56 protein-coding genes, 1 tRNA gene and 1 pseudogene (1 of these 58 only partly in view) are annotated in these 55799 nt (G+C 40.5%); 37 read left to right on the plus strand and 21 right to left on the minus strand.

What is annotated here, in order from left to right:
* The 5 genes from bamA to OQ279_RS03615 all read right to left on the minus strand — a co-directional run.
* A protein-coding gene (gene bamA / locus OQ279_RS03595) for an outer membrane protein assembly factor BamA (protein WP_266068492.1) crosses the window boundary here: on the minus strand, positions 1 to 240 show its 5' end (the start). It extends 2463 nt beyond the left edge of the window; only the first 240 of its 2703 coding nucleotides appear in the window; the start codon lies at positions 238 to 240; its stop codon lies beyond the left edge, outside the window.
* A complete protein-coding gene (gene uppS / locus OQ279_RS03600; protein ID WP_266068436.1) occupies positions 164 to 904 on the minus strand; it encodes an undecaprenyl pyrophosphate synthase in 741 nt (246 codons plus the stop codon). The genes bamA and uppS overlap by 77 nt, the downstream gene beginning before the upstream one ends.
* Position 905: 1 nt before the next feature.
* Positions 906 to 1622, minus strand: a complete 717-nt coding sequence (gene porG, locus OQ279_RS03605) for a type IX secretion system protein PorG (RefSeq protein ID WP_266068437.1) — start codon at positions 1620 to 1622, stop codon at positions 906 to 908.
* Between the two features lie 103 nt (positions 1623 to 1725).
* Entirely contained in the window at positions 1726 to 2610 is an 885-nt protein-coding gene (locus OQ279_RS03610; RefSeq protein ID WP_266068438.1) for an NAD kinase, read from the minus strand.
* A gap of 2 nt (positions 2611 to 2612) precedes the next feature.
* On the minus strand, positions 2613 to 3269 hold the full coding sequence (locus OQ279_RS03615) for a CBS domain-containing protein (protein WP_266068439.1): 657 nt from the start codon (positions 3267 to 3269) through the stop codon (positions 2613 to 2615).
* Between the two features lie 88 nt (positions 3270 to 3357).
* Here OQ279_RS03615 and OQ279_RS03620 point away from each other — a divergent pair, with 88 nt between their 5' ends.
* The 11 genes from OQ279_RS03620 (at position 3358) to OQ279_RS03670 (ending at position 13342) form a co-directional block, all read left to right on the plus strand.
* Complete coding sequence (locus OQ279_RS03620) at positions 3358 to 4074, plus strand: pyridoxine 5'-phosphate synthase (protein ID WP_266068440.1); 717 nt, start codon at positions 3358 to 3360, stop codon at positions 4072 to 4074.
* Positions 4074 to 4841, plus strand: coding sequence for an alpha/beta fold hydrolase (locus OQ279_RS03625; protein WP_266068441.1), 768 nt, complete (start codon positions 4074 to 4076; stop codon positions 4839 to 4841). The genes OQ279_RS03620 and OQ279_RS03625 overlap by 1 nt, the downstream gene beginning before the upstream one ends.
* 105 nt (positions 4842 to 4946) lie before the next feature.
* The gene (locus OQ279_RS03630; protein WP_266068442.1) at positions 4947 to 6206 is read left to right on the plus strand and encodes an OmpP1/FadL family transporter; all 1260 of its coding nucleotides are present in this window, start codon (positions 4947 to 4949) and stop codon (positions 6204 to 6206) included.
* 15 nt (positions 6207 to 6221) lie between these two features.
* Positions 6222 to 7775: an SGNH/GDSL hydrolase family protein gene (locus tag OQ279_RS03635; protein WP_266068444.1), complete on the plus strand. Its 1554-nt coding sequence runs from the start codon at positions 6222 to 6224 to the stop codon at positions 7773 to 7775.
* Positions 7776 to 7865: 90 nt separating this feature from the next.
* Positions 7866 to 8207: a phage holin family protein gene (locus OQ279_RS03640; RefSeq protein ID WP_266068445.1), complete on the plus strand. Its 342-nt coding sequence runs from the start codon at positions 7866 to 7868 to the stop codon at positions 8205 to 8207.
* 85 nt (positions 8208 to 8292) lie between these two features.
* Entirely contained in the window at positions 8293 to 9606 is a 1314-nt protein-coding gene (gene tig / locus OQ279_RS03645; RefSeq protein WP_266068446.1) for a trigger factor, read from the plus strand.
* A 126-nt stretch (positions 9607 to 9732) separates the two neighbouring features.
* Positions 9733 to 10410: an ATP-dependent Clp endopeptidase proteolytic subunit ClpP gene (gene clpP, locus OQ279_RS03650; RefSeq protein WP_266068447.1), complete on the plus strand. Its 678-nt coding sequence runs from the start codon at positions 9733 to 9735 to the stop codon at positions 10408 to 10410.
* 48 nt (positions 10411 to 10458) lie between these two features.
* Positions 10459 to 11691 (plus strand): ATP-dependent Clp protease ATP-binding subunit ClpX, encoded by a 1233-nt coding sequence (gene clpX / locus OQ279_RS03655; protein WP_266068448.1) that lies wholly within the window; start codon positions 10459 to 10461, stop codon positions 11689 to 11691.
* A gap of 161 nt (positions 11692 to 11852) precedes the next feature.
* On the plus strand, positions 11853 to 12293 hold the full coding sequence (locus OQ279_RS03660; protein WP_266068449.1) for a VOC family protein: 441 nt from the start codon (positions 11853 to 11855) through the stop codon (positions 12291 to 12293).
* 1 nt (position 12294) lies between these two features.
* A complete protein-coding gene (locus tag OQ279_RS03665; protein WP_266068450.1) occupies positions 12295 to 12747 on the plus strand; it encodes an SRPBCC domain-containing protein in 453 nt (150 codons plus the stop codon).
* A 25-nt stretch (positions 12748 to 12772) separates the two neighbouring features.
* Positions 12773 to 13342, plus strand: coding sequence for a DinB family protein (locus tag OQ279_RS03670; protein WP_266068451.1), 570 nt, complete (start codon positions 12773 to 12775; stop codon positions 13340 to 13342).
* Positions 13343 to 13414: 72 nt separating this feature from the next.
* Here the strand turns inward: OQ279_RS03670 and OQ279_RS03675 are convergent, their stop codons facing one another.
* From OQ279_RS03675 to miaB, 8 genes are all read right to left on the minus strand, one after another.
* The gene (locus tag OQ279_RS03675; RefSeq protein ID WP_266068452.1) at positions 13415 to 14083 is read right to left on the minus strand and encodes a porin family protein; all 669 of its coding nucleotides are present in this window, start codon (positions 14081 to 14083) and stop codon (positions 13415 to 13417) included.
* A gap of 194 nt (positions 14084 to 14277) precedes the next feature.
* Entirely contained in the window at positions 14278 to 15915 is a 1638-nt protein-coding gene (groL, locus tag OQ279_RS03680) for a chaperonin GroEL (protein ID WP_266068453.1), read from the minus strand.
* A gap of 103 nt (positions 15916 to 16018) precedes the next feature.
* A complete protein-coding gene (locus OQ279_RS03685) occupies positions 16019 to 16294 on the minus strand; it encodes a co-chaperone GroES (protein WP_029038864.1) in 276 nt (91 codons plus the stop codon).
* A 148-nt stretch (positions 16295 to 16442) separates the two neighbouring features.
* Complete coding sequence (secG, locus tag OQ279_RS03690) at positions 16443 to 16781, minus strand: preprotein translocase subunit SecG (protein ID WP_266068454.1); 339 nt, start codon at positions 16779 to 16781, stop codon at positions 16443 to 16445.
* 5 nt (positions 16782 to 16786) lie between these two features.
* A complete protein-coding gene (locus OQ279_RS03695) occupies positions 16787 to 17635 on the minus strand; it encodes a DUF8458 domain-containing protein (protein WP_266068455.1) in 849 nt (282 codons plus the stop codon).
* On the minus strand, positions 17635 to 18141 hold the full coding sequence (gene lptE / locus OQ279_RS03700; protein WP_266068456.1) for an LPS assembly lipoprotein LptE: 507 nt from the start codon (positions 18139 to 18141) through the stop codon (positions 17635 to 17637). The genes OQ279_RS03695 and lptE overlap by 1 nt, the downstream gene beginning before the upstream one ends.
* Positions 18142 to 18169: 28 nt before the next feature.
* A complete protein-coding gene (locus OQ279_RS03705; RefSeq protein ID WP_266068457.1) occupies positions 18170 to 19426 on the minus strand; it encodes a sigma-54 interaction domain-containing protein in 1257 nt (418 codons plus the stop codon).
* 129 nt (positions 19427 to 19555) lie between these two features.
* On the minus strand, positions 19556 to 21001 hold the full coding sequence (gene miaB / locus OQ279_RS03710) for a tRNA (N6-isopentenyl adenosine(37)-C2)-methylthiotransferase MiaB (RefSeq protein ID WP_266068458.1): 1446 nt from the start codon (positions 20999 to 21001) through the stop codon (positions 19556 to 19558).
* A gap of 371 nt (positions 21002 to 21372) precedes the next feature.
* Here miaB and topA point away from each other — a divergent pair, with 371 nt between their 5' ends.
* From topA to OQ279_RS03745, 7 genes are all read left to right on the plus strand, one after another.
* The gene (gene topA / locus OQ279_RS03715; RefSeq protein ID WP_266068459.1) at positions 21373 to 23916 is read left to right on the plus strand and encodes a type I DNA topoisomerase; all 2544 of its coding nucleotides are present in this window, start codon (positions 21373 to 21375) and stop codon (positions 23914 to 23916) included.
* A 3-nt stretch (positions 23917 to 23919) separates the two neighbouring features.
* Complete coding sequence (locus OQ279_RS03720) at positions 23920 to 25071, plus strand: formimidoylglutamase (RefSeq protein ID WP_266068460.1); 1152 nt, start codon at positions 23920 to 23922, stop codon at positions 25069 to 25071.
* Positions 25072 to 25183: 112 nt separating this feature from the next.
* A complete protein-coding gene (gene porK, locus OQ279_RS03725) occupies positions 25184 to 26539 on the plus strand; it encodes a T9SS ring complex lipoprotein PorK/GldK (protein ID WP_266068461.1) in 1356 nt (451 codons plus the stop codon).
* Positions 26540 to 26592: 53 nt separating this feature from the next.
* Complete coding sequence (gene porL / locus OQ279_RS03730) at positions 26593 to 27237, plus strand: type IX secretion system motor protein PorL/GldL (RefSeq protein ID WP_266068463.1); 645 nt, start codon at positions 26593 to 26595, stop codon at positions 27235 to 27237.
* Positions 27238 to 27289: 52 nt separating this feature from the next.
* The gene (gene porM / locus OQ279_RS03735; RefSeq protein ID WP_266068464.1) at positions 27290 to 28834 is read left to right on the plus strand and encodes a type IX secretion system motor protein PorM/GldM; all 1545 of its coding nucleotides are present in this window, start codon (positions 27290 to 27292) and stop codon (positions 28832 to 28834) included.
* Between the two features lie 11 nt (positions 28835 to 28845).
* Positions 28846 to 29739, plus strand: coding sequence for a type IX secretion system ring subunit PorN/GldN (gene porN, locus OQ279_RS03740; protein ID WP_266068465.1), 894 nt, complete (start codon positions 28846 to 28848; stop codon positions 29737 to 29739).
* 73 nt (positions 29740 to 29812) lie between these two features.
* The gene (locus OQ279_RS03745) at positions 29813 to 30871 is read left to right on the plus strand and encodes an NAD(P)/FAD-dependent oxidoreductase (protein ID WP_266068466.1); all 1059 of its coding nucleotides are present in this window, start codon (positions 29813 to 29815) and stop codon (positions 30869 to 30871) included.
* Here the strand turns inward: OQ279_RS03745 and OQ279_RS03750 are convergent.
* The gene (locus OQ279_RS03750) at positions 30868 to 31254 is read right to left on the minus strand and encodes a DUF983 domain-containing protein (protein WP_266068467.1); all 387 of its coding nucleotides are present in this window, start codon (positions 31252 to 31254) and stop codon (positions 30868 to 30870) included. The two genes, OQ279_RS03745 and OQ279_RS03750, sit on opposite strands and share 4 nt — an antisense overlap.
* A 219-nt stretch (positions 31255 to 31473) precedes the next feature.
* On the opposite strand from OQ279_RS03750, the gene OQ279_RS03755 reads away from it, so the two are divergent.
* The 4 genes from OQ279_RS03755 (at position 31474) to OQ279_RS03770 (ending at position 34134) form a co-directional block, all read left to right on the plus strand.
* Positions 31474 to 33384 (plus strand): ABC-F family ATP-binding cassette domain-containing protein, encoded by a 1911-nt coding sequence (locus OQ279_RS03755; protein ID WP_266068468.1) that lies wholly within the window; start codon positions 31474 to 31476, stop codon positions 33382 to 33384.
* Positions 33385 to 33386: 2 nt separating this feature from the next.
* Positions 33387 to 33569, plus strand: coding sequence for a CPXCG motif-containing cysteine-rich protein (locus OQ279_RS03760; protein ID WP_266068469.1), 183 nt, complete (start codon positions 33387 to 33389; stop codon positions 33567 to 33569).
* Between the two features lie 81 nt (positions 33570 to 33650).
* Complete coding sequence (locus OQ279_RS03765) at positions 33651 to 34004, plus strand: SpoIIAA family protein (protein WP_266068470.1); 354 nt, start codon at positions 33651 to 33653, stop codon at positions 34002 to 34004.
* A 57-nt stretch (positions 34005 to 34061) separates the two neighbouring features.
* Positions 34062 to 34134: transfer RNA gene (locus tag OQ279_RS03770), tRNA-Met, on the plus strand.
* Here OQ279_RS03770 and OQ279_RS17930 read toward each other — a convergent pair.
* The 3 genes from OQ279_RS17930 to OQ279_RS03780 all read right to left on the minus strand — a co-directional run bounded on the left by OQ279_RS17930 (position 34094) and on the right by OQ279_RS03780 (position 36905).
* Positions 34094 to 35752, minus strand: coding sequence for a recombinase family protein (locus tag OQ279_RS17930; protein WP_370866493.1), 1659 nt, complete (start codon positions 35750 to 35752; stop codon positions 34094 to 34096). The two genes, OQ279_RS03770 and OQ279_RS17930, sit on opposite strands and share 41 nt — an antisense overlap.
* A gap of 18 nt (positions 35753 to 35770) precedes the next feature.
* Complete coding sequence (locus OQ279_RS03775; protein WP_266068471.1) at positions 35771 to 35932, minus strand: hypothetical protein; 162 nt, start codon at positions 35930 to 35932, stop codon at positions 35771 to 35773.
* A gap of 358 nt (positions 35933 to 36290) precedes the next feature.
* Positions 36291 to 36905 carry a hypothetical protein gene (locus OQ279_RS03780; RefSeq protein WP_266068472.1) on the minus strand — a complete coding sequence of 205 codons (615 nt, stop codon included), beginning with the start codon at positions 36903 to 36905 and terminating at the stop codon, positions 36291 to 36293.
* Between the two features lie 565 nt (positions 36906 to 37470).
* On the opposite strand from OQ279_RS03780, the gene OQ279_RS03785 reads away from it, so the two are divergent.
* From OQ279_RS03785 to OQ279_RS03815, 7 genes are all read left to right on the plus strand, one after another.
* Positions 37471 to 39045 (plus strand): type I restriction-modification system subunit M, encoded by a 1575-nt coding sequence (locus OQ279_RS03785; RefSeq protein ID WP_266068473.1) that lies wholly within the window; start codon positions 37471 to 37473, stop codon positions 39043 to 39045.
* Positions 39029 to 40300 carry a restriction endonuclease subunit S gene (locus tag OQ279_RS03790; RefSeq protein ID WP_266068474.1) on the plus strand — a complete coding sequence of 424 codons (1272 nt, stop codon included), beginning with the start codon at positions 39029 to 39031 and terminating at the stop codon, positions 40298 to 40300. Before OQ279_RS03785 ends, OQ279_RS03790 begins: the two co-directional genes overlap by 17 nt.
* Before the next feature lie 4 nt (positions 40301 to 40304).
* Positions 40305 to 43445, plus strand: coding sequence for a type I restriction endonuclease subunit R (locus tag OQ279_RS03795; protein ID WP_266068475.1), 3141 nt, complete (start codon positions 40305 to 40307; stop codon positions 43443 to 43445).
* Position 43446: 1 nt separating this feature from the next.
* Positions 43447 to 44202 carry a hypothetical protein gene (locus tag OQ279_RS03800; protein ID WP_266068476.1) on the plus strand — a complete coding sequence of 252 codons (756 nt, stop codon included), beginning with the start codon at positions 43447 to 43449 and terminating at the stop codon, positions 44200 to 44202.
* 45 nt (positions 44203 to 44247) lie between these two features.
* Positions 44248 to 44772: a hypothetical protein gene (locus tag OQ279_RS03805; protein ID WP_266068477.1), complete on the plus strand. Its 525-nt coding sequence runs from the start codon at positions 44248 to 44250 to the stop codon at positions 44770 to 44772.
* A gap of 56 nt (positions 44773 to 44828) precedes the next feature.
* On the plus strand, positions 44829 to 45899 hold the full coding sequence (locus OQ279_RS03810; RefSeq protein ID WP_266068478.1) for a RelA/SpoT domain-containing protein: 1071 nt from the start codon (positions 44829 to 44831) through the stop codon (positions 45897 to 45899).
* Positions 45900 to 46034: 135 nt separating this feature from the next.
* A complete protein-coding gene (locus OQ279_RS03815; RefSeq protein ID WP_266068479.1) occupies positions 46035 to 46640 on the plus strand; it encodes a recombinase family protein in 606 nt (201 codons plus the stop codon).
* 19 nt (positions 46641 to 46659) lie between these two features.
* Here the strand turns inward: OQ279_RS03815 and OQ279_RS03820 are convergent, their stop codons facing one another.
* Positions 46660 to 47004, minus strand: coding sequence for a hypothetical protein (locus OQ279_RS03820; protein ID WP_266068480.1), 345 nt, complete (start codon positions 47002 to 47004; stop codon positions 46660 to 46662).
* A gap of 290 nt (positions 47005 to 47294) precedes the next feature.
* On the opposite strand from OQ279_RS03820, the gene OQ279_RS03825 reads away from it, so the two are divergent.
* The 3 genes from OQ279_RS03825 (at position 47295) to OQ279_RS03835 (ending at position 48885) form a co-directional block, all read left to right on the plus strand.
* A complete protein-coding gene (locus OQ279_RS03825) occupies positions 47295 to 47486 on the plus strand; it encodes a hypothetical protein (RefSeq protein WP_266068481.1) in 192 nt (63 codons plus the stop codon).
* A 1-nt stretch (position 47487) separates the two neighbouring features.
* The gene (locus tag OQ279_RS03830) at positions 47488 to 48402 is read left to right on the plus strand and encodes an SDH family Clp fold serine proteinase (protein ID WP_266068482.1); all 915 of its coding nucleotides are present in this window, start codon (positions 47488 to 47490) and stop codon (positions 48400 to 48402) included.
* Between the two features lie 231 nt (positions 48403 to 48633).
* Positions 48634 to 48885: a hypothetical protein gene (locus tag OQ279_RS03835; RefSeq protein ID WP_266068483.1), complete on the plus strand. Its 252-nt coding sequence runs from the start codon at positions 48634 to 48636 to the stop codon at positions 48883 to 48885.
* 185 nt (positions 48886 to 49070) lie between these two features.
* Here the strand turns inward: OQ279_RS03835 and OQ279_RS03840 are convergent, their stop codons facing one another.
* Entirely contained in the window at positions 49071 to 49736 is a 666-nt protein-coding gene (locus OQ279_RS03840) for a hypothetical protein (protein ID WP_266068484.1), read from the minus strand.
* Between the two features lie 265 nt (positions 49737 to 50001).
* On the opposite strand from OQ279_RS03840, the gene OQ279_RS03845 reads away from it, so the two are divergent.
* Positions 50002 to 50127, plus strand: a complete 126-nt coding sequence (locus tag OQ279_RS03845; RefSeq protein WP_266068485.1) for a hypothetical protein — start codon at positions 50002 to 50004, stop codon at positions 50125 to 50127.
* A gap of 7 nt (positions 50128 to 50134) precedes the next feature.
* On the opposite strand, the gene OQ279_RS03850 is transcribed toward OQ279_RS03845, so the two are convergent.
* Positions 50135 to 50659 (minus strand): gamma carbonic anhydrase family protein, encoded by a 525-nt coding sequence (locus OQ279_RS03850; RefSeq protein ID WP_266068486.1) that lies wholly within the window; start codon positions 50657 to 50659, stop codon positions 50135 to 50137.
* Positions 50660 to 50795: 136 nt separating this feature from the next.
* Here OQ279_RS03850 and OQ279_RS03855 point away from each other — a divergent pair, with 136 nt between their 5' ends.
* The gene (locus OQ279_RS03855; protein WP_266068487.1) at positions 50796 to 51422 is read left to right on the plus strand and encodes a DUF4403 family protein; all 627 of its coding nucleotides are present in this window, start codon (positions 50796 to 50798) and stop codon (positions 51420 to 51422) included.
* Between the two features lie 88 nt (positions 51423 to 51510).
* Here the strand turns inward: OQ279_RS03855 and OQ279_RS03860 are convergent, their stop codons facing one another.
* A complete protein-coding gene (locus tag OQ279_RS03860) occupies positions 51511 to 52005 on the minus strand; it encodes a hypothetical protein (RefSeq protein ID WP_266068488.1) in 495 nt (164 codons plus the stop codon).
* A gap of 195 nt (positions 52006 to 52200) precedes the next feature.
* Between OQ279_RS03860 and era the strand changes: the two genes are divergently transcribed.
* From era to OQ279_RS03875, 3 genes and pseudogenes are all read left to right on the plus strand, one after another.
* On the plus strand, positions 52201 to 53091 hold the full coding sequence (era, locus tag OQ279_RS03865; protein ID WP_266068489.1) for a GTPase Era: 891 nt from the start codon (positions 52201 to 52203) through the stop codon (positions 53089 to 53091).
* A gap of 157 nt (positions 53092 to 53248) precedes the next feature.
* Complete coding sequence (gene der, locus OQ279_RS03870) at positions 53249 to 54553, plus strand: ribosome biogenesis GTPase Der (RefSeq protein WP_266068490.1); 1305 nt, start codon at positions 53249 to 53251, stop codon at positions 54551 to 54553.
* Between the two features lie 88 nt (positions 54554 to 54641).
* Positions 54642 to 55799: pseudogene (locus OQ279_RS03875) on the plus strand (outer membrane beta-barrel protein); the annotation flags it as partial.

The following is a 55799-nucleotide window of genomic DNA, read 5'->3' on the forward strand; positions in this document are numbered from 1 at the left end:
TGCAATAATGGTCTGTTCGTTAAAGGATACATTCCCTGTAACTTCTATCTCACCTATTGTGTACTCCTGGCCGTTTGCAAGTGGCAGATCCTGTGCTGCTGAAGTAAAATTAAATAAGAGGCCAAGGGCCAAAAGTGCTAATGTAGATTTTGTTTTTAAGGCACTAACTAAGTTGCTCACTTGTTTTTCCAAATCTTCGTTCTCTATTTTGATAATTATAAATGGCTTCAAACAGGTCATCTCTCCTGTAATCTGGCCAAAGTATTTCTGAAAAATATAATTCGGCATAAGCGATTTGCCACAAAAGGAAATTGCTTATGCGTTGTTCTCCGCTTGTTCTTATTACCAGATCAACATCTGGAAGGTTGCGGGTGTAAAGATGCTTATTTATAACCGATTCATCAATATCTTTAGAGAAAATCTCGCCTGCAGATACTTTTTCGGAAATTTCTTTCACCATAGAGGTAAGCTCTTCCCGCGAACCATAACTAAGGGCCAGCGTGAGGATCATTTTCTTGTTACCTGATGTTTTTTCAATGACCTCCTGTAGCTCTCTATGGGCTTTAGTGGGTAAATTGTCAAGGCAGCCTATGGCGTTGAGGGAGATGTCGTTGTCCTGAAGTGTCTTAATCTCTTTCTTAAGAGAGGAGACCAGCAGCTTCATAAGCGTATCTACTTCAATTTTTGGCCTGTTCCAGTTTTCAGTAGAAAAAGCATACAGGGTGAGGTTTTTTACGCCAATTTCGGCACAGCCTTCCACTACTTCCCTAACGGCCTTGGTACCTTTTTCATGACCCTTAACACGCATTAACCCCTGCTTTTTTGCCCACCTGCCGTTGCCATCCATAATAATGGCAATGTGTTGGGGTAATTTTGAAGGATCAATATTTTCTTTAAAGTTCATATTAATATTTGTTGAAGCAACCCGACCCTCTTCCGAAATTAAATGTGAAGTAGATGCCCGTAAACACATACCAGTCGGTGGTGTTTCGGTTTCCAAAATCGTACAGCCGATAATCGCTTTCTACTTCAGATGGTTGGCTGCCGTCCAGGTTATCGGTGAATGTGTAGCGGGCGCCTATTTCTATTCCCGCAGAAAGAAAATTGGTAAGCGTTTGTTTGTACCCCATCACAATAGGCAGGGAGAACTCCCAGTTATTTCCTGCTTCCTGCAGCTCATTTAGTGCCGGGTTTGTATATGCTTCGTTCTTTAGCATAAAATGTTTGGCAAAATAGTAGCTAATGCCGGTGTAAAGATAAGGAGTTGATTGGTATGTATTAGAATGCAGGTCCCAATTCCAGAAAGTAAATTCAATTCCCAACGAGGCTTCGGCAATATTATTGGAAAAAGAATAGCCTCTGTCATTTCGGCGGCCTTCATTAGACAGGGCGTCATCGGCTTCGAGCTGGGCATAAAGTAAAGAAAACCTAAAAGAGTGCCGGTCGCTGCGGTTCCATTTTACAAGCCCTCCAAAAACCGGGGCATTAGGATTGATATAGGTAGTATTACCCACGTCCCCAATATAATTTGCGCCTCCTATAAAAGGGCCCACTTCAAAATTTTGGGAATATGTTTGGATGCCGAAAAGCCCAATCAAAACCATTACAATAAGATACCTCATAGGTCTTCAAAAGTCTGCAAATATAACAATATTGTTTGCCCCACAAATAACAGGTATGGGTTTGTGCCTTAGCAATAACAGTTTAAAGTAGGTTTTATTGTTTTTAATTACGCTTATCTTCTCCCCAAAGTAGTTTTTTCCGAAGGGTTTTTAAGAAGGTGTCACTGGTAAATTCGACTATCTTGATCTTAAAGGGGGCTTTTTTTATGGTAACTGTAGTGTTGTTTTTTAAGGTAGCTAATCTTGAATCCATTGAGACCAGGTAATCATCGGCCCGTCCCGAAACTCTCAGGGTTATCCTGGTATTGTCTTTTATCACCAGCGGGCGGGCATTTAGGTTATGTGGGGCAATAGGGGTGATCACCAGTGCTTTTGTGGCTGGGGTAATCACCGGGCCGCCACAACTCAGGGAGTAGCCGGTAGAGCCGGTGGGGGTAGAAACTATCAATCCGTCGGCCCAGTAGGCAGTAAGGGGTTCATCATCAAGCCAGGTATCTATCGTGATCATAGATGTACTGTTCTTCCGGCTAACGGCTATTTCGTTGAGCGCAAAATTATTCCCTCGCAGTTCTTCCACTTCAGGATCGGTGATGATACACAGCAGGGAGCGTTGCGAAATTTTATATTCCTCTTTAATTAGTCTGGAGATGGTTGTGCGAATTTCTTCTTTGTGAACAGTAGCCAAAAATCCAAGCCTTCCGGTGTTGATGCCCATAATAGGGATATCAAGATCCCGTACAAAATTGATAGATTGAAGTATCGTGCCGTCTCCACCCACACTTATAAAGATATCGTACGAATTATCCAGCGCTTTAAAGGTTTTAAAATGCTGAAAATTCTTCTTTATCTCATTGTTTTCATCAATAAGCCTCAGGAAGTTTTCTTCTATTGCAACTTCAATATTTTCAGAATCAAGTACATTGAGAAGTTCTTCAATGTAAATGCCCGAATTAGCGTGATAGAATTGTCCATATATTGCAGCCTTCATCTCTAGATATTTAAATATTTATCCAGATAACGCGAACGGTCCTGCAGGTTAGAAGAAAAAGAATCTTCGGGATGTTGAGAAATTACCTCATAGCCATATCTTCTAAAGGTTTGAAAAATGGCATTTAAAGGGACGCTTCCAGTTTTAAGCGTAATTTGAGTACGGTCATTTTCTGTACCCGAAACAAATGCTCCTAACACATGGGTGCCATTTGATTCTACAATTTGACATATTTCACTAAAGGAGTAGTCTTTAATACCTTTTTCAACCACTATTATGCTACCGGGATTGTTCAGAAAAGGAGATTCTGTGAATAAATTCATGATGTCCTGAAGTTCGAGATATCCTAAAAACTGGTTGTTCTCATCTAAAACAGGCATTAAGTTGGCGTCATTTTTTGAAAAATTGTGCAACACATCTATCCAGTTGTCTGTATCTCTAACAAAAAATCCTTCCAGGGCATATTGAACTTCTTCAACTGGTTGCTGTGGTTCAAAGATCCTGGCGTCGGCTACGGGAATGCTGCCCATATAGATATCTCCCTGCAATACGGGTAAATGAGAGTAGGCGGATACATCAAAAATTTTCAGCACCTCAGATATTGGGGTGTGAAACTGCGGAATTTTAATTTCATTAAGAATATATGGCTGAATGTTCATTACCCGGGGCTTTTTCTGCAAATTAATCAAAATAAAGTATTTCTTTGCTTATTCAACTTTGTATTTTTGTTGAAAACAGGTGCCAAAAATGACAAAATTAAGCGTTAATATAAATAAGATTGCAACTCTTCGAAACAGTCGGGGAGGAGATGTTCCTAACCTTGTACAGGTGGCAAAAGATGTCCAGCGGTTTGGAGGACAGGGAATCACCGTACATCCACGGCCCGATGAGCGCCATATAAGATACCAGGACGTGTTTGATCTTAAGTCGGTGGTTTCTACGGAATTTAATATTGAAGGAAATCCCGTTCAGAAGTTTATGGATCTTGTGCTAAAAGTGAAGCCCGAGCAGGTTACCCTTGTTCCAGATGCCGAAGAAGCCATAACTTCAAATGCAGGTTGGGATACCATAAAACATCGCGATTATTTAAAGGAGATCATTTCAGAATTTAAAAGTAACGGCATTCGCACGTCCATTTTTGTAGACCCCGACCCAGAGATGGTGAAAGGCGCTGTAGAAACTGGTACCGATCGCATTGAACTTTACACTGAAGAATATGCAAGGCAGTTCGCTAAAGGCAATAAAGACGGGGTAAAGCCTTATAAATTGTGTGCCGAAACGGCCATAGATCTCGGCCTGGGGATAAATGCAGGGCATGATCTTTCTCTGAGTAATGTTGAATACTTTCAGAAGAATGTTCCGGGGCTGCTGGAGGTGTCTATAGGTCACGCTTTGATAGCCGAATCTCTGTACCAGGGAATGGAGTATGTTATTAATCAATATTTAAGTTTGTTAAGAAGCTAATGAAACTACATTCTACAATTCTGGGAGAGGGGCAACCCATATTGATCCTTCACGGATTTTTGGGCATGAGCGATAACTGGAAGACCCTTGGGAATGAATTTTCGGAGGCAGGTTTCCAGGTTCATCTCATTGATCAAAGAAACCACGGTCGTAGCCCCCACAGTGAGGTTTTTAATTATACCGAACTGGCTAAAGACGTCAAAGAATACATTGAAAACTACAGCCTCAAAAATGTCATTTTAATAGGACATTCTATGGGGGGGAAATCGGCCATGACAGCTGCGGCGCTTTTTCCGCACCTCATTGATAAGTTGGTGGTGGTAGACATAGCGCCAAAATATTATGCGCCTCACCATCAGCAAATCCTGGAGGGGTTAAAAGCTGTAGACGATGCCACACTCAACTCACGGGGAGATGCAGATGAGGTGCTTGCCAAACACGTGCCTGAAAAGGCCGTAAGAATGTTTTTGCTGAAAAACCTGTACTGGAAGCAAAAAGAAAGACTTGGCTTAAGGCTTAATCTGGAGGTGCTTACAAAAGAAATTGAAGAGCTGGGGCAAAGCCTGCCCAACGATTATACTTTTACAAAACCCACCCTGTTTATTAAAGGGGAGAGATCAAATTATATTACTTCAGAAGACGAGGGGCTCATAAAAAAGCATTTTCCCAATGCTACGCTCTCGGTAATTTCACGCGCAGGACACTGGGTGCACGCTGAGAATAAGAAAGAATTTTATGAGCAGGTCATGAAATTTCTCTCAATTTAGAAGCTAATTTATTATGCACGCGTAATAAATTGAGGTTTTTCTTGCCTTATATGCAATTTATGCTATTTTTGAGCATTGATCCTTTATTAATCTACACACATTATTATGAGAAAAGTATTATTGTCAATGGTATTTGCGCTTGCAGGTGCTATAACTTATGCCGGAGGTTACCGTGTTGGGGTGCAGGGGCAGCGAGCGCTGGCCATGGGACACACGGGAGTTGCCGTTGTTAACAGTGCCGAGTTGGGATTCTTTAACCCTGCGGGACTGGTTTATCTTGAAAACCGACTAACTGTTTCTGCAGGGGTGAGTGCGGTTTTTTCTGAAGTTGCATGGCAAAACGAAGACACAGGAGAGAGTGCGCGTACCGATAACCCTGCCGGAACACCGTTTTACTTCAATGCTTCTTATAAACTGAATGAAAATCTTGCGGTGGGCCTAAGTGTATACACTCCTTATGGAAGTACCGTGAAATGGGAAGATGACTGGGCAGGTTCTCACCTGGTGAACAATATTGAGCTGCAGGCAATTTACATCCAGCCGCTTATTTCTTATAAAGTTGCCGATTTCTTAAGTGTTGGGGGAGGTCCAATCTTTGTTACCGGTTCAGTGAACTTTAACCGAAACCTGAGTAGAACTCTTACCGATATTGATGGTAACAGGTCAAATGTAACCATTGATGCTTCAGGAGTTAACGAATGGGGATGGTCTGCCAGTGCTCTTTTCACAGCAACCGAAGATTTCAGAATAGGAATCAATTACCGTTCAGAAATCATTATGAATGCTGAAGACGGGGATGCCGATTTTGAAAATATTCCCAATACTCCTTTAGCACCTTTTAGCGATACTACTTTTGATGCGCAGTTGCCATTGCCAGCAGAGCTTACAGTAGGGCTGTCTTATCAACTTAACGAAAAATGGTTACTTGCTTTCGATTATAACAGGACTTTCTGGGGTGTTTATGAATCTCTGGATATTGAATTTGCAAATCCTGCCCTTGGGGTATCAGAGAATCCACGTGCTTATGAAGATTCAAACACATGGAGATTTGGAGCGCAGTACGAAGCTACAGATAAGTTGACCCTGCGTGCAGGTTATTACTTTGATGAATCTCCAGTTCAGGAAGGTTATTTTGCTCCCGAAACTCCCCGTAATGATTCCATGGGTTTTACAGCAGGTCTTTCACTTGATGTTACTTCAAGACTGGCTATAGATGCATCTTTCGCTTATATAAGATTTGATGAAGTTGATGCGGTCTATAATCCAAACCCACAAGATTTCCCCGATTATGAGGGTGTCCCATTTGGAGGTACTTATAAATCTGTAGCCTTTATTCCAGGGATTGGAGTAACTTATAAAATGTAATAAAAGAATTAGAATATGAGAAATTATATAAAATACATCGGAATCCTGGCGCTGGGAATGGTTGCATGTGAACCTGAATTTGATAATCCCGTAGACGAGCAGGATGCGTATAGTAATGGAGAAGCCGATTTCTCCAACTACGTGGCTTTAGGAAACTCGCTAACTGCCGGATATGCAGATAACGCACTCTATATCACCGGGCAGCAGAATTCTTATCCAAACATCCTGGCACAGCAGTTCGCTAAAGTGCAGGAAACCCAGGAATTCAGAATTCCTTACATGGCCGATAATGCAGGTGGTTTACTGGCAGGAGACCAGCAAATTACCAGTAACAGGCTTGTGCTTGAGACTCTTTTTAATGAAGAGGGGGAGCCTGTACAAACCCCTAAAGTTTATACCGGAATGGCGCCTACCACGAATGTTTTAAACAAATTAACAGGGCCTTTCAATAATATGGGAGTTCCCGGAGCCAGAAGTTACCATTTATTGGCACCTGGGTATGGGAATCCTGCCGGGCTAATGGCCGATCCTGCAACTGCAAATCCATACTTTGTGCGTTTTGCTTCTTCTCCTGAAGCTTCTGTTCTTGAAGATGCTGTGGCTCAACAGCCTACTTTCTTCAGCTTATGGATTGGGAATAATGATGTGTTAGGATACGCAACCACAGGGGGTTTAAATGAAGCGAGTATAACAGACCCGGCGATGTTCACCGGGGCATATACGCAACTTGTAAATGGATTAGTTCAATCTGGAGCAGAAGAAGGGGTTTTAATCAATATCCCCGATGTAACCGATGTGCCGTTTTTTACCACTATTCCTAATAATGCTTTAGTGCTTAGTGCTGAACAGGCTGCCAATCTTACCGGGTTTTTCCAGGCTGTGGCCGGGATTTTCACCCAGGTTCTAATGCAACAGCAAGTGCCGCAGGAGCAGGCAGCGCAAATCGCTTCTCAATATGCACTTACTTTTAGTGAGGGGCCAAATAGATTCGTTATTGATGTTCCCGAAACTCAGACTAATCCTCTTGGGTTTAGACAAATGACTGAAGAAGAATTGTTGCTTTTCACTATAGATCGTACTGCCATTCCAACTCAGGGATATGGTTCTGCAGCGGTAGGTCCAGAAGTGATGCAGGTTTTAGGTATACTTCAGCAGGGAGGTCAGCCAACACCAGAGCAGGCTCAGTTGGTTTTGGAGGCTGTAAATGGTATTGATGATAAAGATGCTCTTGATATTCAGGAAATCCAGAACATTAGAAATGCCACAGCTAAGTATAACGAAACTATTCTAGCTCTTGCCCAGGCAAATGGGTTGGCTCATGTAGATGCTGCCGCTTTGCTTAACAAGGTAGCAACTACGGGAATTTCTTTTGATGAAGGCACTGTGACATCAACCTTTGGTAGTGGTGGTGCTTTCTCTCTTGATGGGATCCACCTTACGCCCCGTGGATACGCTTTAGTAGCCAACAAAATTATTGAAGAGATCAACAAAACCTATAATTCTGAAGTTCCCACCGTGAATATTGGAAACTACGGAACCGTAACTCCGAGTAATGATGTGGGTAATTAATTCCCACCTTCTTTAAAAATGTATTAAAACGTCGGGCTGGTCCCGGCGTTTTTCGTTCAAAGTAGTATCTTAGTGTTAAATTCAAAACCTATGACCTTTCTTTTAAGAATCCTCCTCACCGCTGTAGTAGTGGTGTTTCTTGCAAATTTTCTTCCGGGTGTAACAGTTACAGGATACGTGACGGCTATAGTTGTGGCCCTGGTCCTGGCGCTGCTTAATTTTATAGTGAAACCCGTCCTGGTGCTTCTCACACTTCCTGTTACCCTGCTTACCTTTGGCCTTTTTCTTATAGTGATCAATGCCATTATCATCCTTTTGGTAGATGCTTTTGTAAGCGGATTCCAGGTGAGCGGATTTTGGATTGCAGTGCTCTTTAGTATCTTGCTGTCAATTATTCAATCAATCTTTTTCTCAATTGCCGAAAGGAAATAAAGCCTTCTGAATTTCAGCTTTTTGAAACTTTGCTTGCTCTTAAAAAAGTTGTACTTTTGCAAACCAATTTTTATAAGCGCTTATAATGAATATAACGAGAGAGAACATTGACGAACTTAATGCAGTCCTCAAGGTTGATATAGCCAAAGAAGACTATAGCGGCAAAGTTGAAAAAGTCCTGAAAGACTACCGTAAAAATGCAAATATTCCTGGCTTCCGTAAAGGGCATGTGCCTATGGGGATGGTGAAGAAGCAATACGGGAAGGCAGTTTTGGTAGATGAGGTAAACAAGCTGCTTCAGGATGCCCTTAACAAATATCTTACTGAAGAAAAACTGGATGTTCTTGGAAATCCGCTTCCAAAGGAGCAGGAAAACTTTGACTGGGATAGCGACAACTATACCTTCGAGTTTGAACTGGGCCTTTCTCCACAGTTTGAGGTGAGCCTTGACAACGAGAAGCCAATTACTCATTATAACATTGTTGCCGGTGACGAGATGATCGATAACCAGGTAAAAACTCTTCAGAAGCAATATGGAAAACTTGTTTCTAAAGAATCTGCCGAAGAAGGCGACCAGCTTTCCGGTACCTTTAAAAATGAGGCTGAAGGAATAGAGAACAAAACTACTTTACCTCTTGAAAAGGTCAAAAATAAGGAGCCTTTCCTTGGTGCAAAAGCAGGTGATACTGTAAAAGTGAGCACTAAAGGCCTTTTTGAAGATGACCATCAATTGATGGATTTCCTTGAGGTTGAGCATGACAAAGCGCATGGGCTTGATGTTGAGGTAGAATTTCACGTAGAGGAAGTAAACACTCAGGAGCTTGCAGATTTAGATCAGGAGTTGTTTGATAAGCTCTTTGGCGAAGGGGAAGTAACTTCGGTAACCGAACTAAAAGAGAAGATCAAAGAAGATGCGGCCAAACAATTTGAGCAGCAAAGCGATCAGCAATTGCTGAATGATGTTACTGAAATGCTGATCGAAAACACTCAGTTCGACCTTCCGAAGGAATTTCTTCAGAAGTGGATCCAGACTGCAGGAGAAAAAGAACTTTCAGCTGAAGAGGCGCAAGAGGAGTACGAAAAAAGCGAAAAAGGATTAAGGTTCCAGTTGATTGAAGGTAAATTGATCCAGGATAATAATCTTGAAGTGAAGTTTGAAGACCTTAAAGCTTTCGCTAAAGAAAGGATCAAAGAACAAATGGCGCAGTTTGGCCAAATGAACCCTGAAGAAAAGGAACTTGACGATATCGCGGCCCGAATCCTTTCCCGTCAGGATGAAGTAAAACGCCTTTCTGAGCAGTTAATGAACCAAAAACTACTTTCCCTTTACAAGGAAAAGGTGAATCTTGAGGAGAAAGAAGTGACATACGAAGAATTTGTTAAAGAAGTTTACGAATAGAACTTTTCTTAATTAATACTTATATCTTTAAGGGCGTTAGACCAAGTGCGGGATAACGCCTTTTTTGGCAACTAAGAGAGAGGTGTTAACCTCTTTGTTTAACCCCAACAAAACGACATAAATTCAATGGATTACGGAAAAGAATTTGAGAAATACGCCACCCAGCATCACGGGATTAACAGTAACTATTACAATAAAATAATAAGCAGCATGTACCCGCAGGGTATGACGCCAAACATTATTGAAGAGAGGCAGATGAACATTGCTATTTTTGATGTTTTCTCCCGTTTAATGATGGATCGTATTATCTTTCTTGGTACGGGTATTAGCGACCAGGTAGCCAATATTATTCAGGCGCAATTGCTGTTCCTGGAGAGTACAGACTCTTCAAAAGACATTCAAATCTACATCAATTCCCCGGGAGGTAGTGTTTATGCCGGCCTTGGTATTTATGATACCATGCAGTTCATTAAGCCCGATGTAGCTACAATTTGTACAGGAATGGCTGCCTCAATGGGCGCGGTGCTTTTATGTGCAGGTGAAAAAGGAAAAAGAAGTGGTTTACCACATTCTCGTGTTATGATTCACCAGCCTCTTGGAGGAGCCCAGGGCCAGGCCAGTGATATTGAGATCACCGCACGTGAGATCTTAATCCTTAAAAAGGAGCTTTATGATATCATTGCCAAGCATTCAGGTCAAACTTATGAGAAGATCCATGAAGATAGTGATCGCGATTACTGGATGAAAGCAGATAAAGCTTTAGAATATGGAATGATTGATGAGATTCTAACAAGGGATAAATAATCTCTTTAAAGAATACTGAAGACCTTTAATGGTTAGAAGAAAAAATTTATGGCAAAAGAAGAACTAGAATGTTCCTTCTGCGGAAGGAAAAAACCTGAAACCAACCTGCTTATCGCCGGGCTTGACGCTCATATTTGCGACCGGTGTATTGAGCAGGCCCATGGGATCGTTATAGAAGAATCAAAGCAAGACAGCTCGGGTGAGCTTTCATCTGAACTAAAACTAAGAAAACCCAAAGCGATTAAAGGCTTTTTGGATCAATACGTAATTGGGCAGGAACACACTAAAAAAGTGCTTTCTGTAGCAGTTTATAACCACTACAAAAGGTTGTTGCAGCCAGCCAATAATGACGATATCGAGATCCAAAAGAGTAATATCATCATGGTAGGGGAAACCGGAACCGGTAAGACCTTAATGGCAAAGACCATTGCCAAGATGCTTAACGTGCCGCTGGCCATTGTAGATGCAACTGTATTGACCGAAGCCGGTTACGTGGGGGAAGATGTTGAAAGTATTCTTACCCGCTTATTGCAGGCAGCCGATTATAATCTTGAAAAAGCACAGCACGGTATCGTGTTCATTGATGAGATAGACAAGATTGCCCGCAAAAGCGATAACCCTTCAATTACCCGCGATGTTTCGGGAGAAGGGGTACAGCAGGCTTTGCTTAAGTTGCTTGAAGGAACTACAGTGAACGTGCCGCCAAAAGGAGGCCGTAAACACCCCGATCAAAAGTTTATCGAGGTAGATACCGAAAATATCCTCTTTGTTACCGGAGGGGCTTTTGATGGTATTGAGAAGAACATCAGCAAGCGCCTTAACATGCAGGCGGTTGGGTTTAGCGCATCAAAGAATGATGAGGCTATAGAGCGTGAGAACCTGTTGAAGTACATTATCCCTAAAGACCTTAAAGATTTTGGGTTGATTCCCGAGATCATTGGGCGTCTTCCGGTACTTACACACATGAACCCGCTAGACCGCAAAACGCTGAGGTCTATACTTACCCAGCCTAAAAATGCCATTATCAAGCAGTATCAAAAACTGTTTGAAATGGATGATATCGAATTCAGTATAACCGATGAGGCGCTCGATTTTATTGTGGAAAAAGCTATAGAATACAAGCTTGGAGCCCGTGGGTTGAGGTCGCTTTGTGAAGCCATACTTACCGATGCCATGTTTGAAATGCCCGAAGGTACCTCGAACCAGCTGGTGGTTGATAAAGAATATGCCGAAGAGAAACTCGACAAATCGGGTATTAAGAGGCTTAAGGCGGTTTCATAGCATAAAAAAAATTGGACATAAAGTTAGAAGCCACGCAGCCTGCGTGGCTTTTTTGTTTCCCACAAACTTTTTCCTGCTCCTAATTTTGGAAAATTTTAATATAACAATACAAATATTCCAGTAAATTAGTTAAGATGTAATGTTTTGTAAATCAGTTTAAAATGGAAAAATTAAACCCCTACTTAACTTTTCCCGGTAATTGCGAAGAAGCCTTCAACTTCTATAAATCAGTGTTTGGAGGCGATTTTTCGTACATAGGAAGGTTTCGGGATATCCCTTCAGAAGAAGGTTTGTCTATCCCCGAAGATAGAATGAACAAGATTATGCACATCGTCCTGCCCCTGGGCGAAAAATGCCTGCTTATGGGCAGCGACTGCGATGATGGCTGGTGCCCCGATGTAGTGGTGGGCAACAACGTCTCGCTCTCCATTAATACCGAGACCAAAGAACAGGCCGATCAGCTTTTTGAAAGCCTTTGCAGTGAAGGTAAAATCACCATGCAAATTGGCGATGTTTTCTGGGGAAGCTACTACGGAATGTGTACAGATAAATTCGGTGTAACCTGGATCATTAATTATTCCAAGCCCGAAGGCAACACGTAAAATGGAAGCTCTCGAAATAAAGGCGAACATACAGATCGCCCGATCACAACGCTGGGTTTTTGATGCCATCACAGAACCCGAAAAAATGTCTTCCTACTTCATTTCTCACGCCTCCGGAAGAATGGAGGAGGGGCAGACTGTGCTCTGGACTTTCAGCGAGGCGCCAGATAGTTTTCCTGTCAGGATACTAAAGGTAAAGCCTCCCAAAAATGTCATTTTTGAGTGGGATGGAGCCGAAGGTTATAAAACTACAGTAGAAATTGTGCTTGAGAAAATCTCTGATAATCAAACCCTGGTAAAGCTCACAGAAGGAAAGATGGAAGCCAATGAAGCGGGCATAAAATGGTATGGTGAGAATTCGGGAGGTTGGATGAATTTTCTGGATTGCCTTAAAGCCTATACCGAATACGGCATCAACCTTCGAAAAGGAGCTTTTGATTATATGAAAAAGTGAGATCAGGTTCTTTAATTCTAAAGGAATGAAAACAACATCTTCCTATTTAATAAATGATCTCATGCAGCGTACAGAAGCAAATTTAAGATTGGCTCTGGAGCTACAGAAGTCGGCCGAAGAAGATCTTAATCACAGGCCTGCGGCAGGAGCCTGGAGTGCTTTGGAATGTATTGAACATCTCAATTTCTACGGAAATTATTATGTTCCTGAAATCGGGAAACAAATTGATGCTTCTCCATATCCTGCAGTTGAATCCTTCAAAAGTGGCCTTTTAGGGAACTATTTTGCAAAAAGTATGCTGCCGGAAGGAGCAAAGAAAATGAAGACCCTTAAGAACTCAAACCCTTTTAGGAAGCAGCTGGACAAGAAAGAGGTGATGAATAAATTCATAGAACATCAGCAAAAATTACTTCAGCTGCTCAAAAAGGCTAAAAAAGTGAACCTCTCCCGCACCAAAACCGGAATAAGTATCTCAAATTTTATAAAATTAAGATTGGGAGATACTTTTAGGGTAGTGATCTATCACAATCAAAGACACCTGCTTCAGGCTAAACGGGCATTGGATTCAATTGACAATTCTTCCGTAGAAAAGTAAAAAATAAGGTTCCAAAAATGCCATTTTTGGAACCTTATCTAGATAAGTCTTCAGCAGAAACTTTTCTAAAAGTTAAAATTTATATCCTACAGAGACCTGGAAACCTGAATTTTTTATCTTTTCCAGTTCTCCTTCAAAATCTTCCAAAATTTCTTCGTTATAGTTGCTAATATCCGAAAGTCCGAAGTGATATCTTGCCTGGAGAAAAAGATGATTTTGTAATTCATAGCCAAAACCAACATTTAGACCAAGAGATGCCTTTTTAAAAGTGTCTTTAATATCTTCTTCACCTGATTTATTTACCTGTGATTCTCCTGGAAATTTAGAGGTTAGATCATATTCACTATTGGCACTAACAAGATAGCCAACCTGTGGGCCCGCATGTAAGGAAAATGCGGGGAAAACATAATAATTCATTATAACCGGTAGATTGATATATCCCAGTTTTATCTTTTGGTCTATAGAAAATGAAGCCTCTCCAATACTATAGGTGAATTCTGCCCGTGCACCTTCTAGGGAGTAAAGTAATTCAGGTTGCAGGGAAAAAGTGGGGGACAGGCGGACTTCAGCTATTAAACCGGCATGAAATCCCGGAAGATAATTTTTTTCACCATTTTGGTACCCGGATAGGGTTGAATAATTTCCTCCAACTTTAATTCCGTAATCTACATTTTGTGCCAGGGTTGCAGAAATGGCTGTGAAGATCAATACCACAGCTAAGAATAATTGTTTTGTTTTCATTAGGGTGAGTTGAAGTTAGTTGTTGCTTAGGGTTGCTGAATGAACATCTAATAGACTATAAACCAAATGTTTTGTTACAGGAATCTCTAAAATAAAAAACCCGCTTCAGCAATGAAGCGGGATTTTCTATTAAAATCAAAATTAAGATTTCAGAAGAAGATCTAACTTCTCACTTCTAAAATCTAATATGTATTTTACATCATTCCGGGCATACCGCCACCCATTCCTTGTGGCATTCCGCCTCCGGCGTTGTCTTCTTTGATATCAACCAAAGAACACTCGGTAGTAAGGATCATTCCGGCAACCGAAGCAGCGTTTTCAAGAGCTACTCGTGTTACTTTCTTAGGATCTATAATTCCGGCTTTCATCATGTCAACATAAGAGTCAGATTTTGCATCGTAACCGTAGTTGTCTTTTCCTTCAAGCACCTTGTTGATCACTACAGAGCCTTCGCCACCTGCGTTTTCAACAATTGTTCTAAGAGGAGCTTCGATAGCACGACCTACAATTTGAATTCCTGTAGCTTCATCGGCATTGTAAGACTCAAGGTTTGCAAGCACAGCTTTGGCGCGTACAAGAGCAACACCACCACCGGCAACAATACCTTCTTCTACAGCTGCACGGGTTGCGTGAAGGGCATCGTCTACACGATCTTTCTTCTCTTTCATTTCAACTTCTGAAGCTGCACCTACGTAAAGTACGGCAACACCTCCGGCCAGTTTAGCCAAACGCTCCTGAAGTTTTTCTTTGTCATAATCGGAAGTTGTAGTTTCCATCTGAGCCTTGATCTGGTTCACACGGTCTTTGATAGCCTGGTTGTCACCGGCACCGTTCACTACAGTTGTGTTGTCTTTATCGATAGCTACTTTTTCAGCAGTACCAAGCATATCAAGCGTTGCGTTCTCAAGAGTGAATCCTCTTTCTTCAGAGATCACAGTACCACCTGTAAGAATTGCGATATCTTCAAGCATTGCTTTTCTTCTGTCTCCAAATCCCGGAGCTTTAACAGCAGCAATTTTCAAGGAACCTCTTAGTTTGTTCACTACAAGAGTGGCAAGAGCTTCGCCGTCTACATCTTCAGCAATGATCAAAAGCGGCTTTCCAGACTGAGCAACTGGCTCAAGTACAGGAAGCAGGTCTTTCATTGAAGAGATCTTCTTGTCATATATAAGGATGTATGGATCTTCAAGATCGGCAGTCATTTTCTCGCTGTTGGTAACGAAGTAAGGAGAAAGGTATCCGCGGTCAAACTGCATTCCTTCAACAACGTCAACGTAAGTTTCGGTTCCTTTTGCTTCTTCAACAGTGATCACTCCTTCTTTTCCAACTTTTCCGAAGGCCTGGGCAATAAGCTCACCAATCTGGTCATCGTTGTTGGCAGAGATTGAAGCTACCTGCTTGATCTTTTCTGAAGAATCACCTACCTGCTGAGTTTGCTCTTTAAGGTTGGCAGTCAAAGCTTCAACAGCCTTGTCAATTCCGCGTTTAAGATCCATTGGGTTTGCACCGGCAGCAACGTTCTTAAGACCTTCTTTTACGATAGCCTGGGCAAGTACAGTTGCAGTGGTAGTACCGTCACCAGCGATATCATTGGTTTTGGAAGCAACTTCCTTAACCATTTGAGCTCCCATGTTTTCAAGAGCATCTTCAAGTTCAATTTCTTTTGCCACGGTCACCCCGTCTTTTGTCACTACAGGAGCTCCAAAAGATTTGTTGATGATCACGTTACGGCCTTTTGGCCCTAAAGTTACTTTTACAGCATTAGCCAATGCATCCACTCCGCGTTTAATACCGTCGCGGGCTTCAATATCAAATTTTATTTCTTTTGCCATTTTATTTAATTTTTTTCTTCCCTTAAGCGGGAATTAGTTTGTTGATTCTAAAAAATAGTTGAGGTGAAGAACCGCCATAAACAGCGGCTATTACTTCAGGGTTTTATACTATAGCAAGAATATCATCCTCTCTCATGATAAGGTAATCTTTACCTTCCAGTTTGAGTTCGGTACCTGCGTATTTTCCATAAAGTACACTGTCACCAACCTTAACGGTCATGTCGTGGTCTTTTTTACCGCCACCTACGGCTACTACGGTACCTTTTTGTGGTTTCTCCTTTGCGGTTTCGGGAATGTAAATACCTGATGCAGTTTGAGTTTCGGCTGCGGCAGGCTCAACAAGTACTCTGTCTGAAAGAGGTTTAATGTTTAGTGCCATTTTTCAAATGTATTTTAGTTAATGAATTCTTTGTTTGAATAGCCTAAGAGACGAAAATTGTGCCACTTGAAAAATGCTGACAAAAGCCAAAAAAAAAATGCCAGCTTGTCATAAGCCGGCATTTGTATAAGTGTAAATATCGTCGTTTCTAGTTCTGCTCTGCAGGAGTAGTTACAGGAGCTTCAACAGGTGCAGGAACGTTAGTTTCTACTTCAGGTTCTCCACCCATGATCTTAGATTCTCCAACTCCGTTGCCATCCATAATAGTTACATTAGAAAGCAGGATAAGCACAAGAAGAAGGGTTGCAAGCGTCCAGGTACTTTTATCCAAAAAATCTGATGTTTTCTGAACTCCACCAATCTGGTTTGCGCCACCGCCAAAAGCCGAAGATAACCCGCCGCCTTTAGGGTTTTGAACCATGATTACTACTACCAGCAAGAACGCTACTATAATGATTAGCGTTAAAAAGATTGTAAATGTGCTCATTATGCTTAACTATTATTTTCCTGTAATTTTTCGATTGCCCGAATTTGGTCTGCAAAGAAACCACTTTTTTCCGGATTTTTCAAAATTAAAATTTTATATGCCTGGATGGCTTTTTTGTAGTTTTTCTGTTCGAGGTAAACCCGCGCTAAAGTCTCTGTCATAAGGGCTTCGGGCGCTGCAAGACTGTCTTCGGCAAGGTTGACTTTTTTTGCCGTTTTTGAAGGGGTAATCCTCGGGTTTTTAGAAATGAATTCTTCAATAAGTTCAAACTTCCGGCTCTTTTCTTCCTGTTCTTCCGAAGATAATTCTTCCCGTTCTACAGGTTTTGCTGAAGCCAGTTTTAACCATTCTGAAAATGAGTGATTTTCACTGCGGTTAAAGGAAAGGGGTTTGCCTGTTTCCAGTGTATCTTCTTCTTCTGAAGGCTGAGTTGTTTGTTCTCTTTTCTGAAACAAACCCGGGTCAAATACGCGGGCAGATTCCTGAGATTTCATTTTCAGTGCCTTGTCAAGCGTCAGGTTTTCATCCTCTTTTTCAACTTTTGTTGCTGCCTTATCTTCAAGTTGCTTTTGTTGCTGCTCCTGTTTCTTGATAGATTCGGCAATTTCATTTTGATTGAATTCCCTTGAAGTAATGAAATCAAACAGCACTCCTCTGTCTGTAGTGTGAGCGGCAGTTACCTTAAGTTCTTTGTTGTAGTGCAGGCTGTTCGCGTTTTTTAATCCTTTAAGTCGCACGGCACGGGCCGCCTGGAAGTAAGGGTATTTTCGCAAAATCTCGTGCAGCGCTTTTGTCTGCTCAAATGAAATGGCAGCAGGGTCTTTAAGAATCGATATTACTTCATCCTGTTTCATTACCAGTTTGCCAAGGTAGCATTAAAAATATCCTGAGTGATGCGGGTAAAGATCTCTTCAAGTGCTGTTGCCAGCACCGGCCCAATAAGTTGTGCACTGGCAGGATAATCATAGTAGAACGAGAAACGCCTGTCTAAAATATCCTTTTCGGGATCCAAGGTGTTATAAAACCTAAGATTTACCACAATGGTGAGGCGGTTTTGTGCGGCAGTACTTTGAGCCGTGGCACTCATGGGTGCAACATAGTAATCTATAATCTCCCCTTCATAGACCAGGTCTCCATTTTCATTGGTGAGGCTCAAATTCGTCTGACTCTGAATAAGATCCTGAAGCTGAAGCGTGAATGTACGGTCAATACCCGGCTCCACAATTGCTGCGGCGTTCTGAAAATAATTAACCTGAAAGGTTTGCGCATTCCCCACATCGGCTCCCGAAAATGAATAAATGCCACAGGATGACAGGCTGAAGGAAAGCATTAAAAGAAGCAACAACTGTATTTTTTTCATAAACTATGGGGTGTCAAAAATGGCTTTTTTAGAGGTCGTATTGTTTGATCTTTCTGTACAGGGTGCGTTCACTTATTCCCAGTTCTTCGGCGGCTGCCTTTCGTTTTCCGTTGTGGCGCTCCAGGGATTTCTTGATGAGTTCTAGCTCTTTATCCTGAAGGGAAAGTGTCTCTTCTTCCTCGATTTCTTCGGCAAAGTAATATTTATCCTGTTTATCTGAAGGATTTTGCTGCGGAATTTGGAGTACTTCGAGTTCCTCGTCGGTTATTTCTTCGGGAATAACGTCTTCTTCGTCATTATTTCCGTAGATTTTGTTGATTAGGCCTTCGTTTTCTTCTTTCACATTCTTATGACTGTCATTTTCCATAAGCTCTAACGTGAGCTTTTTGAGGTCATTAAGATCGCTTTTCATGTCAAAAAGCACTTTGTAGAGAATTTCCCGCTCATTGCTAAAGTCGCTTTCTTTCTTCTTTTCTTCAATTACTGCCGGTAGGTTGCTGCCGTAACCGGGAAGATATTCTTTTAATTTTTGGGCGTCTATACTTCTTTCCTGTTCTAAAACTGAAATTTGCTCGGCGAGGTTTCTTAGCTGCCTCACGTTTCCATTCCACGAATACTTTTGCAGCAGGCTAATGGCATCGTCTTCAAGCCGAATGGTGGGCATTTTGTACTTCAAAGCAAAATCGGCTGCAAATTTCCTGAAGAGCAGGTGGATGTCTTCTTTGCGTTCGCGCAACGGTGGCAGGTAGATCTCTACGGTACTTAACCTGTAGTAAAGGTCTTCCCTGAATTTTTCTTTTTTAATAGCATCGGCCATATTGAGGTTGGTGGCAGCGACAATACGTACATTGGTCTTTTGCACTTTTGAAGATCCTACCTTGATGAATTCGCCATTTTCGAGCACACGCAGAAGCCGTACCTGCGTGGTTAGTGGTAGTTCACCAACTTCATCCAGGAAAATAGTTCCGCCGTCGGCCACTTCAAAATATCCGCTTCGCGTTTGAGTGGCACCTGTAAAAGCTCCTTTTTCATGCCCAAAGAGTTCGCTGTCAATAGTACCTTCTGGGATGGCACCACAGTTTACGGCAATATATTTGCCGTGTTTGCGGTGAGAGAGCGCATGGATGATCTTGGGGATACTTTCCTTTCCCACTCCGCTTTCCCCGGTTACCAGTACAGAAATGTCTGTTGGCGCCACCTGCATGGCTTTTTCTACTGCCCTGTTTAATTTCTGGTCGTTTCCTAAAATGCCGAAACGCTGTTTTATTGCCTGAATACTTTCCATGCCCCCTAGCCCCCAATGGGGGTATTTGTTTGTTTAATTGAACCTGATTCTGGTATGCTCTTCATTTCAATTAGTTTAAAAAAAGAAATCTTTAAGACCTCTCCTACACCCCCTTCGGGGGCAGGGGGCTTAATTATTCTCGCTATACCCAACCGCTTCTCCTATTAAGGTGGCGCTGGTACAGTCGTTTATCTTCACGTTTACAAAATCTCCAATCTTATACTGCTCTTTTGGGAAAACTGCCACTGTGTTTTGTGTGGTTCTGCCACTCCAGTGAGCATCAGATTTTTTAGATTCTTTTTCTATCAACACCTCTACTGTTTTGCCAACAAACTGGCGGGTTCTAAAGTGGCTGTGTTGTTGTTGCAGGTTTACAATTTCTGTAAGTCTTCTTTTCTTAACCTCTTCAGGAATATCGTCTTCCAGTTTCCTGGCTGCCATGGTTCCGGGTCTTTCAGAATAAGCGAACATGAATCCGAAGTCATATTTCACATATTCCATAAGAGATAGTGTATCCTTGTGATCTTCTTCAGTTTCTGTAGGGAATCCGGTGATCATATCCTGGGAGATAGCACAATCGGGCATTAGTTTCCTAATGTTGTCAATTAACTCAAAGTATTCTTCGCGGGTGTGCAGCCTGTTCATGGCTTTGAGAATCCTGTCGCTACCGCTTTGAACCGGCAGGTGGATGTATTTGCAAATATTCGGGTATTTCGCCATAGCTTCAATCACATCAAGCGTCATATCCTGCGGATTTGAAGTAGAGAACCTAATCCTCATTTTTGGATGTGCTTCGGCCACCATCCTTAAAAGGGCAGCGAAATTGGTAGCGGTAGCCTTTTGCATTTCCGAAGCATTTTTAAAGTCCTTTTTGAGTCCGCCGCCATACCATAAATAGCTGTCAACGTTCTGTCCCAAAAGTGTGATTTCCTTAAAGCCTTTTTCAGCAAGGTCATTCACCTCTTCCAGAATACTTTGCGGGTCACGGCTGCGTTCTCTTCCGCGGGTAAACGGTACTACACAAAACGTACACATATTGTCGCAGCCCCGCGTGATAGAAACAAAGGCCGAAACGCCGTTGCTCTGAAGTCGCACGGGAGAAATATCTCCATAAGTTTCATCTTTAGAGAGGATCACATTCACCGCATTGCGACCTTCCTCAACTTCATTGATTAGGTTTGGCAGGTCTTTGTAGGCATCGGGCCCCACCACAAGGTCAACAATCTTTTCTTCTTCCAGGAACTGGGCTTTAAGGCGTTCGGCCATGCAGCCAAGCACGCCCACCTTCATCCCCGGGTTGATCTTTTTTACCGCATTGTATTTTTCAAGTCGCTTGCGTACTGTTTGTTCTGCTTTATCTCTAATTGAGCAGGTGTTAATAAGAACCAGGTCGGCTTCCTCGAGATTTTGAGTAGTGTCAAAGCCTTCTTTAGCAAGAATGGATGCTACGATCTCACTGTCGCTAAAGTTCATTTGGCAGCCGTAGCTCTCAATCATCAGCTTTTTCCCGTTACCCGTTTTGGGCTCCATTACCAATGTATTTCCCTGCTGCTTTTCGTCTATAATCTTCTCCATAATTCAAAAAAATGCCATGAGGCAATTGAACGGGCAAAGATACAGTTTTAGTTGGTATGTGACAAAGTGACAGGAGGAAAATCTGGAAGGCTTCTTCGGAAGAAGTAGAGCTAAAAGGTACACTCAAATACTGAAGCTTCAAAAATGGCATTTTTGAAAGGTATTTTTCAGTTTTACATGATCTCTATATAATATGACTGAAGTTTAAGTTTCTTCCTGTAACATTCAGAATATATTACAGCCGAAGGTGGGTTGTACATTTTAAGTTAATTGCCAAATTGTTCTTTTAGGGCAGGTTTGGGCGATAAAAATTTCCGGTTTGCAGTCATATTTAAAAATTCCCATACTTTTGCAAAACAAAAAAAGATACTATGGCAAAGAATTTAGTGATTGTAGAGTCCCCCGCAAAGGCTAAAACCATCGAAAAATTTCTTGGAAAAGATTACACTGTTGCCTCGAGTTTTGGTCATATTGCCGACTTGCCTTCCAAAGAGCTGGGTGTGGATACCGAGGGTGATTTTACTCCTAAATATATAGTATCTAAAGATAAGAAAGACGTTGTTAAGAAACTTAAGAGCTTAGCAAAGAGTGCAGATATGGTATGGCTGGCGAGTGATGAGGACCGGGAGGGAGAAGCTATTGCATGGCACCTGGCCGAGGAGCTGGATCTTGATAAAGCCAAAACCAAAAGGATCGTTTTTCACGAGATCACAAAATCGGCTATTCTAAAAGCTATTGAAAACCCTAGAGGGATCAATTATAACCTTGTAAATGCCCAGCAGGCGCGCAGGGTTCTTGACAGGCTTGTGGGTTATGAGCTCTCGCCGGTGCTTTGGAGAAAAGTAAAAGGAGGTCTTTCAGCAGGAAGGGTGCAAAGTGTTTCGGTGAGGTTAATTGTAGAGAGAGAGCGGGAAATTCAGGGTTTTATTCCTGAAGCTTCTTTTAGAATAGATGCCGAATTCACCAACGAAGATGGCAAATCTTTCAAAGCCAAACTCCCCAAAAATTTTGATACCAAGGCTGAAGCTGAGCAGTTTCTTTCAGACAATCTGGGAGCTAATTTTAAGGTGGCCGATCTTACGACCAAACCTGCTAAAAAATCACCTGCACCACCATTTACAACGTCAACACTTCAGCAGGAAGCTGCCCGTAAATTATATTTTTCAGTAAGTAAGACCATGACCATGGCGCAGCGTCTCTATGAGGCGGGGCATATTACTTATATGAGAACCGATAGCGTAAATCTTTCTGATGATGCAAGAAAAGGTGCTAAAAAAGAGATTTTAGACGCCTATGGTGAAAAGTACAGTAAGACACGCCAGTTTAAAGGAAAGACCAAAGGGGCGCAGGAAGCTCACGAGGCAATACGACCAACAAATTTTGCAGCACACAGCGTACAGGCCGATCGCGATGAACAGCGCCTGTATGAATTGATCTGGAAACGTGCCATAGCTTCCCAAATGAGTGAAGCCGAACTGGAGAGAACTAATGTAAAGATTGAAGCCGATAAACACGATAAGCAGTTCACTGCCAATGGAGAAGTTCTAAAATTTGACGGGTTCCTGAAAGTTTATCTGGAAGGTCGCGACGAAGAGGATGAAGAATTGCAAGAACAGGAAGGAATGCTACCTGCATTAAGGGTAAACGAAAATCTGAAAAATAACTATATCACGGCCACCGAAAGGTTTACGCGGCCACCTTACCGCTATACTGAAGCTTCATTGGTAAAGAAACTGGAAGAGCTGGGAATTGGACGCCCGTCTACCTACGCACCTACAATTTCTACCATTCAAAACCGGAATTATATCGAGAAAGGATCGGTTGACGGAGTAGAGCGTGATTATGTGCAGTTTACTCTAAAGGCTGAAAAAATAAACGAAAAGAAGCTTACAGAAACTGTAGGTAGTGATAAAGGAAAACTGGTGCCAACCGATGTTGGGATGGTAGTGAACGATTTTCTTGTCACTCATTTTTCAAGCATTCTGGATTACAATTTCACCGCCAAGGTAGAGCAGGATTTTGATGATATAGCTGAAGGGAATGAGGAGTGGACCAAGATGATGAAAGACTTCTACAGCGATTTTCATCCTAATGTGCTTGACGTTGCCCAAAATGCCGAAAGGGAAGTGGGCGAAAGAATTTTGGGGGAAGATCCTGTTACAGGAAAGCCGGTAAGCGTTCGACTCGGTAAATTTGGACCTATGGTGCAAATGGGTTCTGTTGAAGATGAGGAGAAACCGAAATTTGCCAGTCTTTCACCAGATCAAACCCTTGATTCTGTCACTTTTGAAGAGGCGATGGAATTGTTTAAGCTTCCGAAGGAACTTGGGGAATATGAAGGAGAAAAAGTGGAGGTAAATAACGGTCGCTTTGGACCTTATGTGCGATATGGGAAAAAATTCGTCTCTCTTGAGAAAGGGGAAGATCCTATTGAGGTAACCATGGAGCGGGCGCTGGAATTGATCAAAGAAAAAGAAAAGGCCGATGCGCCTATCTATGAATATAAAGACCTGCCCGTGCAAAAAGGAGTGGGGCGTTTTGGACCTTTCCTTAAGTGGAACGATATGTTCATCAACGTGAATAAAAAATACGATTTTGATAATCTTTCCGCAGAAGATATAGAGGAACTTATTGAAGATAAGATCAGGAAAGAGCGGGAGAAGGTGATTCACAATTGGGAAGATGAAGGAATAAAGGTAGAAAAGGCAAGATGGGGGCGTTCTAATATTGTGAAAGGAAAGACTAAAATTGAGCTGCCCAAGACTGTAGATGCAACAAAATTAACGCTTGAAGAGGTAAAGGGTATACTGGAGAAAAAAGCTCCTAAAAAGAAAACTGCTAAAAAGTCTACCGGCACTAAAAAGACTGCAGCTAAGAAAACCACCAGTAAAAAAACTGTCTCCAAAAAGAAGTAATTTATGGAATTCGATTTTCTTACGCCGGTGAAGGAGGAGCTCGTAACTGCGGGTAACAGTTTGGGGGCATCCATTCGGATTCATCTTGAAAATAAAGCTTTTCCTGACCTTGAGGGCATTAAAATTGCCTTTTTTGGAGTCCTGGAAGATCGTTTGGATGAAGACCCTACCGGTGAGCCGTTTGATTTTGATAATGTTAGAAGAGAGTTTTACAATTTATACGCGGGTAACTGGAATCTGCCAGTGGCCGATTTAGGGGATATCCAAAAAGGGGATTCTGAAGAAGATACTTTTTTTGCAGTTCAATCTGTGGTGAACTACTGTCTTAAAAATGGCATTATTCCGGTGCTTCTTGGAGGAAGCCAAGATCTGCTTTATGCGCAGTACCGGGCTTATGACGGGGTGGAGCAGATGGTGAACCTGGTGAACATCGATTCCAGGTTTGACCTTGGAGATGCCGATAAACCAATAAGTAACCATTCTTATGTAGGGAAGATGGTAGTGACTAAACCCTACAATCTCTTCAATTATTCTAACCTGGGTTATCAAACTTACTTCAATTCGCAGGATGAGATTGAGTTGATGGAGAGGTTATTCTTTGATGCAATAAGACTGGGGGAAGTGTCGGCTGATATTACTGCAATTGAGCCGGTGATGCGAGACGCCAACCTGGTGGGGCTTGATTTGGGTGCGATTAGTGCAGGTGCGCTTGGTAACTACAGGCTTCGATCTTCTAACGGTTTTGACGGGAAAGAGATTTGTGCTTTGGCGCGGTATGCAGGCATTAGTGATAAAGTGTCTTCATTTGGTATATTTGAATATACTTCCCAGCTTAATTTTCCTGCTTCAAACATGTTGGTGGCTCAAATACTGTGGTATTTTATTGAGGGGGTGAATTTTAGGAAAAATGAAAATACTATTTCCTCTAAAAAGGAGTTTATAAGATACCAGGTTCCAATTGACGATGAGATCCTGGTTTTTTATAAGAGTCCGGTAAGCGGTCGCTGGTGGATAGAAATTCCATTTATTTCACCTGCAAATAATAAACTTAAGAGGCATACGTTATTACCTTGCACGCAAGGAGATTACCTCGACGCCTGTAATCAAATCATCCCCGAGAGGTGGTATAAAACAAAAAGGAAAAACGAAATTTAAATGATATAAACATTTGTAGCTTCTGCATTTTAACTAAATAAATTGTTTATTAGAAAATAAATAAATAGGTTTACTGCCTTGGAGCTATTATGTCCTAACTTTGAGAGATATTATGAGGAAATTTTTTTCGCTTATTGCTGTAATTTCTGTTTTGGCCTCGTGTGGTCGCAGTGATCAAGGGCAATTGGTTGGTGCGCAGGGAAAGAAATGGCATCCCGAAAAACCGTTGGGGATGACGTTAATTCCTGGTGGTGCATTCATCATGGGTAAAAGTGATGATGATATTGCCGGATTGAACAATGCTCCGCCAAAAACTGTTACTGTTCGTTCTTTTTATATGGATGAAACCGAAATTACCAATGCGGAATACCGCCAGTTTGTGAATTGGGTAAAAGATTCGGTTACCAGAATGAAACTTGCCATTTTTGCCGAAGAGATTGGTGAAACCCCCGGTACAGGAGGGATTGGTGAATTTGCTTTTGCCGATAGCGAGGAGGCCGATATGACTCCCTATGAACAGTACATGTATAATAACTACTACAGTCTTGGAGATTATGAAGGCAGAAAGATCAATAAGGATGTAGATCTTATTTGGGATACCAGAGACTACCCCGATGAATATTATGCTGAGGTGATGGACACCCTATATATTCCTATCGAAGAAGCATACAATGGCCAGCGTTCTTTTGATGTGAATCATCTTAAATTTCGCTACACCTGGATGGACGTAAGTTCGGCAGCAAGAGCAGAGCCGGGTAAGCGTGCCGATTTTATTGAAACTGAAGAAATTCAAATCTATCCAGATACTACTGTTTGGATCAAAGATTTTAACTATTCCTATAATGAGCCCATGCACAACGATTATTTTTGGCATGATGCTTATAGCGATTATCCTGTGGTGGGGGTTTCCTGGAAACAGGCACGTGCTTTTGCACAATGGAGAACCCTGTATCACAACTCTTACAGGAAATCAAAAGGAGAGCACAATGTGAACTCTTATCGTTTACCTACAGAGGCCGAATGGGAATATGCAGCCCGGGGTGGCCTTGAGTCTGCTACTTATCCGTGGGGTGGGCCTTATACCAAGAACGACCGCGGTTGTTTTATGGCTAACTTTAAACCATTAAGAGGAGATTATGCAGCCGATCAGGCTTTGTACACCGTTGAGGCTAAATCTTATGAGCCTAATGATTACGGATTGTATAATATGGCTGGTAATGTTGCCGAGTGGGTTTTCTCATCGTATGATCCTGCATCTTATGAGTATTCTTCATCTATGAACCCGTCGGTTAATGATGAGTCTAACATGAAGAAAGTAGTTCGTGGAGGATCATGGAAAGATGTAGCTTATTTTCTTCAGGTGAGTTCCCGTGACTATGAATACGCAGATTCTGCCCGTAGTTACATCGGCTTTAGAACGGTACAGGATTATTTGGGTACAGATCTTACCCTGAATCAAACAAGATAAAAATCCCTATTTCACAAATAACCTATTAAAAAAGAACTAAATTTTTATTTATCATGGCACAATCAAAGTCGAGTAAGAAATTAATGAATATGGTGTATGGTCTGGGTGCTTCTGTAGTTATTCTCGGGGCACTATTTAAAATCATGCACTGGCCTTTTGGTAACTTAATGCTTATCATTGGTCTTATTGTAGAAGCAATTGTTTTTGCTGTTTCTGCATTTGAACCGGTAGATGACGAAGTAGACTGGTCTCTGGTTTATCCCGAACTGGCTGGTGGTACACCGGCAACCCGAAATAACCAGGCATTGGTGAGCAACGAAGAGACTGAAGGGATGTTATCTAAAAAACTTGACAATATTTTACGTGAGGCTAAGATCGATGCCAATTTGATGAGCAGCCTTGGGGATAGTATTAGAAACTTTGAAGGTGCCGCAAAAAATATTACTCCTACAGTAGATGCCATGGCTTCTCAAAAGAAGTACAGCGAAGAAATGAGCCTGGCTGCAAATCAACTGGAGTCATTGAACAATATTTATAAAGTACAGGTAGAGTCTGCTTCACGCCAGGCAGAAGTGAATGATGCAGTAGCCGAAAACGCTGACAGGTTAAATAAGCAAATGGAGTCTTTGGCTACCAACCTTTCTTCTCTAAACAATGTTTACGGAGGAATGCTTTCTGCTATGCACGTCAAGGCTTAACAGGAAGCTTTTTGCCCTAAAAAAAATTAAAAGAACAAACTAAAATTAGAGAATGGCGTCTGGAAAACAAACCCCAAGACAGAAGATGATTAACCTGATGTATCTGGTTTTCATCGCAATGATGGCTCTAAATATGTCCAAAGAAGTACTTACTGCCTTTGGAATGATTAACGAAAGTTTAGCCGAATCAAATGCCTCTGTTACTGAAAGAAATGCCGCTGCAATTGCAGGATTGGCAACAAAAGCTCAAGAACAACCGGCCAAGTATGTTCCGTTGCAGGAAAAGGCGGAACAAATTCATACCTTAACTGGTAACTTTACCACATACATTGATAACCTCAAGGAAAAAGCGCTTGAAGATATTGAAGGAGATGAGCGTGAAGACTATGAGGCAATGGATCAGTCTGCAAAACTTGATGAATATCTTTTCTCAAGCGGGCAGCCAAGTGAAGCAGGAAAGGAATTTCTTGCCGAAATAGAGAAATACCGTGAAGGTGTTGCAAATGTATTAGGAGAAGATTTTTCTCAAATAGCTGCTGAAGTTAGAAGAGAATTTAGCACAGAGCCTGTTGTAGATGGTGAAGGTGTGAAACGCCCATGGTTATCTTATAACTTTGAAGGATTTCCGCTAATTGCATCTATTACAAAGCTTACTCAAATGCAAGGCGATGCAAAGTCGGCAGAGAATGATGCGCTTTCAGCTATGCTTTCGGGCCAGCTTCAAAGTGATGTTTCTTTGACTAACTATGAAGCTATAGTTATTCCCGACAAAACGGCATTCTTTAGTGGAGAGCAGTTCTCCGGAAAAGTGGTTTTAGGAAGAGTAGATCCCTCTTTGCGTTTTGAGAATGTTGTGATCAACGGTAACAAAGTGGCTTCTACACAAGCCGGCCAGGTGCAGCTTAAATTCCCAGCCGGGAATGTAGGTGAGCAAAAAATTACCGGGCAACTTCAGTTTAAAGAAGGGGATTCTATTGTAGAAATTCCGGTGACCAGCTCATATAGTGTTATTCCAAAACCTAATTCCGCAGTAATTTCTGCCGATAAGATGAACGTGGTTTACCGTGGGGTTGCAAACCCTATGACCATCTCTATACCAGGAGTGGGTAACGTATCGGCTAATGCACCGGGGCTAAGGTCTACAGGTGGAGCCGGTAATTACATTATGGACGTTACTACGCTCCAGGCTCGTGAAGTGACCATTAATGTAAGTGGTGAACTTCCGGGAGGAGAAAAAGTAAGCGACAGCAAAACATTTAGAGTACGCGATATACCAAGACCTGTTGGAACTGTAAGAGGGGAAGACGGAACAGTAAGAATGCAGCGTCAAAACCTTGAAATTTCAACCATTGGAGCAGCTCTGCCCGATTTTGAATTTGATGTTGATCTAAGGGTAACCGGATTCAAATTCCGTGTACCGGGTCAGCCAACTATTCAGGTGAGAGGACAAAAGCTTGACCAGAGTGCTATTGGAGCGCTAAGAAGAGCAGGCAGAGGCGAGACTATCCAGATCTTTGATGTGGAAGCTCAACTTGCCGGAAGCTCAGGGTATAAGCTAAAACAAGTATCTCCGGTACTGGTTGAATTAACAAATTAAATCATTAGAACATGAACTGGAACCAATTATTGTTAGGATTATGTGGATTGCTCGTTTCGGTGACCTCTTTTGGCCAAAGTAATCTTCTTAATGCCAAAAGTCCCGACGAAATAGGAGGCCCTACCAAGGCAGAGCTTACCTATGGAAAGAACGATCCTTTGGAGTATGGATATGTTGATGACAGGGATGTACTTTGGGCAAAAACCACCTGGGAGATCATAGATCTCGATGAAAGAGTGAATTTCCCTTTGTATTATCCTATAGATACTAACCAGATTGGGGGTTCAAGACGCTCTCTTTACGACGTGTTGGTAGCCGGTATTAAAAGCGGAAAGATTAAAAATATCTATGCCGACTCTTACTTTAATGATAAGCGTACCCTGAATGACATACAGGCGGCGTTGTCTAAAGTTGATACAACCGATCTTGGTATCGAGCAATACAATGCCGGGGAAGAGATTGATCCACAATTTATAAGCCGAAGAGATATTTCTTCAGCCGATATTGCTGAATATCACATTCGCGGGTACTGGTATTTTGACAAGCGCCAGGCAGAGCTTAAGTACAGGCTTTTGGCCATTGCACCGGTTGCACCTGATGTAAACTTTATTGATGAGGGAGGTGCATCTGCATTGGTAGAGCTTTTTTGGGTATGGTTTCCCGGGGCAAGAGAAGTGTTGAACGATGCTTATGCTTATAACCCCGATAATACCTCAAATCCGGTATCCTTTGATCACTTGCTCAACGCTCGAAGGTTCAATGCGGTGATTTATGCTGAAGATAATGTACAAGGCAACCGCCAGGTTGATGATTATATAAGTAACAATGCCTTTATGCAGCTACTGGAGTCTGAAAGGATCAAGGAGCAAATAAGGAATTTTGAACAGGATATGTGGAATTACTAAACTGTTCGCATGAATGAATTTATAACGCCTTTTCTTCCCCGAAAAGGCGTTTTTTTATATCTAATTTTGTAACATGAAAGACTATATTATTGTTGGGGCAGGCCTTAGTGGAACCTGCCTTGCATACAGGCTCGAAAAAGCCGGAAAATCCTTTGTTGTTTTTGATGATGACAGCCAGGAAGCCTCAAAAGTGGCCGGCGGATTCATGAATCCTGTTATCCTGAAGCGCTTCACCCTGGCCTGGAAGGCCGATGAGCAACTGGAAAAAGCATACACGTTCTATAAAGATATGGAAGCGCACCTCAAAAAGACCTTTTTAGGCCCTCTGGAGGTCTACAGGCGGTTTTCATCTATAGAAGAGCAGAACAACTGGTTTGCAGCAGCCGATAAGCCTAAAATCGCTCCTTTTCTCGATACAAAACTTGTTGCTTCGGTCAATAAACATATTCCGGGGAAATTTTCTTTCGGAAAAGTATTGAAAACCTCCCGAATTGATCCGCGTTACCTTCTGGAATCCTATTCTGAACACCTTCAGGAGAAGGGCTGGCTTGTACAGGAAACTTTTGATCATGATGCACTGCAATTAACCACTTCGGGTGTGCAGTACAAAAACATAGGTGCCAAAAAAGTCATTTTTTGCGAAGGTTTTGGGATTCAGAAGAATTCCTATTTCAGTTATCTTCCGTTAAGAGGAAATAAAGGGGAATATATCATTATAAAAGCACCCGGGCTCGACCTGGAAGTAGGCGTAAAATCTTCGATCTTTATTTTTCCGGCAGGAGGAGATCACTACGCCGTGGGGGCAACCTACAGCAATACCGATAAAACTCCCGAACCTACACAGGCCGCCAGGGAAGAGCTGGTTGAAAAACTGAAGGATCTCATTAAAACCGATTTTGAAGTGGTAGATCAGGTTGCGGGCTTGCGACCTTCTACGATAGACCGCAGACCCATGGTGGGGCAGCACCCGGACCACAAAAATCTCTATACATGCAATGGTTTTGGAAGCCGCGGAATCTTAATAGCTCCATCAATTTCTGAAGAACTTATAGATTTCATTGAGGAAGGTAAAGAACTGGATCCAGAGATTGACATCTCCAGGTTTACCCGAAAGTGGTATAAAAAAGCTTAGCTTTTTGCCTTTTTTGGATCGTAACTAAAAAAGAAATTGACCCAGATATTTCTACTCCATCGCACTATGACCGGCAGGAATATGATCAGCGTAGCCACAATAATGATAAAGGTGGGCAGCAGGGGCAGGCTTAAAAAGAAGTAAGAAATCACAAAAGCGGCGGTGGCGAAGGCGATTCCCACCGCATAGCTCACGTACATGGCGCCAAAGAAAAAAGAAGGTTCCATTTTATATTTGGTGCCACAGTTTGAACAGCGATCGTGCATGGCAAACAGCTTTGAGATCTTGTAAGGGTTATCTTCCTTATACATACTCTCTTCCTGGCAAACGGGGCAGGTACCTGTGAAAATGCTGTACAGTTTATTTCCTTTTAATGAGTTCATAAGCTTCGGTAAGAGTTACAAATTTACGGATCTTTCGGCTAAAGAATAAGTCTTCAGGAAGGTTTTCCGCAGAATGAAAATAGGGTGTGTGAAAGCCTTCTTCCGAAGTAATAATGGCAAAACTTTTGAGCCTAACTGGTTTTTAATTAGCTATATCAATCTGCAGCCTATTTTTTTACCCTGAAAAAATGAGCATCTTTGCAGAAATTTTGAAGAGGAATGTTGAATATACATAATTTATCGGTCTCCTTTGGCGGAGAATATTTGTTTGAAGAGATCACCTTTAGGCTTGGTGGCGGTGACAGAGTGGGGCTAATAGGTAAAAACGGGGCCGGAAAATCTACCATGCTCAAGATCCTCTCGGGCGAAATGGAACCCGATACGGGCCAAATTGCATCTGACAAGGATTTAAAAATAGGTTTTCTTAAGCAGGATATAGACTTTGTAGAAGGGCGTACGGTTCTTGAAGAGTCTTATGAAGCTTTTGAAGAGATCAAGAAGCAGGAGAAACAGCTCGAAGAGATCAACACCCAGCTTGCTGAGCGTACCGATTATGAAAGTGAGGAGTACCATCAACTAATGGTAGATCTCAATGATGTGCAGCATCAATACGAGATTCACGGGGGTTACAACTACCAGGGGGAGACAGAGCGTATTCTTCAGGGGCTCGGTTTTAAACGTGATGATTTTAACAAACTTACCGATACCTTCTCGGGAGGATGGAGAATGCGGATTGAGCTGGCAAAACTGCTGCTTCAGCAAAACGATATTCTTCTATTGGATGAGCCTACCAACCACCTGGATATTGAATCTATTATCTGGCTGGAAGGGTTTCTTAACAACTATCCCGGAGCTGTGGTGATCGTGTCTCACGATAAGATGTTTCTCGACAATGTGACCAACAGAACCATTGAGATCTCCCTTGGAAGGATTTACGACTTTAATAAACCATATTCAAAATACCTTGTTCTTCGGAAGGAATTGAGGGAGCAGCAGCTGGCTTCTCAAAAGAACCAGGAGAAACAAATTCAGCAGACCGAAAAGCTGATTGAGAAATTCAGGGCCAAAGCTTCAAAAGCAAGTATGGCACAATCTCTCATTAAAAAGCTTGACAAAGTAGACCGTATTGAAGTAGATGAGGACGATAATTCGGTAATGAATTTGAAGTTTCCGGTTTCTGTGGTGCCGGGTAAGGTGGTTATTGAAGCTGATCATATCACTAAAAGTTACGGGCATAAAAATGTGCTGAAGGATATTGACCTCTTGATTGAACGTGATTCAAAAACTGCATTTGTAGGGCAAAACGGGCAGGGTAAATCTACGCTGGCAAAGATCATTGTGGGCGAGCTGGACTATAAAGGCGAGCTTAAACTGGGGCATAACGTACAAATAGGATATTTTGCTCAAAATCAGGCAGAGTATTTAGACGGTTCAAAGACTGTTCTGGATACTATGATAGATGCGGCCAACGAGAAGAACAGGTCAAAGGTGAGGGATATACTTGGGTCTTTTCTTTTTCGGGGCGATGAAGTCGATAAATATGTAAGAGTGCTTTCGGGAGGCGAGAGAAACCGTTTGGCTCTGGCCAAAATGTTGCTACAACCTTTTAATGTGCTGGTAATGGATGAGCCTACCAACCACCTTGATATTAAATCCAAGAACGTTTTAAAAGACGCTCTAAAGAGCTTTGAAGGTACATTGATCCTGGTGTCTCACGACAGGGATTTTCTTCAGGGGCTCACCAATAAAGTTTATGAATTTAAAGATCATAAAATAAAACAGTACCTGGGAGATATAGATTACTACCTGGAGCAGCGAAAGTTGGTAGATATGCGTGAGGTGGAGAAACGCGATGTACAAAAACAGGCACCAAAAGAAAGCAGCAATAAAGACTCTTACCAGAATCAAAAAAAGCTAAAATCCCTTAATAACAAGCTAAGCAATATAGAAGCTAAGATCACCAAACTTGAAAGGGAAATAAAGGAGAAGGACCTTGAACTGGCTAACAACTATGAGAAGGCCATGGCGCGTCCCGATTTTTTCAAGAATTACCAGTTTAAAAAGAAGGAGCTTGAAAAAGCCATGAAGGAGTGGGAGCAGGTACAGGAAGAGCTTGAAAAGGTAAGTTAGCCATGTATGAACATTTCTTTCAATGCCCCTACTGTTGGGAAGAGATCTCTATGTTGCTGGATACTTCTGTAAAGAGGCAGCGGTATATTGAAGATTGTGAGATTTGTTGCAATCCTATAGAGATATCTGTGAGATTCCAGTCAGGCGAGCTGCAGGAATTTGAAGTCAGTAGTATAGAGCAATAGATAATCAGGTTGTTATATATGATTTCCCTTTTTTCTTAGGAGATTTTCACTAAATTAGAGAATAAAATCCTTTTGAATTGTATGGTATCAACTTTTGAATTAGCTGAAAATGTAGTGGGAATAATAATAGATACGGATCTGGATGAGGAGCTTATTGAAAATGTGCAGGCTAAAATTCTGGATAAAATAGAAGTTCATGAGGAGATTAGTATCTTTTTTGAGATCAAGAGAGGTAGCAAATTAGGTTTTAAAGCTTTTTTAGAACAAATGACTTTTAACCTGAACCACACGAGAAGTTTCAGGAAGATTGCAGTGGTATCAGACCTTGATTGGCTGAGGAACAGCATGTTTATCAAAGACCTTATTATGCCTACTGATATCAAAAGTTTTACAAATGAGGAGCGGTTGACAGCCCTTGCCTGGATCTCTGAATAATTTTTTATTTTTTTCTTTGGTAAAGTAGAAATCGGTTGTATATTTGCAGTCCAATATCGCGGGATAGAGCAGTAGGTAGCTCGTCGGGCTCATAACCCGAAGGTCACTGGTTCGAGTCCAGTTCCCGCTACTATAGAAGACAAACCACCCCTTCGGGTGGTTTTCTTGTTTTTAGAGTCTTTGTCATCCCGTGCTATTTCTGCAATAACAGAGATTAACCTATTCATTTTATTGGTTCGATATTGCCTTGTTTCTGGATTTATCACCAAACCTTCAGGAAATAGAGTCTTTTGGATTTTAATTTTTTGATGAATATCTCCTGAAGCCCAATGATTACTCATGCTTTGGCAGAAGTTCAAAGCTTTTATTAGCAAATTTTCCTGGTTCGATAAATTTTGTGGTGCATCTTCCAGTTTCTCTTCAACCGATTTTATTTCATTCTCCAATTTTCGCTTTACCCTGTTGTAAGCTGTTTCATCGGCACTATCACTCATGAAGAATTTATCATTTACTTTATCTAACTTATTTTGAAGTTTTATTAGCTCCTTTTTTAAGGATTCTGAGGACGCTTTTTTCTCCAATTGATGTTCATGTGTTAGCTCCAGTATTTGATTGCTTAGGAGCTCTCTATCATATTCATCCAGCTCTAAATTGGCTAGAAAATCAATGAAAGAATCATTAACTCCAGGTTTTAAACTTCTTGGGGTGGTATAGGCATTCATATTGCCACCTGCACCGTGCTGGCATTTATAGTAGTGGACCTGCTTTTTTTTAGCAATGTAACTTGTTATTGGAGCACCACATTCTGAGCAGTAAATGAAGCCTGTCAATGGCCTATGTTCATTCACTGGGGCCTTTTCATAGCCAGCTTTACGGGTAGAAGAATCTAATCGGTCCTGAACCTTATCCCAAATTTTCATTGAAATTAGTGGTGGCCAGTTTCCTTTCACCGATTTGCCAAGCATTTTATGTGTGAGAATACCGACGTAAAAAGGTTTTCTCCACATGGCAGATATGTTCTGTTTACTGATTTTAAAGTGATATTTATCTAGTAATTTATATCGGATATCCACGTCAGCCATTCCTTCGGCTTTCCAGTTCCAGGCTTTTTTCAGAATTTCTCCTTCTTCATTTATTTCTATTTTCTGCCCATCGTATCTGCGATTATTAGCGTTCGTGACACGTTTACCATACATCGTATAACCACGAGGGGGTTTGCCTAACCACTTACCTTCTGCTAAGAAATCTTTCATGGCAGGTAAAGTCCGTTCTAGCCGCTGGATATTTTCTTTACGACTTTCCAGCAGTTTATCATAGATTGTTATGCGGTCTCTTTCGTTTTCTGTTGTGAGCCCTGAACTGGTTTCTATAAGATGAACTCCCATCTTGGTAACCAATTCTTCTACCAATCCTATTGCGCTACCTCCTGAGCGGGAGAACCGACTTAAGAACTTTATGGCTATACCAAATGGCTTGTGTTTTGCAACCAAGACGTTGTTGTATAGAATCATAAATTCTTTACGAGTCAAATGGTCTCCTTTTGCGCTTTCATAAGTTCCCCCATGCTGTTGTGTAATAACAAATCCATGTTGTTTAGCGTACTCTTTTATACTTCTAATTTGGTCTTCAATACTATAGTTGGTAAATTGTTCTTTACTACTAACTCTGGTATACATCCAAATTTCTTTATTGCTGTTTGCTTCAGCTTTATCTGATTTTATGTACTTATCAAATTCTTTTAAATCCATTCTATTAATGTTAAAATATTAATCTAAAATATCCAGAATCATTCTGGCTAAGGTGATTGCATCATCTATGATAGCTTCACCTTCTTCGTCGGTCACCTCCTTGTACTTTTCAATTTTACGTAGTTCAGATAGTGACAACCTGTGATGTTCACAGACATCATCGTTATGTGGTCTAGACATCCCGATTCTCTCCGCTTTGGTCTCTCCATTTACTTTTTACGAGGCGGAGGGAGAAATCCCTTCTAAGAGGGTTATTCCTTTATAGTCTACTCATAAGGTTAAGACTTATCGACCTGGGTCGATGTCGATAATCATAGATGGCCATCGAGATTAACTGAAGACAAAATTACCACACATTAAGGAAGGAGACAAGGATAAAAATGAAATATTATTAAAAAATATCCTTGTTGAATGAATTAACTTGAATAATAATGTTTTTAAAATGAATTATAGTCATTTATTTATGACTTGTATTCTTAGGGATTAAAAAAGCCTCAACGTAGATGGTGAGGCTGTTCTGATTGGTTTCATTCAGGAGTTAAAACAAATAATCCCAGGAAGTTCCTTTCAATCCTTCTTTAGTAATATAGAATAGACCTGCTTCTATTGGGGTGTATTCTTCCAGGGAAACTCTATCCCACTTAAAATGCTCTTCAATAAATTGGTTAACGTGGTTAACCTTTTGGGGACTACAATTGATAACAAAATGATTATGATTCCCACCACGAATATCATAGGATTCTGTGGTAAAGAATAACTTCAAATCTGAATCCTCCAGGTCACTCTTTAATTGGTTATACAACTTAACCATTTTGTTATAGCAGGTATCCTTAGTACAATCTGTTCGGTAGGATACAGTACCGAAGATTACCCAGTCCATGTACCATAACTTGGCGGCTAAGGAATTCTTATCTCTTGCCAGGTAAATTATCTTTTGAAGGTTTTGTATTTTCTCATCCTTTTCCTGGTCTGACTTTATCATTAAACCCAGGTCAAAGTATTTTAAATGAGTTTCAGGTATATCTTTCCTTTGCTTCTTACCCACCACCTTCCTCTCATTACCGAGTTCTGGATACTCGTTGTAAAATCTATAGAGCTTACTGAGACTAATCTTTGTCAGTTCTATAAATTCTTCTTTTCTGTAGTATTTCATTTCTTTTACTTCTTTTATTAGTTATATATAAAGGAGATATAAAGGGGTTTTCCCCTTAATCTCTTCCTATAAATATGTCAGAAATGCTATTTGTAAAGGGTGCAATAGATTTTTTATAAATTATTTTTACTGTGTCAATTTTGACATAGGTATACATAATTATCACCAAATTCCTAGTGGAACATTGAAGGCTAGACCACCATAGTAATACGGGGGTGGGTCCGTTACCAGGGAGGACGGGGGATACACCAAACGCTTCCCAGGTCCCCCTGTGTTTTGAGAGGGAAGCTTTGGAGGCCTTATCATTTTTTAAGGATTTATCTCCTTTAACATTTGCTCCAAAGCTCTGGTAACTCTGAGCTAATAGCAACCCAGAAGTCCAAATGTCAGTTATGATATCTCACTTGATACTGTCTTATATGGCTCTAAAAGACCCTATAAAATGGTGATAATCGCCATTATGTGGTTATTAAATGCTCCAGGGTTTTACGGAAAACCACAGTTGGGAAGAGCTATACTTTTCCTATATTTAACAAATTATTATTAAATATCGAACCATTAATATATGGCCAAGAAAACTAAGGCTAAGAAACAGAAGAGTATAGAAGAATCCCTTTGGGATAGTGCTAATGCCCTAAGGGGAACCGTTGAATCTTCTGAATATAAACACGTGGTGTTGGGACTTATCTTCTTGAAGTTCGCCAGCGATAAATTTGAGAACCGAAAGCAGGAACTCATTGAGGAGGGTAAAGAGAAGTTTGTGGAAATGACGGAATTCTACACTATGAAGAACGTATTCTATCTACCCTCAGAATCCCGCTGGAGTTATATTAAAAATAATAGTAAACAGGATGATATAGCCATTAAGATTGACACTGCCTTATTTACCATAGAAAAGAACAACCCATCCCTAAAAGGTGCGCTACCTGATAACTATTTCTCCCGTCTAAATATGGATGTGAGTAAGCTAAGCTCCCTAATTGATACCATTAATAATATCGATACTCAAAAAGACAATTCTGAAGATATTGTTGGGCGGGTTTATGAATATTTCCTGGCAAAGTTTGCTTTAAAGGAAGGTAAAGGTAAAGGGGAATTTTATTCCCCAAAGAGTATTGTTAACCTCATTACTGAGATGATTGAGCCATACCAAGGGAAGATATATGACCCTGCAGCAGGAAGTGGTGGTATGTTCGTACAATCCATAAAGTTTATTGAAGCTCATCACGGGGATAAGAAGGAGGTGAGTATCTATGGTCAGGAATATACTTCAACCACCTATAAGCTGGCTAAGATGAACCTGGCAATTCGTGGTATCTCTGCTAATTTGGGTGATGTCCCTGCCGATACGTTTGCCCGTGACCAGCATCCAGACCTTAAGGCTGACTTCATTATGGCTAACCCACCCTTTAATCAAAAGAAGTGGCGTGGCGAAGATGAGTTAATTGATGACCCACGATGGGCTGGTTATGAAGTGCCACCTGTAAGTAATGCTAACTACGCCTGGATTCTTAATATGGTTTCTAAGCTATCACATAATGGTGTAGCTGGCTTTATTTTGGCAAATGGTGCTATATCTGGTGGGGGTGAAGAGTATAAGATTAGAAAGAAATTAATTGAAAACTGCTTGGTGGAGGCAATTTTGATTTTACCAATGAAAATGTTTTATACCACCGACATTAGTGTCACCCTATGGATATTAAATAACAATAAAACCAAACGGACGGTAGACAAAGGCGATACGCAAAGACATTACCGTAACCGTAGGGATGAAATTCTCTTTATGGACCTTCGCAAACGGGGAGTGCCATTTGAAAAGAAGTACATTCAATTCTCTAATGATGATATTAAAGATATTACTGATACCTACCATTCTTGGCAGGAAACCCGCTGCGAAATTGAATATGAAGATGTGCCTGAATTCTGTTATTCTGCTCATATTGAAGAGGTAAGAAAAAAGGATTATTCCCTGGTGCCCAGCAAATATATCGAGTTCATCAATAGAGATGAGAATATTGATTTTGAGGAGAAAATGATTGAACTTAAAACTGAATTTTCGGATTTGCTATCTCAAGAACAAGAATCAAAAAAGCAATTATTAAAGGTTTTTAAAGAACTTGGTTATGAAATCGAGTTATAAAACATTAGGGGAATATATCCGTCAGGTTAAAGTAAGAAACAGTGATTTAAGTATTACCGAACCTATGGGTATAAATATTTCCAAGTTCTTTATGCCCTCCGTAGCTAATACTAAAGGTACTGACCTTTCCAAATATAGAGTGGTGAAAAATGGACAATTTGCCTACAATCCGATGCACGTTGGTAGGGATGAAGTACTTCCCATAGCTTTACTGAAAGGGAAGACTAAAATTATTGTTTCTCCCGCTTATGTGGTATTTGAAATTATTGATAAAAAGGCCTTACTGTCTGAATATCTGATGATGTGGTTTAGACGAAAGGATTTTGACCGCAATGCTTGGTTTACCACGGACAATAGTGTTCGTGGAGGGTTTAGTTGGGAATCCCTTTGCGAGTTGAAATTACCCATCCCATCCCCCTCAATACAGCAGGAAATCGTTGATGAATATAACACGGTGGTGAATCGTATTAAATTAAATGAAGAGCTAAACACAAAACTTGAAGAAACAGCCCAAACCCTATACAATTATTGGTTTGTAGATTTTGAGTTTCCCATCTCTAGGGAATATGCTCAATCTATTGGTAAACCAGAATTAGAAGGAAAACCTTATAAATCTAGTGGTGGGGAAATGGTTTTTAGTGAGGAGTTAGACAAGGAAATTCCGTCTAAGTGGGAGGCAGAAGAATTCCTTCAATTATTCAAGTTGAGCGGTGGTGGTACACCAAGTACTAAAAACGAAAACTATTGGAATGGTGAAATTCCCTTTTTTACCCCTAAGGATGTTGGTAACTACACGTATAGTTTTAAAACTTTGAAAAATATTTCTGAATTGGGATTTAGAAAAAGTAGTACTAGAATCTATCCAAAAAACACCACTTTTATTACTGCACGTGGTACAGTTGGGGCAATATCTATTGCGGGATGTAAAATGGCAATGAATCAAAGTTGTTATGCAGTGACTGGAAATTATCCCTTTTTCACGCATCAAACGTCAATAGATTGCGTGAACCAGATTAAAAAAGAAGTAGTAGGTGCAGTTTTTAATGCATTAGTTACAAAAGACTTTAATGGTAAGTTTGAAGTTAAACCGTCGGAGGAGGTACTTGACAAATTTGAAAATATTGCCAGGCCATTGTATGCCTGGATGTTATCTATAGCACTAGAGAATGCGAAAAATGAACTTTTGAAAGATTTGCTGCTTGCTCAAATATCTTCATTAACATTGGAAATTCAAGAGCAGACTTTAACTCCTTAACTTAATGAAATTCACTGAAGAAAAGCTGGAACAAGCAATTATAACTCATCTTGAAGAAGAAATGTATACCTATGTTTCAGGGAAAACTATACTTCGGGAAGAATCCGAGGTGTTGTTAAAGGGTGACTTAAGTGAGTTTCTTTTCAGTCAGTATAGAGATTATGGTATTACCCAGAATGAGGTAGAGTCGGTTATTCGTAAGTTGGAGACTTACCCAGCTTCAGATTTATATGAATCCAACAAGGCTATTTCCAGGTTAATCAGTGATGGGTTTTTACTTAAACGGGAGGACCGTAATAAGAAAGACCTTTATATTCAACTTATAGATTATTCCCGCAGCGATAAAAACATTTATAAGATAGTTAATCAGCTAGAGATTGTTGGCTATCATAAACGAATCCCCGATGGGATTATTTACGTTAATGGTATTCCGTTGGTGGTTTTTGAATTTAAAACTGCTATCCAGGAAAATACCACCGTATACAATGCGTTCACTCAGTTAACGATTCGGTATCGTAGAGATATCCCAGAGTTATTTAAGTATAACGCTTTTTGTATTATCAGTGATGGTGTAAATACCCGTGCGGGTTCCTTCTTTGCTGGTTATGAATACTTCTATTCCTGGAGGAAGATTGAACCAGAAGACAAACGGGAAGTAGATGGTATTAATTCCCTCTACACAATGGTAAAGGGGATGCTCAACCGTGACCGTCTTAGGGATGTGGTTCATAACTTTATTTACTTACCCGACTCTTCAAAGAAAGATGAAAAAATAGTATGTAGATACCCACAATATTACGCTGCCCGTAAGTTATTTGATAAAATCAAAGAGCACCAGAAACCAGAAGGTGATGGTAAGGGTGGAACCTATTTCGGTGCCACTGGTTGTGGTAAAAGCTTTACGATGTTATTTCTTACTAGGTTATTGATGAAGTCGGTTTATTTCTCCAGCCCGACCATTATCCTAATTACCGACCGTACCGATTTAGATGACCAGCTATCGGAGCAGTTCACCAGTGCTAAACTATATGTAGGGGATAATGAGATTAAGAGTGTCGAAAGCAGGGACAAATTAAAGGAACTGCTAAAAGGCAGAAATAGTGGCGGGGTATTCCTTACTACCATTCACAAGTTTACGGAAGATACTGACTTACTTACCGAACGTACGAACGTTATTTGTATAAGTGATGAAGCTCACCGTTCCCAGATTAACCTGGACCAAAAGATTAAGATTACCAAAGATGGGGTGAAAAAAACCTATGGTTTCGCCAAATATCTTCACGACTCCTTACCCAATGCAACCTATGTTGGTTTTACTGGAACTCCAGTTGATGCTACTTTAGATGTGTTCGGTGATGTAGTAGACTCTTACACAATGACCGAAAGTGAAAAGGATGGTATCACCAAGAAGATAATTTATGAAGGGAGAGCAGCTAAAGTTATACTCGATAACCGTAAACTGGAGGAAATTGAGGAATACTATGCTCGTGTAGCTGAAGATGGTGCAAATGAATATCAGGTAGAGGAAAGTAAGAAACAAATGGCCAATATGAATGCCATTTTAGGGGACCCTCACCGCCTTAAAGCCATCGCTGAAGACTTTGTCTATCACTATGAGAAAAGAGTCGCTGAAGGAGCTACAGTGAAGGGAAAAGCGATGTTTGTAGCTTCAAGTAGACCAATAGCGTATCACCTATATAAAGAGATAACAGAGTTAAGACCCAATTGGGCTGAAGAAAGAAAGCATGAACCAGGTGCCGAACTTACCGATAAAGATAAACGGGAGCTAAAACCAACGAAGATGATTGAGATGGTTATGACCCGTGGTAAAGATGACCATCAGGAAATGTATGAGGCCCTTGGGACCAAAGAAGACCGTAAGGAACTCGACAGGCAGTTTAAGAATGAAAAATCCAACTTCAAAATAGCCATTGTGGTCGATATGTGGCTAACTGGGTTTGATGTTCCTTTCCTGGATTCTATTTACATTGATAAGCCGCTTCAAAAGCATAATCTCATTCAAACAATTTCTAGGGTCAACCGAAATTATAAGGGTAAAGAAAAAGGTTTGGTGGTTGATTACATCGGTATTAAAAAACAAATGAACCTGGCTCTGAAGCAATATTCAGCCATAGACCGTGATAAGTTTGAAGACATTGACCAAAGCATAATAGTTGTGAAGGATAACCTCAACTTGTTATCCAAAATCTTCTATAGGTTTGATTCCAGGGGTTACTTTATGGGTACTTCTGCTGAGCAACTGGAGTGTCTTAACCAGGCAGTGGAATTTGTTCAACTTACTCAAGACCTGGAAAGACGGTTTATTAATATCGTAAAACGGTTGAAGGCAGCTTATGATATTTGTTGTGCCAGTGATGAATTTGGCACCAAAGAACGTGATGAAATACATTTCTATCTTGCTATTAAATCTATAGTCCATAAGCTTACAAGAGCCGATGCACCTGATACCGCTCAAATGAATACAAAAGTTCGGGAGATGATTCAGGAAGCCCTGGATAGTGATGGGGTAGAAGAGATATACGCAATGGGTGAAAAGGACCAGGTAAATATTTTTGATGAAGATTACCTGGCAAAAGTGGAGAAGATTAAACTCCCTAACACCAGGATAAAATTACTTCAGAAGTTACTCAAGAAGGCTATTGATGATTTTGGTAAGGTGAACAAAGCCCAGGGAGTCGATTTCTCAAACAAGTTCAAAACATTGGTGGACCGATATAATGAACGCAAAGAAGATGATGTACTAAGAAGTGAAGTCCTGGATGAATTTACTGATGAAATTTTAGCTCTATATAATGCCCTGAGGGAGGAGCAGCAATCCTACAAAGGTTTGGATATAGATTTCGAGGAAAAAGCCTTCTACGATATCCTAAAATCCCTTGCGCACAAATATGACTTCAAGTATCCTGAAGCTAAATTAATAACTCTCTCTAAAGCGGTCAAAGATGTTGTGGATGACCTCACCAAGTACACCGACTGGAGCAAACGGGCCGATATAAAAGCAGAACTGAAAGTTGACCTTATTATGTTACTTGCCGAACATGATTACCCGCCCGTCGACCGTGACGAAGTGTACCAGGAAATCTTTGAGCAAGCGGAGAATTTTAAGAAACAAAGAAGTTTTTAAAATGAAAACAGAGAAGGCTAGCATCACCGATTTGGAAATTTTTAATTCCCGCTGGGGATATGAGCAAGGAGTTAAATTCTGTTTGGATAACGGGAGAGAAGATTATTTCCAAATTGAAAAGATATTTGAGGCTTCTGGAATAGCACCTAATGAGTTAGAAGTGCTCATAGGAAGTGAAGTGATTATTTCAATTGATGATAAGAATAATATTAATGTGGATAAATATCTCTTGGCTGTAAGCGATTTAATTCAGTTTAGAAAAGAGAATAAATCCTTAATGAAGGAAATTCATAAAGTTAGGTATGAGGATAGAAATGGTTCCACAAGAGTGATTCTGGAGACCTCGGAAAGAAGTTTTGATATTGCGATAGCCCCGCTCACTATTCAAAGTTGTCTCGGAAAAGATGAGTTTTTGGCTTTAGAAGGTAGCTTTATTAATCCACAATTTTTTGGAGTGGGAGATAAAATAGGAAAGTATACCTGTAAATATAATGAGACCACCATTAAAGAATTGAACTTAAGATATGGTATTGGTTTTCAGGAAAAGGTTAACCGAATAAGAAAGACTATTGCTCATACCCGTGAGCAGGAGGAGAATATTGAGGGGAATTCCAAAAGTAATTATGACGACTTTAACCATACCGAAAGTTATGATAAATATGGGGGGCCTGGAGATGGTTATGGTGGGAATTTATCAGATGATTTCATTGATGATGCTTTAGGGGGAGAACCCGATGCTTACTGGAATATTGATTAAGGTGAAAGCATTAGTAAACTTAATGACATTGTTATGACTAAAGAAATGTTTTCTGAAGAAGACAAAATCGAAATAAGAAATCTATATAACCAAAGAGCTATCATAAGAAACCAGTATGATGTTTTTGAAAAATTGAAGAATGAATTTCAAAAATTTAAAGCAGACTATAAAAAGCTCTATGAAAGTAAAGTGAAAATTGAAACCAGTCAAAAATTACTAAAGAAGAGAATGGAAGCTGAGATGTTTGAAAGTAAGGCTCTATTAACATCAATGGTGAAGACCTGGAATGATGATATGGAGTTTCATTTTCAGAAATACAATTATGAGAAACTAAATGACTTCCTCTTAATTCAACCCATATATAGAAAAATAGGGTTGAATCGGGTAACACCAGAGTTTGCCAGGGAAACAAAAAAAGAGGCCAAGTCCCAGCAAATTGTTTTTTTACAAGGAGATATGCGTTATGGCTATGGTAGTGTGCAGACCACGAATTATTATCCCGTTCAATGGTTGAAAGATAATTACTATAACATTTATGAACGCACAGACAAAAAGGTCTGGGGTTTTTAAAGGATTAAGGTTAGCCCCAATTGGGAAGTCTAGGAATTAAAAGCGATTCAATAATTGTGAAAAAAAGAAAGTATTCAAATAATGAAGTAAAAGAAGCAGGGAAGATTTTAGTTTCACCACATTCTTATAGTAATCAAGAAATTCTTTATGCTCGAAATATTCTTACCTATTGGCGGACTATTCATGCGGGTCCTATTAATACTTTTCAAGCCACTTTAAGAGATAAAATTTATAGACTTGGTTATAAAAATGTGGTTATTGCCCAGAGACTGAAACGTGCAGTTTCAATCGTTTCGAAGCTCAATAGGTTTTCAAATATGAAGCTTTCAACTATGCAGGATATCGCTGGTTTAAGAGCAATCGTTAATAATGTAAATCAAGTAAGAAAGGTAGAAAAGAGTTATCGTGAAAGCACTTTTACCCATATCTTAAAGGATGAAAAAGATTATATTAAAGAACCAGCATATTCGGGTTATAGAGGGATACACCTTATATATCAATATGTCAATCCTAATAAACCTGAATCGGATGGGCTAAGAATAGAAGTTCAAATAAGGTCCAAATTACAACATACCTGGGCTACTGCTGTTGAAACAATGGGTACCTTTTTGGATTATTCACTTAAGTCCAGTCAAGGTCCCGTTAATTGGTTAGAATACTTTTCTTTAGTTAGTGCAGGGTTTGCCATACTGGAGGATTGCCCTCTCCCCAGTCAACATGTTGGAAGGTCTGAAAAAGATATCTTCAAAGATATAGTGGATGAAAGTAATAAGTTAAGAGTTGAAGAAAAATTAAGGGGTTTTTCAGTGGCTGCAGACCATATTTTTGCTAAAAGCACTAATAGTAAGTATAATTTAATAACTCTAAATTTGGAAAAAAGGGTGGTTAATGTAAAAAGTTATTCTGCTAGATATTTGGAGCAAGCTAATACTGATTATACAAAAATTGAAAGCGAAATTTCAGATGGTGCACCTCTGCAATGTGTTTTAGTTTCAACAAATAAAATTGATTCTCTTCGTAAAGCATATCCAAGTTATTTTTTAGATACGCAGGAATTTCTGAAAAAGTTAAATCTTATACATGCGAAGCTAAGGAGACTTGAGTCATCCAAAGTTGTTCAAAGTTAGCTTATACCCATTTACCGATATGGTTGGATTAGTCTATTATGACAGTTTTGCTGGCCTTATTTCTGTTCAAAAATAACCACCCTAAATTTGTACATTATAAATAGATGACCTATATTTGGTGGAAATCTTTTCACCATGAAAAAAGCCCGTTACAATCGAATTTCAAGTCCTAACCAAAATTTAGAGCGTCAACTTAAAAGAAATCATCCAGATGAGATGATTTTTAGTGATGTTGTTAGCGGGTCCGTTGCTTTCAACGAAAGAGAAAAGGGCCAGGAACTGATGAACGCTATTGAGAATGGAACTGTCGATTTTGTTTCAGTGGCTGCCGTGGACCGCCTGGGCCGAAATCTCTATGATGTATTAACCACCTTGGAGTATTTTACCACTAATGATGTGGTCCTTAGGGTAGACAACTTAGGTATTGAATCGATGGTTGACGGTAAGCCAAACCAGGTATTCAAACTAATCGTATCGGTTCTCGGTAACGTTGCTGAAATGGAACGTGCTAATTTACGTGAACGTCAGCTTGAAGGTATTGCAATTGCAAAGGCTAAAGGAGTTTATAAGGGACGTGAAAAAGGTACTTGTATGAATGAAACTGAGTTCCTGGAAAAATATAAACACGTGGTAAAAGAGACAAAGAATCACCCAGACCTTTCAATTCGTAAATTGGCTAAGTTAACTAGTGTTAGTGTCGGTACAGTGCAAAGGGTGAAAAAAATAATGGTGGAATCATAGTCCACCATTATTAAATTTATTAGGCAGCATCTTTTGAAGTTTTACTGTCGATTATATCGACCATAGCTGAGACTGTGGTTAAATGAATTGTTTCCATTTGGTCTTTCAGATGTACGGGTTTTTCCAGTTCACTCATCTTTATAACCATTGCATGTAGTAAATCTGCTACATCCTTCAGGGATGACCATTCCTCACAAGCTATTAAGATTGGCCAATGCCAAACATCATTATTTCTAAATTTACGAATAAGGAGGATATCTTCTTGAAGTATCACTTTAGTTGGTCCATTTATCGGACGCCCAATTATTCCTATTTCTTTAATCGACCAGATGCCGAATGGTTCTAAGTTGTTTATATCAATCATATTTTATTTTTTGCAAAATTACCATTAATGAACGATATAAACAATGAATTTGGTGTAATAATATACAAATTAATGAGAATTCACTAATAAGTGACCTATATTTGTGAGTTTTATTCTTACAAGTCTGGCTGCAAAGAGGAATAAAAGGGAAGGCTATTATAAAATCCTTAACTAAATAATGGTGGTAAATTGAAATATTCTATTTAAATTTCAAATCCCAATCAGCAGTTCCCTACCTGCTTATGGTGCAAAAATTGTTATACATTTGCAGCTTCAAAAAAAATCGTAAAATGAGTGAGACTAAAAATAAATCGGATTTATTTCTTAATGATTATGAGGAAATAATGAAAACCTCGGAAAGGACAACTATTGTTGAAGAACAATGGTCTGAGGAGGGTGATTATTTTCAAAAGTTTTCCTTGTATGAAGACTATACTCCTGTAAAAACCTCTGGAAGTACTATATTAAATACACAGATTTAGTATGCCCAATTGGAATGAGGTAATAGCCGAAATTCACCAAACACGGCAACTTCACCCAGACCATAATCCATTAGATTTAGTCCGTAGAAAGTACCTTAAACAGGTATCTGAGATAACGGGTCGTAATACCATAGCTTATTATTCAGGTTGGTTGCAAAAACCTACAGCACGTGATACCGCAGTTAATGATAAGGACAAATCTGGTCTGATGTTAACCATTCATAGGCTGGATAAGAGTAAAGGTCTAGATTTAATACTGCACACTCCTGGTGGTGATATTGCCGCTACCGAGTCCTTAGTTGATTACCTATACTCCATGTTTGGTAAAAACATCAGAGTAATAGTTCCTCAAATTTCTATGTCGGCTGGAACTATGATTGCGCTTTCTTCTAGCGAGATTATTATGGGGAAACATTCTAATTTAGGACCTATTGACCCTCAGATGGGTGGACTTGCATGCCAGGCAGTTATTAACGAATTTAAACAGGCCAAGGAAGATATTAGAAAAAACCCACATGCTGCCGCACTGTGGCAAGTAATAATCAGTAAATATCATCCAACCTTTTTAGGAGCTTGTCAACAAGCCATTGAATGGTCTGAAAAGATGGTATCAAAATGGCTGGAAGAAAATATGTGCGCTGACGACACCTCTATAGTTGAAAATATTCTTAAGACCTTTGCCGACCACAAGAAGCAAAAATCACATGCTCGACATATATCCAAGAGAGAATGTGAAGAAATAGGTCTTAAAATAGGCTCCTTAGAGGATAATCAGGACCTTCAGGATGCAGTATTGACCACTCACCACGCATTTATGCATACTTTTTCACATACCGCTTCGGTCAAAATTATTGAAAACCATAATGGTGTTGCGTATGTAGAAAATTCTGTCCCTCAGCCGCCGCAACCACAATAAAAATTTTGGTACGACACTAGTGTATTGTTTCGTGTAACCCAGCTACTGCACTTAAATCTTGCATGAATTGATTCGATATTCCAATTTTTCCCGCTACTAGCAAAGACAAGGCTTCACAGAAATGTGAAGCCTTTCTTTTTTGCCATGGGTACAGAATAGGTACAGAATAGGGAGAATGAATTATTTGAAGAGAGTCAGCTTCAAATAACTAATAGTGATGGGGAAGCTGTTGTGTTCGATTATGAAACAGATCGAAATGTAGTGAATGTACTATTGGGCTGGGTGTCAAAATCTGATGTGTATATAGTCACAATTGGAGATGAAATAACTTTTAATTTTGCCTTTACTCTGAAGAAATCGAGTAGTGGAGGTTGCACTTCAACAAAACTTACTGAATTGGAAATGAGCGGTGCCACTTATGAAACCAGTGAGACGAGTGACGTTACCACTATATTTGTTAGTGCTGGAGGTAGTCAATACTAGTAGTGTAAGAGGTTTTAATGGGAACCAGGACTTCTATGAAATCAATTGTTTTTTCTGCTTTTTTAGCCCTTAAATAAGCCACTCAAAAGAATGATTTGTTTGTTTAGTGAACGTGAACCTTTTTTACGTCTTGTTTGTTCTCAAAAAAGATTTTACCCGATGGAATTTCTTGGGGAAGTTGAGGTTTAGTTGTTAGGCGGAAAAATGGAATTCATTTTTAGATCTGAATAATGAATCCTTTCTCCCTTCCAGAGCAGCACTTTTTCTTCCTCATCTGTGGGAAATTCGGGGTCAATGTGTTTGTCTATGACCGCAGAGTTTTCGTTTGTGATTACCCAAAAGGTAGCAATGTCACCATTGGTCCCGGTTTTAATCCATATGTATTGGTGCCACTGGTTCTTTTTTGAATCGAATTCCAGGTGGAGTGCAATTTCTTTTTCTTCCAGGGGAATATCAAATGCCGAAGGGTTGTGTGGCTTTAAAGTGCCAAGGTCGCTAAACTTCCCTTTTTGATCCAGCTGTAAATTTTCCTTCCCCGAATAGTTGAAAATGACATTTCTCCTGAGTTTTAAATTGGGGATTGGATCCTGGCCATTGAGAGAAATAAGAACTGTAGCTACAGCCGCTTTTAACTTAGAGACCACAGTAGCCTGCGGATAGCTGTAGATGCCTCGGGAAGTCAATTCTTCCGAAAGTTGCTGATTCTTCTTCTCAAGGATTTCTATTTCTGCAAGGCGTTCTTCCAGCAGTTCTTCGTTTTTAAGTTTTTCCTTATTCATTCCTAAAAAGAAGGATGCTGCTGCCACTGCAAGTAAAGCAAGTGCCCAAATAAGATCTGAATTTATCTTCATTAACTATCAAGGGATTTTGATGCAATATAAGATTATCCCTTAAACTACCCTTAATCTAAGGCTTTTAGAAAACAGGAAAATAAATATTGCTGCTTCAGTACCACTTCAGCAGCAATACAAAGCCCGGTAAATATTAGGAAGTTCCTTCAGAAGAAAGATGTAGATGCTCCTCCTTTTTTTCCGAAGAAAAGGGCAATAGAGAAATTTTATATAAGAGGTGTCCGTCTCTGGCACTCAATTTGCTTTCAAATAGGAAAACCTGTATATGTCAAAAAGGGATCTCATAAAGCTTTTCAATAACTCTAATGTGAGGTTTATCGCTTTATTCCTTTTTGCGGCAGTGGCGGGTATTTTTCTTATTCTTTCCCTCAACCAGTTGTGGTCTCTATAAGCTGTATCTATTCCACAGGTTTTCCATTGAACCAGGTGCTGTACATGATGTAATTAGCAGCGGTTTTTTTCAGGTTAGCTATTTGAGCTTCAGATAATTTTTTCACCTTTTTTGCAGGGATTCCGGCGTAGATGTGTCCGGCTTCACATACTGTTTTTTCGAGCACAACTGCTCCTGCCGCAATTATGCAGCCTTCCTCAACTACGGCATCGTCCATCACAATAGCTCCCATTCCAACCAATGCCCTGTCTTTGATGTGGCAGCCGTGAACTATTGCCCTGTGTCCAATCGACACATCGTTTCCTATAGTTGTTGCTGCTTTTTTATAGGTGCAGTGAATAACAGCCCCATCCTGGATATTGGTTCTGTCTCCAATGTGAATTGAGTTGACGTCCCCTCTTATTACGGCAGTGAACCAAACTGAACAATCCCTGCCTAAAATGACATCTCCAACTATGGTCGCATTTTCAGCAATAAAACAGTTTTCGCCTATTTGGGGTCTTTTTTCTTCTACGGGTAAGATAAGTGGCATAACAAATATTTAGTACGATAAAGTTACAAAACACGCGGGGTTTATCTGCTGACTGGCCATAATTTTACGCTCTTTTCATCAGGGTTGATTTGAAAAATAAATTTTACTATCTTCTGTTTCCTTGAACCAGAGAATTATGGAAGAGAACATTCCTGATAATAAGTACAATGTGGTTTTGCGCCTGCCGGTGAGAATTGATTACCAGGTGCTGGAAAACTATCTGCAAAAGAAACTACAGGGAAAAATCCTTAGTAAGGGAAAAGCCGATGGTGAAACCTCCGATCATGCCAGAATTCGCAACATTAACCTGCGAAAGAGCCATTTAGAAGATTTTGACCTGGCTGTGCATGTACAGCTAAGCCTTCTCACCACATTATTCAAAAATAAAGAGATCACCGCCGTTGCCCATCTTTCTATTCAATTTCGGGAAGCAGAGCAGGAGGTGCTTATCAGTCATTTTAAGGTAGAAGGAGAAAATGATGGGTGGTTTGTGAACAGGCTGGTAGAGGCACTTATCAATACTTTTTTGTATTCTAAGATCAAATCGAAGATGAAGTTTGATATTCGGCCTGTTGTTAAAGTGCAACTTGAAAAAATAAATAACAAGTTGGCCGATTCGCTAGAACTTACCGATGGGATTAATGTCACCGGAAAAATAAACGAATTCCGGATTCAGGAAATTATAGCAGGCCAGAGAAAATTACTGGTTTCTGTGAGTATCCTGGGGAGCAACGTGCTTAACGTTGAAAATATTGACTTTTAAAATAAAAAAGAGGTTCCCAAAATACCTTTTTTGGATACTATGGGAACCTTTGTTTTTGCTAAAGCTTCAGTGTAGCCCTATACTGTGGTTACATCTCCTGGCTGTTGCTGTCAATAAGATTCTTCCGAATTTCATCGTGCTTGTTCATCATTTCTTCATGCTCACTCCTCATGCTGCTGTGCTCATCCATCATAGTTTGGTGCACTTCTTTCATTTTAGAGATCTGCGCTTTCATTTCTGAACTGCTCAAATTTCCGAAGTTATCCTTTAATTCGCGGTGTCCCTCCATATATTCTTTATGCCCGGCTAAAAGTCCTTCGTGTTTCTTGATGATTACCTCATTCTGGGCCATTTGATCATAATAGGTAGAATCGGATACCTGCATGGTGTCCAGCTGTTGCATAAGGTCCTGGTGATTTTGCTTCATCCTTTCGTGGGTAGATTGAAATTCTGAATGTACCTGCGCAATGCTGTCATTCTGGGCCATTAACTCATCAAATTCTTTTGAAAGGTTCTCTTTTTCATTATCTCCACATGAAGCCATAAGCGCCATGCTAAAGATTAAAATCACAAATTTTTTCATTATTTTCTAATTTTGTGGGTTAGTACCTTTAAAAATACAAAAGATAGGATTTACTTCTTGTAATTATCTGTTAAAAGGGAGGTTGGGTAAATATGTTGAGAAAAAATTATCTTCTAAATTATAAGAGCCGGTTCAAGTTTTTGCCACTGGTTGCCTGCCTTATAATTGAGTATCTTTGCAAAGAAAAATTGAATTATGGCACATAAAGCAGGATTTGTAAATATTATAGGAAACCCAAATGTGGGTAAGTCTACTCTAATGAACGCCTTTGTGGGTGAAAAACTGAGTATTATTACCTCCAAGGCACAAACTACACGACACCGTATTTTGGGAATAGTGAATGGAGAAGACTTCCAGGTGATTCTTAGTGATACGCCGGGGATCATTAAACCGGCTTACCAGTTACAGGAATCGATGATGGATTTTGTGAAGTCGGCTTTTGAAGATGCCGATGTCCTGGTGTACATGGTTGAGATAGGCGAAAAGGAATTAAAAGATGAAGCCTTTTTCAACAAGATCATCAATTCTGAAATACCTGTTTTATTACTTCTGAATAAGATCGACAAATCCAATCAGGCTGAACTGGAAGAACAGGTGCAGCTTTGGAAGGAAAAAGTTCCCAATGCCGAAATTTACCCTGTATCTGCACTTCAGGGATTCAATGTTGCCGAAGTATTTAATCGCATAGTAGAATTCCTTCCCGAATCTCCTGCTTTTTACCCTAAAGACACCCTTACCGATAAGCCCGAGCGTTTCTTTGTGAACGAAATCATCCGCGAAAAGATTCTGATGCACTACAAAAAGGAAATTCCTTATAGTGTAGAGATCGATACCGAAGAATTCTTTGAAGAAGAAGAGATCATTCGCATGCGTAGCATTATCATGGTAGAGCGGGAAACTCAAAAAGGGATCATTATTGGCCATAAAGGCGCAGCTTTAAAAAGAGTGGGCGTAGAGGCCCGTAAAGACCTTGAAAAATTCTTTGGAAAGCAGGTGCACCTTGAGCTGTATGTGAAAGTGAATAAAAACTGGCGAAGCGATATAAAACAGTTGCGACGCTTTGGCTACTCTGGAGACAAGAAGTAATTCTGCCTTTTTTGACAGGTTAATTTTTTCAGGTGGAGGGGCAATCATTTATCAAAGGATTTTCCTCTCTGTAATTCCTGAAAATTAGGCAGCTGTAAGTACAGAGCATTTGTTTTAAATCCCCTAATTTTGCACTCTTATTTAAGAGAATATATTTATGAGCAGTATTGTAGCTATTGTAGGACGACCTAACGTTGGGAAATCTACCTTTTTTAACCGGTTGATCCAGCGCCGGGAAGCCATTGTAGATTCGGTAAGTGGAGTGACCAGAGACCGGCATTATGGAAAAACCGACTGGAATGGCCGCAATTTCTCTGTAATCGATACCGGCGGATATGTGCTGGGAAGCGATGACGTTTTTGAAGCCGAGATTGATAAGCAGGTAGAACTTGCTATTGGTGAAGCCGATGCCATTATTTTTATGGTAGATGTTGAGACCGGCGTCACACCTATGGATGAAGACGTGGCACAATTGCTTCGGAAGGTGAACAAACCTGTATTTCTTGCCGTAAATAAAGTAGATAATTCCAAACGGCTTGAAAATGCTGTAGAATTTTACGCTCTTGGACTTGGGGAGTATTTTCCTATTGCCAGTACCAATGGTAGTGGTACAGGAGAATTACTTGATGCTCTTGTTGATGCCCTGCCCGAAGATACCCGCCCCGAAGAAGCCGAGTTACCCCGATTTGCAGTGGTGGGAAGGCCCAATGCCGGGAAATCTTCGTTTATAAATGCCCTTATTGGAGAAGATCGTTATATAGTAACCGATATCGCCGGAACTACACGCGACTCTATTGATACAAAGTACAACCGCTTCGGATTTGAATTTAACCTGGTTGATACCGCCGGGATACGCCGCAAATCTAAAGTGAAGGAAGATCTTGAATTTTATTCGGTAATGCGCTCGGTTCGGGCTATTGAACACTGTGATGTGTGCTTAATAGTCATGGATGCTACCCGTGGTTTTGACGGGCAGGTGCAAAATATTTTCTGGCTTGCGCAGCGCAACCGTAAAGGTATCGTGATCCTGGTAAACAAATGGGATCTTCTGGAAAAGGAGACCAATACCATGAAAGAATACGAGGCCAATATTCGCCGCGAAATGGAACCTTTTACCGATGTGCCAATCGTCTTTATGTCGGTACTCACTAAACAGCGAATCTTTAAGGCCATAGAAACTGCAGTTGAGGTCTATAATAACCGAAGCAAAAAGATCAAGACTAGTGAGCTTAACGAGATAATGTTGCCTATAATAGAATCATATCCGCCGCCAGCCTATAAAGGCAAGTATGTGAAAATAAAATTCTGTATGCAGCTGCCTACGCCACAGCCCCAGTTTGCTTTTTTCTGCAATCTTCCGCAGTATGTGAAAGATCCGTACAAAAGGTTTTTGGAAAATAAATTGCGGGAGAAATTTGATTTCAACGGTGTGCCGGTATCGGTGTACTTCAGGAAAAAATAGTACGTGATGTAACTTTTGCCCTTTTTGGGAGTCCAATAAATGCTGTTACCTAAAGTAGCAGCATTTAATATTTAAGACCTCCCTTATAATGAAGCATTTTTTCTTCCTATGCCTGCTCCTAATCTCTTCAGGAGCAATGGCTCAACAATTCTCTATCTCGGGTAAAATTGTAGATGCAGAAACTCAACTCCCTTTAGAATCGGCTACACTATTTGTTGAAAAGGTGCAGGACAGTAGCCTTGTTTCCTACACTATTTCTAATAAAGCAGGAGAATTTGTAATTGAAGGTTCCGGGAAAATGGATAGTTTAAGGTTAGTGGGCACGTACAACGGCTACGATCCGCTTACCCGATTAATAATCCTGGAGCAGCCAAATATAGATTTGGGACAGCTAAAAATGCAGGTGGCCAACAACATGCTGGGAGAGGTTACCGTAGTTTCTCAAAGAGCTCCTGTCACTATAAAGTCAGACACCCTTGAGTTTAATGCAGGTTCCTTTAATACCAGGCAGGATGCTAACCTTGAGGAAGTAATGAAAAAGCTTCCGGGGGTCGAAGTAGATGCCCAGGGAAATATTACCGTCAATGGGAAACCTGTTTCCCGTATCCTCGTAAACGGAAAAGAATTCTTCGGAAATGATCCCAAGATTGCCACTAAAAACCTTCCGAAGGAGATTATAGATAAAATACAGGTTGTCGATACCAAGACCAAATCTGAAGAATTCACGGGCAAAGCAGGAAACCCCGATGATAAGACCATCAACGTAACCATTAAAGAAGATAAGAACAAAGGATATTTCGCACGTGCAACTGTAGGTGGGGGAACAGATGACAGATACGAGTTAAGTGGCATTGGGAATTATTTTAAGGACGATATGAGGTTAAGTGTGCTTGCCAGCTCCAATAATATTAACTCTTCGGGTTTTTCTTTTGATGAGGTCTTTGACATGATGGGGGGCAGGGCGCGCAGCGTCTCCTTTAATCGTAACGGTAGCTTCAGCATTAACGGGAATAGTTTTGGCGGCAGCGGTGGTATCACCAAAAGTGAGACTGCCGGCTTCAATTTCACTAACGACTGGGATAAAAAATATGAACTGACTGCCGATTATTTCTTCGGGAAAAATGACACCGAAACCTATTCAGTGGTAGAGCGGGAGACTTTTCTTCCCAATAGTACTTTTTTCACTAATTCTGAATCTTCAGGAAACATGGTTAATGAAAGTCACCGGGCAAACCTGGCTTTTGAG

Source organism: Salinimicrobium profundisediminis (assembly GCF_026241755.1).
Classification (GTDB): Bacteria; Bacteroidota; Bacteroidia; order Flavobacteriales; family Flavobacteriaceae; genus Salinimicrobium; species Salinimicrobium profundisediminis.

Excerpts from the sequence above, each read along its gene's own strand:
- uppS (WP_266068436.1), bottom strand. The coding sequence starts at position 904 with ATGAACTTTAAAGAAAATATTGATCCTTCAAAATTACCCCAACACATT.
- porG (WP_266068437.1), bottom strand. The coding sequence starts at position 1,622 with ATGAGGTATCTTATTGTAATGGTTTTGATTGGGCTTTTCGGCATCCAA.
- OQ279_RS03610 (WP_266068438.1), bottom strand. The coding sequence starts at position 2,610 with ATGAAGGCTGCAATATATGGACAATTCTATCACGCTAATTCGGGCATT.
- OQ279_RS03615 (WP_266068439.1), bottom strand. The coding sequence starts at position 3,269 with ATGAACATTCAGCCATATATTCTTAATGAAATTAAAATTCCGCAGTTT.
- OQ279_RS03620 (WP_266068440.1), top strand. The coding sequence starts at position 3,358 with ATGACAAAATTAAGCGTTAATATAAATAAGATTGCAACTCTTCGAAAC.
- OQ279_RS03625 (WP_266068441.1), top strand. The coding sequence starts at position 4,074 with ATGAAACTACATTCTACAATTCTGGGAGAGGGGCAACCCATATTGATC.
- OQ279_RS03630 (WP_266068442.1), top strand. The coding sequence starts at position 4,947 with ATGAGAAAAGTATTATTGTCAATGGTATTTGCGCTTGCAGGTGCTATA.
- OQ279_RS03635 (WP_266068444.1), top strand. The coding sequence starts at position 6,222 with ATGAGAAATTATATAAAATACATCGGAATCCTGGCGCTGGGAATGGTT.
- OQ279_RS03640 (WP_266068445.1), top strand. The coding sequence starts at position 7,866 with ATGACCTTTCTTTTAAGAATCCTCCTCACCGCTGTAGTAGTGGTGTTT.
- tig (WP_266068446.1), top strand. The coding sequence starts at position 8,293 with ATGAATATAACGAGAGAGAACATTGACGAACTTAATGCAGTCCTCAAG.
- clpP (WP_266068447.1), top strand. The coding sequence starts at position 9,733 with ATGGATTACGGAAAAGAATTTGAGAAATACGCCACCCAGCATCACGGG.
- clpX (WP_266068448.1), top strand. The coding sequence starts at position 10,459 with ATGGCAAAAGAAGAACTAGAATGTTCCTTCTGCGGAAGGAAAAAACCT.
- OQ279_RS03660 (WP_266068449.1), top strand. The coding sequence starts at position 11,853 with ATGGAAAAATTAAACCCCTACTTAACTTTTCCCGGTAATTGCGAAGAA.
- OQ279_RS03665 (WP_266068450.1), top strand. The coding sequence starts at position 12,295 with ATGGAAGCTCTCGAAATAAAGGCGAACATACAGATCGCCCGATCACAA.
- OQ279_RS03670 (WP_266068451.1), top strand. The coding sequence starts at position 12,773 with ATGAAAACAACATCTTCCTATTTAATAAATGATCTCATGCAGCGTACA.
- OQ279_RS03675 (WP_266068452.1), bottom strand. The coding sequence starts at position 14,083 with ATGAAAACAAAACAATTATTCTTAGCTGTGGTATTGATCTTCACAGCC.
- groL (WP_266068453.1), bottom strand. The coding sequence starts at position 15,915 with ATGGCAAAAGAAATAAAATTTGATATTGAAGCCCGCGACGGTATTAAA.
- OQ279_RS03685 (WP_029038864.1), bottom strand. The coding sequence starts at position 16,294 with ATGGCACTAAACATTAAACCTCTTTCAGACAGAGTACTTGTTGAGCCT.
- secG (WP_266068454.1), bottom strand. The coding sequence starts at position 16,781 with ATGAGCACATTTACAATCTTTTTAACGCTAATCATTATAGTAGCGTTC.
- OQ279_RS03695 (WP_266068455.1), bottom strand. The coding sequence starts at position 17,635 with ATGAAACAGGATGAAGTAATATCGATTCTTAAAGACCCTGCTGCCATT.
- lptE (WP_266068456.1), bottom strand. The coding sequence starts at position 18,141 with ATGAAAAAAATACAGTTGTTGCTTCTTTTAATGCTTTCCTTCAGCCTG.
- OQ279_RS03705 (WP_266068457.1), bottom strand. The coding sequence starts at position 19,426 with ATGGAAAGTATTCAGGCAATAAAACAGCGTTTCGGCATTTTAGGAAAC.
- miaB (WP_266068458.1), bottom strand. The coding sequence starts at position 21,001 with ATGGAGAAGATTATAGACGAAAAGCAGCAGGGAAATACATTGGTAATG.
- topA (WP_266068459.1), top strand. The coding sequence starts at position 21,373 with ATGGCAAAGAATTTAGTGATTGTAGAGTCCCCCGCAAAGGCTAAAACC.
- OQ279_RS03720 (WP_266068460.1), top strand. The coding sequence starts at position 23,920 with ATGGAATTCGATTTTCTTACGCCGGTGAAGGAGGAGCTCGTAACTGCG.
- porK (WP_266068461.1), top strand. The coding sequence starts at position 25,184 with ATGAGGAAATTTTTTTCGCTTATTGCTGTAATTTCTGTTTTGGCCTCG.
- porL (WP_266068463.1), top strand. The coding sequence starts at position 26,593 with ATGGCACAATCAAAGTCGAGTAAGAAATTAATGAATATGGTGTATGGT.
- porM (WP_266068464.1), top strand. The coding sequence starts at position 27,290 with ATGGCGTCTGGAAAACAAACCCCAAGACAGAAGATGATTAACCTGATG.
- porN (WP_266068465.1), top strand. The coding sequence starts at position 28,846 with ATGAACTGGAACCAATTATTGTTAGGATTATGTGGATTGCTCGTTTCG.
- OQ279_RS03745 (WP_266068466.1), top strand. The coding sequence starts at position 29,813 with ATGAAAGACTATATTATTGTTGGGGCAGGCCTTAGTGGAACCTGCCTT.
- OQ279_RS03750 (WP_266068467.1), bottom strand. The coding sequence starts at position 31,254 with ATGAACTCATTAAAAGGAAATAAACTGTACAGCATTTTCACAGGTACC.
- OQ279_RS03755 (WP_266068468.1), top strand. The coding sequence starts at position 31,474 with ATGTTGAATATACATAATTTATCGGTCTCCTTTGGCGGAGAATATTTG.
- OQ279_RS03760 (WP_266068469.1), top strand. The coding sequence starts at position 33,387 with ATGTATGAACATTTCTTTCAATGCCCCTACTGTTGGGAAGAGATCTCT.
- OQ279_RS03765 (WP_266068470.1), top strand. The coding sequence starts at position 33,651 with ATGGTATCAACTTTTGAATTAGCTGAAAATGTAGTGGGAATAATAATA.
- OQ279_RS17930 (WP_370866493.1), bottom strand. The coding sequence starts at position 35,752 with ATGGATTTAAAAGAATTTGATAAGTACATAAAATCAGATAAAGCTGAA.
- OQ279_RS03775 (WP_266068471.1), bottom strand. The coding sequence starts at position 35,932 with ATGTCTAGACCACATAACGATGATGTCTGTGAACATCACAGGTTGTCA.
- OQ279_RS03780 (WP_266068472.1), bottom strand. The coding sequence starts at position 36,905 with ATGAAATACTACAGAAAAGAAGAATTTATAGAACTGACAAAGATTAGT.
- OQ279_RS03785 (WP_266068473.1), top strand. The coding sequence starts at position 37,471 with ATGGCCAAGAAAACTAAGGCTAAGAAACAGAAGAGTATAGAAGAATCC.
- OQ279_RS03790 (WP_266068474.1), top strand. The coding sequence starts at position 39,029 with ATGAAATCGAGTTATAAAACATTAGGGGAATATATCCGTCAGGTTAAA.
- OQ279_RS03795 (WP_266068475.1), top strand. The coding sequence starts at position 40,305 with ATGAAATTCACTGAAGAAAAGCTGGAACAAGCAATTATAACTCATCTT.
- OQ279_RS03800 (WP_266068476.1), top strand. The coding sequence starts at position 43,447 with ATGAAAACAGAGAAGGCTAGCATCACCGATTTGGAAATTTTTAATTCC.
- OQ279_RS03805 (WP_266068477.1), top strand. The coding sequence starts at position 44,248 with ATGTTTTCTGAAGAAGACAAAATCGAAATAAGAAATCTATATAACCAA.
- OQ279_RS03815 (WP_266068479.1), top strand. The coding sequence starts at position 46,035 with ATGAAAAAAGCCCGTTACAATCGAATTTCAAGTCCTAACCAAAATTTA.
- OQ279_RS03820 (WP_266068480.1), bottom strand. The coding sequence starts at position 47,004 with ATGATTGATATAAACAACTTAGAACCATTCGGCATCTGGTCGATTAAA.
- OQ279_RS03825 (WP_266068481.1), top strand. The coding sequence starts at position 47,295 with ATGAGTGAGACTAAAAATAAATCGGATTTATTTCTTAATGATTATGAG.
- OQ279_RS03830 (WP_266068482.1), top strand. The coding sequence starts at position 47,488 with ATGCCCAATTGGAATGAGGTAATAGCCGAAATTCACCAAACACGGCAA.
- OQ279_RS03840 (WP_266068484.1), bottom strand. The coding sequence starts at position 49,736 with ATGAAGATAAATTCAGATCTTATTTGGGCACTTGCTTTACTTGCAGTG.
- OQ279_RS03845 (WP_266068485.1), top strand. The coding sequence starts at position 50,002 with ATGTCAAAAAGGGATCTCATAAAGCTTTTCAATAACTCTAATGTGAGG.
- OQ279_RS03850 (WP_266068486.1), bottom strand. The coding sequence starts at position 50,659 with ATGCCACTTATCTTACCCGTAGAAGAAAAAAGACCCCAAATAGGCGAA.
- OQ279_RS03855 (WP_266068487.1), top strand. The coding sequence starts at position 50,796 with ATGGAAGAGAACATTCCTGATAATAAGTACAATGTGGTTTTGCGCCTG.
- OQ279_RS03860 (WP_266068488.1), bottom strand. The coding sequence starts at position 52,005 with ATGAAAAAATTTGTGATTTTAATCTTTAGCATGGCGCTTATGGCTTCA.
- era (WP_266068489.1), top strand. The coding sequence starts at position 52,201 with ATGGCACATAAAGCAGGATTTGTAAATATTATAGGAAACCCAAATGTG.
- der (WP_266068490.1), top strand. The coding sequence starts at position 53,249 with ATGAGCAGTATTGTAGCTATTGTAGGACGACCTAACGTTGGGAAATCT.